This window comes from Ottowia oryzae, from assembly GCF_003008535.1.
Classification (GTDB): Bacteria; Pseudomonadota; Gammaproteobacteria; order Burkholderiales; family Burkholderiaceae_C; genus Ottowia; species Ottowia oryzae.
Genome location: NZ_CP027666.1, coordinates 2,752,789 through 2,808,702, shown reverse-complemented (window position 1 = coordinate 2,808,702; position 55,914 = coordinate 2,752,789). Strand labels below are relative to the sequence as shown.

52 protein-coding genes, 2 pseudogenes and 1 riboswitch (1 of these 55 only partly in view) are annotated in these 55,914 nt (G+C 67.0%); of the genes and pseudogenes, 35 read left to right on the top strand and 19 right to left on the bottom strand.

Going from position 1 to position 55,914, the window contains the following annotated elements; genetic code table 11:
- Positions 1 to 177: 177 nt before the first annotated feature.
- The 6 genes from smc to def all read left to right on the top strand — a co-directional run bounded on the left by smc (position 178) and on the right by def (position 9,611).
- Positions 178 to 3,693 carry a chromosome segregation protein SMC gene (gene smc, locus C6570_RS12820; RefSeq protein ID WP_106703567.1) on the top strand — a complete coding sequence of 1,172 codons (3,516 nt, stop codon included), beginning with the start codon at positions 178 to 180 and terminating at the stop codon, positions 3,691 to 3,693.
- Between the two features lie 250 nt (positions 3,694 to 3,943).
- Complete coding sequence (locus C6570_RS12815; RefSeq protein WP_106703566.1) at positions 3,944 to 5,086, top strand: cell division protein ZipA C-terminal FtsZ-binding domain-containing protein; 1,143 nt, start codon at positions 3,944 to 3,946, stop codon at positions 5,084 to 5,086.
- A 54-nt stretch (positions 5,087 to 5,140) separates the two neighbouring features.
- Positions 5,141 to 7,294 (top strand): NAD-dependent DNA ligase LigA, encoded by a 2,154-nt coding sequence (gene ligA / locus C6570_RS12810; protein ID WP_106704682.1) that lies wholly within the window; start codon positions 5,141 to 5,143, stop codon positions 7,292 to 7,294.
- 148 nt (positions 7,295 to 7,442) lie between these two features.
- Positions 7,443 to 8,363 carry an ROK family protein gene (locus C6570_RS12805; protein ID WP_106703565.1) on the top strand — a complete coding sequence of 307 codons (921 nt, stop codon included), beginning with the start codon at positions 7,443 to 7,445 and terminating at the stop codon, positions 8,361 to 8,363.
- Positions 8,364 to 8,501: 138 nt separating this feature from the next.
- Positions 8,502 to 9,068, top strand: a complete 567-nt coding sequence (locus C6570_RS12800; protein WP_106703564.1) for a hypothetical protein — start codon at positions 8,502 to 8,504, stop codon at positions 9,066 to 9,068.
- Positions 9,069 to 9,071: 3 nt separating this feature from the next.
- Positions 9,072 to 9,611 carry a peptide deformylase gene (gene def, locus C6570_RS12795; RefSeq protein ID WP_106703563.1) on the top strand — a complete coding sequence of 180 codons (540 nt, stop codon included), beginning with the start codon at positions 9,072 to 9,074 and terminating at the stop codon, positions 9,609 to 9,611.
- A gap of 158 nt (positions 9,612 to 9,769) precedes the next feature.
- Here def and C6570_RS12790 read toward each other — a convergent pair whose 3' ends face one another.
- Positions 9,770 to 10,474, bottom strand: coding sequence for a C40 family peptidase (locus C6570_RS12790; protein WP_106703562.1), 705 nt, complete (start codon positions 10,472 to 10,474; stop codon positions 9,770 to 9,772).
- Positions 10,475 to 11,028: 554 nt separating this feature from the next.
- Here C6570_RS12790 and C6570_RS12785 point away from each other — a divergent pair.
- Both C6570_RS12785 and C6570_RS18500 read left to right on the top strand, forming a co-directional pair.
- A complete protein-coding gene (locus C6570_RS12785) occupies positions 11,029 to 12,237 on the top strand; it encodes a PQQ-dependent sugar dehydrogenase (protein WP_106703561.1) in 1,209 nt (402 codons plus the stop codon).
- A gap of 411 nt (positions 12,238 to 12,648) precedes the next feature.
- Positions 12,649 to 14,190 (top strand): IPTL-CTERM sorting domain-containing protein, encoded by a 1,542-nt coding sequence (locus tag C6570_RS18500; protein ID WP_123812262.1) that lies wholly within the window; start codon positions 12,649 to 12,651, stop codon positions 14,188 to 14,190.
- A 241-nt stretch (positions 14,191 to 14,431) separates the two neighbouring features.
- On the opposite strand, the gene C6570_RS18495 is transcribed toward C6570_RS18500, so the two are convergent.
- The 3 genes from C6570_RS18495 to C6570_RS12770 form a co-directional block, all read right to left on the bottom strand.
- Complete coding sequence (locus tag C6570_RS18495; protein WP_281260826.1) at positions 14,432 to 14,560, bottom strand: hypothetical protein; 129 nt, start codon at positions 14,558 to 14,560, stop codon at positions 14,432 to 14,434.
- A gap of 50 nt (positions 14,561 to 14,610) precedes the next feature.
- The gene (locus tag C6570_RS12775) at positions 14,611 to 15,657 is read right to left on the bottom strand and encodes an extracellular solute-binding protein (protein WP_106703559.1); all 1,047 of its coding nucleotides are present in this window, start codon (positions 15,655 to 15,657) and stop codon (positions 14,611 to 14,613) included.
- 441 nt (positions 15,658 to 16,098) lie between these two features.
- Entirely contained in the window at positions 16,099 to 16,608 is a 510-nt protein-coding gene (locus C6570_RS12770; protein ID WP_245896483.1) for a phasin family protein, read from the bottom strand.
- A 260-nt stretch (positions 16,609 to 16,868) separates the two neighbouring features.
- Here C6570_RS12770 and C6570_RS12765 point away from each other — a divergent pair, with 260 nt between their 5' ends.
- From C6570_RS12765 to C6570_RS12735, 7 genes are all read left to right on the top strand, one after another.
- Positions 16,869 to 17,804: a histone deacetylase family protein gene (locus C6570_RS12765; protein WP_106704680.1), complete on the top strand. Its 936-nt coding sequence runs from the start codon at positions 16,869 to 16,871 to the stop codon at positions 17,802 to 17,804.
- A complete protein-coding gene (locus C6570_RS12760; RefSeq protein ID WP_106703558.1) occupies positions 17,801 to 18,250 on the top strand; it encodes an acyl-CoA thioesterase in 450 nt (149 codons plus the stop codon). The genes C6570_RS12765 and C6570_RS12760 overlap by 4 nt, the downstream gene beginning before the upstream one ends.
- A 36-nt stretch (positions 18,251 to 18,286) precedes the next feature.
- Positions 18,287 to 19,006 carry a nitroreductase gene (locus C6570_RS12755; protein ID WP_106703557.1) on the top strand — a complete coding sequence of 240 codons (720 nt, stop codon included), beginning with the start codon at positions 18,287 to 18,289 and terminating at the stop codon, positions 19,004 to 19,006.
- A gap of 225 nt (positions 19,007 to 19,231) precedes the next feature.
- Entirely contained in the window at positions 19,232 to 20,464 is a 1,233-nt protein-coding gene (gene pncB, locus C6570_RS12750) for a nicotinate phosphoribosyltransferase (RefSeq protein WP_106703556.1), read from the top strand.
- Positions 20,465 to 20,547: 83 nt separating this feature from the next.
- The gene (locus C6570_RS12745; protein WP_106703555.1) at positions 20,548 to 21,984 is read left to right on the top strand and encodes a sodium:proton antiporter; all 1,437 of its coding nucleotides are present in this window, start codon (positions 20,548 to 20,550) and stop codon (positions 21,982 to 21,984) included.
- Positions 21,985 to 22,244: 260 nt separating this feature from the next.
- Positions 22,245 to 22,423, top strand: a riboswitch (yybP-ykoY riboswitch).
- An 8-nt stretch (positions 22,424 to 22,431) separates the two neighbouring features.
- Positions 22,432 to 23,004 carry a TMEM165/GDT1 family protein gene (locus C6570_RS12740; protein WP_106703554.1) on the top strand — a complete coding sequence of 191 codons (573 nt, stop codon included), beginning with the start codon at positions 22,432 to 22,434 and terminating at the stop codon, positions 23,002 to 23,004.
- A gap of 129 nt (positions 23,005 to 23,133) precedes the next feature.
- On the top strand, positions 23,134 to 23,856 hold the full coding sequence (locus C6570_RS12735; RefSeq protein ID WP_106703553.1) for an immunity protein Imm33 domain-containing protein: 723 nt from the start codon (positions 23,134 to 23,136) through the stop codon (positions 23,854 to 23,856).
- Positions 23,857 to 23,889: 33 nt separating this feature from the next.
- Here the strand turns inward: C6570_RS12735 and kynA are convergent, their stop codons facing one another.
- From kynA to C6570_RS12710, 5 genes and pseudogenes are all read right to left on the bottom strand, one after another.
- Complete coding sequence (gene kynA / locus C6570_RS12730) at positions 23,890 to 24,738, bottom strand: tryptophan 2,3-dioxygenase (protein WP_106703552.1); 849 nt, start codon at positions 24,736 to 24,738, stop codon at positions 23,890 to 23,892.
- 173 nt (positions 24,739 to 24,911) lie between these two features.
- Positions 24,912 to 25,532, bottom strand: a pseudogene (locus tag C6570_RS12725) (3'-5' exonuclease); the annotation flags it as partial.
- A 15-nt stretch (positions 25,533 to 25,547) separates the two neighbouring features.
- Positions 25,548 to 26,864 (bottom strand): kynureninase, encoded by a 1,317-nt coding sequence (kynU, locus tag C6570_RS12720; RefSeq protein WP_106703550.1) that lies wholly within the window; start codon positions 26,862 to 26,864, stop codon positions 25,548 to 25,550.
- Positions 26,865 to 26,952: 88 nt separating this feature from the next.
- A complete protein-coding gene (kynB, locus tag C6570_RS12715; protein WP_106703549.1) occupies positions 26,953 to 27,654 on the bottom strand; it encodes an arylformamidase in 702 nt (233 codons plus the stop codon).
- Positions 27,655 to 27,898: 244 nt separating this feature from the next.
- Complete coding sequence (locus tag C6570_RS12710; protein WP_245896187.1) at positions 27,899 to 28,237, bottom strand: YkgJ family cysteine cluster protein; 339 nt, start codon at positions 28,235 to 28,237, stop codon at positions 27,899 to 27,901.
- 208 nt (positions 28,238 to 28,445) lie between these two features.
- On the opposite strand from C6570_RS12710, the gene C6570_RS12705 reads away from it, so the two are divergent.
- Genes C6570_RS12705 through C6570_RS12675 form a run of 7 tightly spaced genes read left to right on the top strand, consistent with a single transcriptional unit; the run spans position 28,446 to position 33,439 of the window.
- Positions 28,446 to 28,808, top strand: a complete 363-nt coding sequence (locus C6570_RS12705; protein ID WP_106703548.1) for a roadblock/LC7 domain-containing protein — start codon at positions 28,446 to 28,448, stop codon at positions 28,806 to 28,808.
- A 13-nt stretch (positions 28,809 to 28,821) separates the two neighbouring features.
- Entirely contained in the window at positions 28,822 to 29,316 is a 495-nt protein-coding gene (locus C6570_RS12700; protein ID WP_106703547.1) for a PAS domain-containing protein, read from the top strand.
- The gene (locus C6570_RS12695; RefSeq protein ID WP_106703546.1) at positions 29,313 to 30,062 is read left to right on the top strand and encodes a PhnD/SsuA/transferrin family substrate-binding protein; all 750 of its coding nucleotides are present in this window, start codon (positions 29,313 to 29,315) and stop codon (positions 30,060 to 30,062) included. The genes C6570_RS12700 and C6570_RS12695 overlap by 4 nt, the downstream gene beginning before the upstream one ends.
- Before the next feature lies 1 nt (position 30,063).
- Positions 30,064 to 30,642 (top strand): hypothetical protein, encoded by a 579-nt coding sequence (locus C6570_RS12690; RefSeq protein WP_106703545.1) that lies wholly within the window; start codon positions 30,064 to 30,066, stop codon positions 30,640 to 30,642.
- Positions 30,639 to 32,240, top strand: a complete 1,602-nt coding sequence (locus tag C6570_RS12685) for a hypothetical protein (protein WP_106703544.1) — start codon at positions 30,639 to 30,641, stop codon at positions 32,238 to 32,240. Before C6570_RS12690 ends, C6570_RS12685 begins: the two co-directional genes overlap by 4 nt.
- A gap of 15 nt (positions 32,241 to 32,255) precedes the next feature.
- Positions 32,256 to 32,804 carry a GTP-binding protein gene (locus C6570_RS12680; RefSeq protein WP_106703543.1) on the top strand — a complete coding sequence of 183 codons (549 nt, stop codon included), beginning with the start codon at positions 32,256 to 32,258 and terminating at the stop codon, positions 32,802 to 32,804.
- A gap of 17 nt (positions 32,805 to 32,821) precedes the next feature.
- Positions 32,822 to 33,439 (top strand): hypothetical protein, encoded by a 618-nt coding sequence (locus C6570_RS12675; protein ID WP_106703542.1) that lies wholly within the window; start codon positions 32,822 to 32,824, stop codon positions 33,437 to 33,439.
- Positions 33,440 to 33,595: 156 nt separating this feature from the next.
- Here the strand turns inward: C6570_RS12675 and argF are convergent, their stop codons facing one another.
- Both argF and C6570_RS12665 read right to left on the bottom strand, forming a co-directional pair.
- Complete coding sequence (gene argF / locus C6570_RS12670) at positions 33,596 to 34,513, bottom strand: ornithine carbamoyltransferase (protein ID WP_425437930.1); 918 nt, start codon at positions 34,511 to 34,513, stop codon at positions 33,596 to 33,598.
- A gap of 19 nt (positions 34,514 to 34,532) precedes the next feature.
- Positions 34,533 to 35,729, bottom strand: coding sequence for an aspartate aminotransferase family protein (locus C6570_RS12665; protein ID WP_106703540.1), 1,197 nt, complete (start codon positions 35,727 to 35,729; stop codon positions 34,533 to 34,535).
- 261 nt (positions 35,730 to 35,990) lie between these two features.
- Between C6570_RS12665 and C6570_RS12660 the strand changes: the two genes are divergently transcribed.
- From C6570_RS12660 to C6570_RS12645, 4 genes are all read left to right on the top strand, one after another.
- A complete protein-coding gene (locus tag C6570_RS12660; protein WP_106703539.1) occupies positions 35,991 to 36,362 on the top strand; it encodes a DUF3579 domain-containing protein in 372 nt (123 codons plus the stop codon).
- A gap of 282 nt (positions 36,363 to 36,644) precedes the next feature.
- Positions 36,645 to 37,493, top strand: a complete 849-nt coding sequence (gene hchA, locus C6570_RS12655; RefSeq protein WP_106703538.1) for a glyoxalase III HchA — start codon at positions 36,645 to 36,647, stop codon at positions 37,491 to 37,493.
- Positions 37,493 to 38,215: a PA1136 family autoinducer-binding transcriptional regulator gene (locus tag C6570_RS12650; protein ID WP_106703537.1), complete on the top strand. Its 723-nt coding sequence runs from the start codon at positions 37,493 to 37,495 to the stop codon at positions 38,213 to 38,215. The genes hchA and C6570_RS12650 overlap by 1 nt, the downstream gene beginning before the upstream one ends.
- Positions 38,216 to 38,266: 51 nt before the next feature.
- Positions 38,267 to 39,040 (top strand): SDR family oxidoreductase, encoded by a 774-nt coding sequence (locus C6570_RS12645; protein ID WP_106703536.1) that lies wholly within the window; start codon positions 38,267 to 38,269, stop codon positions 39,038 to 39,040.
- 253 nt (positions 39,041 to 39,293) lie between these two features.
- Here the strand turns inward: C6570_RS12645 and rpsT are convergent, their stop codons facing one another.
- A complete protein-coding gene (rpsT, locus tag C6570_RS12640; protein WP_106703535.1) occupies positions 39,294 to 39,596 on the bottom strand; it encodes a 30S ribosomal protein S20 in 303 nt (100 codons plus the stop codon).
- Between the two features lie 136 nt (positions 39,597 to 39,732).
- Here rpsT and murJ point away from each other — a divergent pair, with 136 nt between their 5' ends.
- Both murJ and C6570_RS12630 read left to right on the top strand, forming a co-directional pair.
- Entirely contained in the window at positions 39,733 to 41,286 is a 1,554-nt protein-coding gene (gene murJ / locus C6570_RS12635; protein WP_106703534.1) for a murein biosynthesis integral membrane protein MurJ, read from the top strand.
- Positions 41,287 to 41,406: 120 nt separating this feature from the next.
- Positions 41,407 to 42,255: a SirB1 family protein gene (locus C6570_RS12630; protein ID WP_106703533.1), complete on the top strand. Its 849-nt coding sequence runs from the start codon at positions 41,407 to 41,409 to the stop codon at positions 42,253 to 42,255.
- Positions 42,256 to 42,518: 263 nt separating this feature from the next.
- Here the strand turns inward: C6570_RS12630 and C6570_RS12625 are convergent.
- The 6 genes and pseudogenes from C6570_RS12625 to purM form a co-directional block, all read right to left on the bottom strand.
- Positions 42,519 to 43,495 (bottom strand): annotated as a pseudogene (locus tag C6570_RS12625) (GlxA family transcriptional regulator).
- A gap of 67 nt (positions 43,496 to 43,562) precedes the next feature.
- On the bottom strand, positions 43,563 to 43,889 hold the full coding sequence (locus C6570_RS12620; protein ID WP_106703532.1) for an antibiotic biosynthesis monooxygenase family protein: 327 nt from the start codon (positions 43,887 to 43,889) through the stop codon (positions 43,563 to 43,565).
- Between the two features lie 65 nt (positions 43,890 to 43,954).
- The gene (locus C6570_RS12615; protein ID WP_106703531.1) at positions 43,955 to 44,581 is read right to left on the bottom strand and encodes a DJ-1/PfpI family protein; all 627 of its coding nucleotides are present in this window, start codon (positions 44,579 to 44,581) and stop codon (positions 43,955 to 43,957) included.
- Positions 44,578 to 45,135, bottom strand: a complete 558-nt coding sequence (locus tag C6570_RS12610; protein WP_106703530.1) for an isochorismatase family protein — start codon at positions 45,133 to 45,135, stop codon at positions 44,578 to 44,580. The genes C6570_RS12615 and C6570_RS12610 overlap by 4 nt, the downstream gene beginning before the upstream one ends.
- A gap of 232 nt (positions 45,136 to 45,367) precedes the next feature.
- Positions 45,368 to 46,390 carry an AI-2E family transporter gene (locus C6570_RS12605; protein ID WP_106703529.1) on the bottom strand — a complete coding sequence of 341 codons (1,023 nt, stop codon included), beginning with the start codon at positions 46,388 to 46,390 and terminating at the stop codon, positions 45,368 to 45,370.
- Between the two features lie 147 nt (positions 46,391 to 46,537).
- A complete protein-coding gene (purM, locus tag C6570_RS12600; RefSeq protein ID WP_106703528.1) occupies positions 46,538 to 47,581 on the bottom strand; it encodes a phosphoribosylformylglycinamidine cyclo-ligase in 1,044 nt (347 codons plus the stop codon).
- 204 nt (positions 47,582 to 47,785) lie between these two features.
- On the opposite strand from purM, the gene hda reads away from it, so the two are divergent.
- The 5 genes from hda to C6570_RS12575 all read left to right on the top strand — a co-directional run bounded on the left by hda (position 47,786) and on the right by C6570_RS12575 (position 52,115).
- Positions 47,786 to 48,472, top strand: a complete 687-nt coding sequence (hda, locus tag C6570_RS12595) for a DnaA regulatory inactivator Hda (protein ID WP_106703527.1) — start codon at positions 47,786 to 47,788, stop codon at positions 48,470 to 48,472.
- Between the two features lie 42 nt (positions 48,473 to 48,514).
- The gene (locus C6570_RS12590; RefSeq protein ID WP_106703526.1) at positions 48,515 to 49,195 is read left to right on the top strand and encodes a histidinol-phosphatase; all 681 of its coding nucleotides are present in this window, start codon (positions 48,515 to 48,517) and stop codon (positions 49,193 to 49,195) included.
- On the top strand, positions 49,192 to 51,042 hold the full coding sequence (gene pcnB / locus C6570_RS12585) for a polynucleotide adenylyltransferase PcnB (RefSeq protein WP_106703525.1): 1,851 nt from the start codon (positions 49,192 to 49,194) through the stop codon (positions 51,040 to 51,042). The genes C6570_RS12590 and pcnB overlap by 4 nt, the downstream gene beginning before the upstream one ends.
- 106 nt (positions 51,043 to 51,148) lie before the next feature.
- Positions 51,149 to 51,631, top strand: coding sequence for a 2-amino-4-hydroxy-6-hydroxymethyldihydropteridine diphosphokinase (folK, locus tag C6570_RS12580; protein ID WP_106703524.1), 483 nt, complete (start codon positions 51,149 to 51,151; stop codon positions 51,629 to 51,631).
- A 124-nt stretch (positions 51,632 to 51,755) separates the two neighbouring features.
- The gene (locus C6570_RS12575; RefSeq protein ID WP_106703523.1) at positions 51,756 to 52,115 is read left to right on the top strand and encodes a DMT family protein; all 360 of its coding nucleotides are present in this window, start codon (positions 51,756 to 51,758) and stop codon (positions 52,113 to 52,115) included.
- A gap of 150 nt (positions 52,116 to 52,265) precedes the next feature.
- Here the strand turns inward: C6570_RS12575 and C6570_RS12570 are convergent, their stop codons facing one another.
- The gene (locus C6570_RS12570; RefSeq protein ID WP_106703522.1) at positions 52,266 to 54,428 is read right to left on the bottom strand and encodes a TonB-dependent siderophore receptor; all 2,163 of its coding nucleotides are present in this window, start codon (positions 54,426 to 54,428) and stop codon (positions 52,266 to 52,268) included.
- Between the two features lie 538 nt (positions 54,429 to 54,966).
- On the opposite strand from C6570_RS12570, the gene C6570_RS12565 reads away from it, so the two are divergent.
- Both C6570_RS12565 and C6570_RS12560 read left to right on the top strand, forming a co-directional pair.
- Positions 54,967 to 55,614 (top strand): DUF47 domain-containing protein, encoded by a 648-nt coding sequence (locus C6570_RS12565; protein ID WP_106703521.1) that lies wholly within the window; start codon positions 54,967 to 54,969, stop codon positions 55,612 to 55,614.
- 115 nt (positions 55,615 to 55,729) lie between these two features.
- A protein-coding gene (locus tag C6570_RS12560) for an inorganic phosphate transporter (RefSeq protein ID WP_106703520.1) crosses the window boundary here: on the top strand, positions 55,730 to 55,914 show its 5' end (the start). It continues 826 nt past the right edge of the window; only the first 185 of its 1,011 coding nucleotides appear in the window; its start codon is at positions 55,730 to 55,732; the stop codon falls past the right edge of the window.

Genomic DNA, 55,914 nt, shown 5'->3' with positions numbered 1-55,914 from the left:
TATCAAATCGGGCCCTGGCGCAGCATGCGCCAGCGCTGGCAGCTATCAATTTTGATGAAGCCGGCAGTGCGAAACAGGGTGTAGCTGGGCCTGCCGTTGGTCCGCCTGGGGGCACCTGCACGGTATCATTGGTGGTTTGCCCCGACCCTTACTGCGCCCCGTGCGGGCTGCGCGCCAGTGCGACTCAACTCGATCAAGCTTTCGGGCTTCAAGTCCTTTGCCGAGCCCACCAATTTCATGCTGCCCGGGCAGCTGGTCGGCGTGGTGGGGCCCAATGGCTGCGGCAAGTCCAACATCATGGACGCGGTGCGCTGGGTGCTGGGCGAATCGAAGGCGTCCGAGCTGCGTGGCGAATCCATGCAGGACGTCATCTTCAACGGCACCACCAACCGCAAGCCGGCCAGCCGTTCGTCGGTCGAGCTGGTCTTTGACAACGCCGACCACCGCGCCGGCGGCCAGTGGAGCCAATTCACCGAGATTTCCGTCAAGCGCGTGCTGACGCGCGACGGTACCAGCAGCTACTACATCAACAACCAGCCGGTGCGCCGGCGCGATGTGCAGGACGTGTTCCTCGGCACCGGCCTTGGGCCCCGCGCCTACGCCATCATCGGCCAGGGCACCATCAGCCGCATCATTGAAAGCCGGCCCGAAGAGCTTCGGCTGTTTCTGGAAGAGGCTGCGGGCGTCAGCAAATACAAGGAACGCCGCCGCGAGACGGAAAACCGCCTGTCGGATACGCGCGAAAACCTCACGCGGGTGGAAGACATCCTGCGCGAGCTGAACACCAACCTGGACAAGCTCGAAAAGCAGGCGGAAGTTGCCCAGCGGTACCAAAGCATGCAGGCGTCGGCGTCGCTCAAGCAGAACCAGCTATGGTTTTTGAAGCGCGCCGAGGCTGAAGAGGGGCAGGTCAGGCTCAAAGCCGAGGCGGAAAAGGCCGTCAACGACCTCGAATCGCGCGTGGCCGACCTGCGCCACATCGAAGCCGATCTGGAGGCCGTGCGCCAAGGCCATTACGCGGCCGGCGATCAGGTCAACCGCGCGCAGGGCCTGCTGTACGAGGCCAGTGCCGAGGTGGGCCGGCTGGAGGCGGAGATCCGCTTCGTCGTCGAAGGCCGCCAGCGCGCCGAGCAGCGCACGCTGCAGCTCAAAGAGCAACTGGCCCAGTGGGCCGAGCGCAAGGCAGAGGCTGAAGCAGAAATCGAAAACCTGGCCGCCAACGCCGTCGAGGCGGAAGACCAGCAGATCACCCTGGCGGCGCAGCTGGAAGAGCAGCAGCAAGCCTTGCCTGACCTGGAAGACGCGCTGCGCCGTGCGCAGGCGCAGTCCACCGAGCAGCGCAGCGCCGTCGCGCAGGTGCAGCAGCAGATTCAGGTGCTGGCGGCCGAGCAGCGCGGCATGGAAGAGCAATCGCGCCAGCTGAACCAGCGGCGCGAGCGGCTTTCCACCGATAAGAACGCCCTGGCCGCCCCAGACGAGCAGCGTTTGCTCAACCTGCAAGAACAACTGGCGGCCGCCCAAGAGGCGCACGAAGTGGCCGACGCGCGCCTGCAAGAGCTGCAAGACAGCGTGCCGCAACTGGACGAAGCCCGCCGCACCGCGCAACAGGCGGTGAACACTGAGACCGCGCGGCAAAGCGATTTGTCGGCGCGGCTGGACGCCCTCAAAACGCTGCAAGACAAGGTCAAGACCGACGGCAAGCTGCAACCCTGGCTGAAAAAGCACGGACTGGACGGCTTGCAAGGCCTGTGGAGTCGAATCCACGTCGAGCCGGGCTGGGAAAACGCCCTCGAAGCCGCGCTGCGCGAGCGTATGGCCGCTCTCGAAGTGGGCCGCATCGAAACGGTCAAGGCCTTCGCCAACGACGCGCCGCCGGCCAAGCTGGCCTTTTACAGCCCACCCAGCGGTGCGCCTGCCGAAAGCAGCGGCGCGCTGCCCCGCCTGGCCGATCTGCTGCGCCTGCACGACGCCAGCCAAAAAGCCTTGCTGAGCGACTGGCTGGCGGGCTGCTACACGGCGCCGTCGCTGGAAGAAGCGCTGGCGCAGCGCGGCCAGCTGCAAGCCGGCGAGGTGATTTACGTGGCCAGTGGGCACGGCGTCAGCGCGAACAGCGTCAGCTTCTACGCGCCCGATTCCGAGCAGGCCGGCCTGCTGGCGCGTGCGCAAGAAATCGAGAACCTGGAAAAGCAGCTGCGCGCCCAACAGCTGATCAGCGAAGAAGCGCGCAGCGCGCTGGTCAGGGCCGAGGCGGCGTACAGCGATGCGTCGCAGCGCCTCGTGGGTTCGCGCCGCGAAGCCGGAGAAGCCCAGCAGCGCGCGCACGAGCTGCAGGTTGAAACCCTGCGCCTGACGCAGCTGGCCGAGCAGACGCGCGCACGCAGCGAGCAGATCGCCGGCGATCTGGCCGAGGTGGATGCCGGCCTGGAAGAGCTGCAAGAGCGCCGCGTGACCGCCGAAGCGCGCTTTGAAGAGCTGGACATGCAGCTGGCCGACACGCAAGAGCGCCACGCCCAGCTGGACGAGCGCGTCATCGAGGCCGAGCGGAAACTGGCCGAGGCGCGCGAGCAGCAACGCGCGCTGGAGCGGCAGGCGCAGGAAGCCACCTTCGCCCAGCGCAGCCTGGAAGCGCGCCGCGCCGAGCTCGCCCGCACCATCGATACCGCTGCCAGCCAGAGCGCCAGCATCGAAGCCGAACAGCAGCGCGCCAGCGAAGAACTGACGCGCCTGACCGACGCCGCCGCCCAGGCGGGGCTGCAGGCCGCGCTGTCGCTCAAGCTGGAGCGCGAACAGGCGCTGGGCGCTCAGCGCAGCATCTACGACGATCTGACCGCCAAGCTGCGCGCGTCCGACGAAAAGCGCTTGTCGCTGGAGCGCGAGCTGGACCCGCTGCGCCAGCGCATCACCGATTTCCAGCTGAAAGAGCAGGCCGCGCGCCTGGGCACTGAGCAGTACACCCAGCTGTTGACCGACGCCGAGGCCGATCTGGATGCGGTGGCCCGTTCCATCGACGAAGGCAACGTGCGGCTGACCGGCCTGCAAGGCGAAATCGACCGCCTGCACCGCGAAGTGCAGGCGCTGGGCGCCGTCAACCTGGCCGCACTCGACGAGTTGACCACCGCACGCGAGCGCAAGACCTTCCTGGACGCTCAATCGGCCGACCTGACCGAGGCGATGACCACGCTGGAAGACGCCATCAAGAAAATCGACGGCGAGACGCGCGACCTGCTGGGCAACACTTTCAACACCGTCAACGAGCACTTTGGCCGGATGTTCCCTGAGCTGTTCGGCGGCGGGCAGGCCAAGCTGGTGATGACCGGCGAAGAGATTCTGGATTCCGGCGTGCAGGTGATGGCGCAGCCGCCGGGCAAGAAGAACCAGACCATCCACCTGCTGTCGGGTGGCGAGAAGGCGCTGACCGCCATCGCGCTGGTGTTTGCCATCTTCCAGCTCAACCCCGCGCCGTTCTGTTTGCTGGACGAGGTGGATGCGCCGCTGGACGACGCCAACACCGAGCGCTATGCCAAGCTGGTCACCAAGATGAGCGGGCAGGGCACGCAGTTCCTCTTCATCAGCCACAACAAGATCGCGATGGAGATGGCCGAGCAGCTGATCGGCGTCACCATGCAGGAGCAGGGCGTGTCGCGCATCGTGGCGGTCGATATGGAGTCGGCCGTGGGCATGGCGGAGACATGAGAAGCTGCCCTGAGTCGCCTACGGCGCCTTCCCCCCGCTCTCTTCGCGCTGACGCGCTTCGGGCAGGGGGACAACGCCACTTCCCGGCGCAGGTCCGGGAACGGCGTTTGCTGACATGGCCTGCTCCGCGGCCACTGGCTTCGCGGTATGCCGGGTACGGCTGGACTTTGATACGCGGCGGCGGGCTCGGCCCGGGCGCCAAGCAGGGTCGATGGACGGAAACTTTGTCGGCCAAGGGAGCCACAAGAAAATGAGTTCTTTGCAAGTGGGTTTGGCGGTGGCCGGCGGGCTGGTTCTGGGGGGTGTGATCGCCTACAACACCTGGAACGCGCGCCGCAATGAGCCGCGCCAGGCGCAACCCGACACACAGCCGCCACGGGCCGAGCAGCGCGAGCGCGCCGAGCCAACAATCGACGGCGTGCCCCTGTCCGAAGACCGCACCGAGCCCGTGCTGGATGGCGAGCTGCGCACCCCCGTGCCGCCGCGCGCCGACTTTGCCCCCTCGGGCGCTGCGCCGGCCGATTTCGTCAGCACCACCACGCTGGGCATGCTGCCCTTGCCAGATCGCACCCCGCACCTGGATGCGCTGATCGATGTGATCGCCCCCATCGCATTGGACGGCCGGGTGGTGTCGGGCGACGCCGTGCTGGCCGCGCTGCCGACCACGCGCCGCGTAGGCAGCAAGCGCTTTCTGGTCGAAGGCCAAAGCGAGGCCACGGGCGAGTGGGAGCCGCCCGCCCCCGGCCGCCGCTACAACGAATTGCGCGCCGGTGTGCAGCTGGCCAATCGCACTGGTGCGCTGAACGAGATCGAATACTCCGATTTCGCCGTGCAGACCGAGCGCTTTGCCGACGCGCTGGGTGGCGCGGCCGACTTGCCCGACATGCTGCATGAGGTGGCCCGCGCCCGCGAGCTGGACCAGTTCGCCAGCCAGCACGACGCGCAACTGGGCTTCACCCTGCGCGCCCACGGCGCCGCCTGGAGCCCCGGCTTCGTACAGCAACAGGCCGCGCGCCTGGGTTTCGTGCCCGGTGCACTGCCCGGGCGCATGGTGCTGCCTTCCAGCGAGCCCGGCCTGCCGCCGGTGCTGGACCTCAGCTTCGACGCCCAGGCAGCCCTGGCCGAAGACCCGGCGCACACCGCCATCACCGAAATCACGCTGAACCTGGACGTGCCACAGGTGCACCGCGAAGAGCAGCCCTTCGCGCGCCTGCGCGACGCGGCCTTCACGCTGGCCGAGGCGATGGATGGCGTGATCACCGACGACGCGGGGCAGATGCTGCGCAGCGAGATGATCGACACCATCGGCGCCGACCTCACCCGCCTGTACGACACGCTGGACGGGCATGACCTGGCAGCGGGCTCGGCGCAGGCGCGCCGCCTGTTCAGTTGACGTGTTCCTAAGCCTTTCAGGGCACCGGCCCTGATGCAACCAGCGCAGGCCGCTATGAATTCAAAAGCAGACGTGGCCACGCAAGCGGCCGAATTGCGCGCCGCCCTCCACCGCGCCGCGCACCAGTACTACACGCTCGACGCGCCGGAGCTGCCCGACGCCGAGTACGACCGCCTGTTCCAGCAACTGCAGGCGTTGGAGGCCGCCCACCCCGAATTGCGCACGCCCGATTCGCCCACCCAGCGCGTGGGCGGCGCGGTGCTGGCCAGCCTGCAGCCCGTACGCCACGCCGTGCCCATGCTCAGCATCCGCACCGAAACCGACACCACGCCGCAAGGCGCCGTCACTTTCGACCAGCGCGTGCGCGACTACCTGGCCAGCGAACAACGCCGCACGCTGCTGAAAGCCACCGACGAGCGTTTTCGCGCCGCACCGCTGGGCGCTGAGGCGCAGGCCATCCTGGCGGGCCAGCCCACCGCCTACGTCGCCGAGCCCAAGTTCGACGGCCTGGCCATGAACCTGCGCTATGAAAACGGCGTGCTGGTGCAGGCCGCCACGCGCGGCGATGGCGAGACGGGCGAGGATGTCACCCACAACATCCGCACCATCCGGCAGATCCCGCTGACGCTGCACGTCGGCCCTGGCGCGCCCGCCATTCCGCCCGTGCTGGAGGTGCGCGGTGAGGTCTACATGCGCCGCGACGACTTCGAGGCGCTGAACGAGCGCATGCGCACCCGCATGGCGGCGGGCGACAAGGCCAAGACCTTCGTCAACCCGCGCAACGCGGCGGCCGGTGCGGTGCGCCAACTGGACCCAGCGGCTGCCGCGCAGCGGCCCCTGAGCTTCTACGCCTACGGTCTGGGCGAAGTCGCCCCGGCGGCACAGGGCGGGCCTGATTTTCAAACCCACTGGCAGGTGTTGCAGGCGCTGAAGTCATGGGGATTTCCGGTCTCAGCGCTCGCCAGACAAGCGCAAGGCGCTTCGGATTTGATAGCGTTTCACGCCGACGTAGCAGCGCAGCGTGACGCGCTGCCGTTTGACATTGACGGCGTGGTTTACAAGGTCGACAGCCTGCCGCTGCAGCGCGAGCTGGGCTTTGTCACCCGCGAGCCGCGCTGGGCCGTGGCGCACAAATACCCGGCGCAAGAGCAACTGACCACGGTGCAGGCCATTGACGTGCAAGTGGGCCGCACCGGCAAGCTGACGCCCGTGGCCAAGCTGGCGCCGGTGTTCGTGGGCGGCGTGACCGTGACCAACGCTACGTTGCACAACGAGCTGGAGGCACGCCGCAAGGATGTGCGCGTGGGCGACACCGTGGTGGTGCGCCGCGCGGGCGACGTGATTCCCGAAGTGGTCTCGGTGCTGCCAGACAAGCGTGTGCCAGGCGCGGCCGAATTCACCATGCCCACGCACTGCCCGGTATGCGGCAGCGACGTGGTGCGCGAGGAGGGCGAAGCCGATCACCGCTGCACCGGCGGCCTGTTCTGCCCCGCGCAGCGCAAACAGGCGCTGCTGCACTTTGCCAGCCGCCGCGCCATGGACATCGAAGGCCTGGGCGACAAGCTGGTCGAGCAGCTTGTCGACGGCAACGTGGTGCGCACCTTGCCCGACGTGTACCGAATGGGCTTCGTGGCGCTGGCCGCGCTGGACCGCATGGCCGAAAAGTCCGCGCAGAACCTGATTGCCGCGCTAGACAAATCGAAGCAGACCACGCTGGCGCGCTTTCTGTACGCGCTGGGCATCCGCCACGTGGGCGAAAGCACCGCGAAGGATCTGGCGCGCCATTTCGGCAAGCTGGACGCGGTCATGGCCGCCAGCGCCGATCAGCTGCTGCAGGTGCCCGACGTGGGCCCCGTGGTGGCCGACAGCATCCACACCTTTTTCGCCCAGCCGCACAACCGCGAGGTGGTCGAGCAGCTGCGCGCCGTGGGCGTGACCTGGCCCGAGGCAGAGCCTGCAGCCGGCGCCACGCTGCCACTGGCTGGAAAGACTTTTGTGCTGACGGGCACACTGCCCACCCTCAGCCGCGATGAAGCCAAGGCTTTGCTGGAGGCCCAAGGCGCCAAGGTGGCAGGCAGCGTCAGCAAGAAAACCAGCTACGTCGTGGCCGGTGAAGAAGCCGGTAGCAAGCTGGACAAGGCGCGCGAGCTGGGCGTGCCGGTGATCGACGAGGCGCAGATGCAGGCGCTGCTGGTCGACGCCAAGTAGCGGGCAGGCGAGGGCGCCCGTGGCGGCTGCAGACGCAGCGCAGTGGCTGAGATGTTGAGTCAGCCCGGGCTGCCTGCGCATCGGCGGGGCGGAGATCGGTGGGGCACGCAGGCCAAGCGCTGCGCCTCATGCGGCATAGTCTGCCTCCATGCTTGAACGTGACGATTGGCTGCTGGGCGTGGACCTGGGCGGCACCAAGATTGAAATTGCCGCCCTGGATGGGCAAGGCCAGTTTGCGTTGCGCCGGCGCGTCGCAACGCCGCAAGGCGACTACGCCGGCACCTTGGCGGCCATCCATTCCCTTGTGCTGGCGGCCGAAGCCGAATTGGGCCGGGCTGGCTTGCCGCTGGGCGTGGGCATTCCCGGCAGCTTGTCGCCCCTGACGGGCCGGGTGCGCAACGCCAATTCCACCGCGTTGAACGGGCAGGCGCTGGGTGACGACCTGCAAGCCCTTCTGGGCCGCCCCGTGCGCCTGACCAACGACGCCAATTGCCTGGCCTTGTCCGAAGCCACCGATGGTGCGGGCGCTGGGGCCGACGTGGTGTTCGCAGCCATTCTTGGCACTGGCGTGGGGGCGGGTCTGGCGGTGCATGGCCGCGTATTGGCCGGGCGCAATGGCGTCGCAGGTGAATGGGGGCACAACCCCTTGCCACACGCCGATGCGCAAGAGTTGGCCCCGCGCTGTTGGTGCGGTCGCGATGGCTGCTTGGAGCAATTCTTGAGCGGCCCGGGCCTGCTTGCCGACCACCGCTGCCACGCAGGGCAGGGGGCCGACGCCAGCGCCATCGTGGCGGCCGCGGATGCCGGTGAACCGGTCGCCCGCGCCAGTCTGGCGCGCTACGCCGATCGCCTGGCGCGGGCGCTGGCCCAGATCATCAACGTGCTGGACCCGGACGTGATCGTGCTGGGTGGCGGCATGAGCAATGCCCGGGCGCTGTACACCCTTGTGCCCGAGCTGTGGCGCCCCTACGTGTTCAGTGACGTGATCCATACCGAGTTGCGTCCGGCGCGCCACGGCGATTCGTCAGGCGTGCGTGGCGCCGCGTGGCTGAGCGCCGGCCCGGCATAGGGTGAACCCGCGTCGGCGCGGCGGCTTCTACGAGCGTTGTATAGACTGAACCTGCGTCAGGCGCTTGCCCTGGCGCCATGGGTTGGGCGCATTTCTTAAAGAACCTCGCCTGGCCCGCTCTTACAAGGAGAAGCGAACATGGCAGTTCAATGTTCAACACCTGTTATTCACGGCGCGGGCCTTCGTCGGCTCGGGCTTCTGGGTGCGGCCACGGTGCTGGCGGTACTGGGCGGCTGCGTGGTGGCGCCAGTGGATGGTTACGACGTGGGCGCACCGATGGTCTACACCGATGGCGCCTACGGCACGCCCTACTATTACAACGCCCCGGCGTACGGCAACTACTACGGCGCGCCTTACTACTACGGCACGCCGTACTACGGGCCCGCTGTGTCCCTTGGCATCTACGGCGGGTCGAATGGCCATTGGCGCGGCAACGACCGTTGGCGTGACAACCGTGGTTGGCGCGGCGACAACGGCTGGCGAGGCAATGGCTGGCGCGGCAATGGCGGCAACTGGGGCGGCAATGGCTGGAGCGGCCGGCCGCCCGGCGGCGCAGTGCCACCGATGCCACGTCCGCCCATTCCGCCGCAGATTCTGCCCCGCCCGCCGATGCCCGGCGGGGGCATCGCCCCTGGCCCTGGCCGCGGGTTTGGCGCAACGGGCATGGGCATTGACCGCCGTGGCGGCACACCTGCTAACCCCTGAGTCATGGCGGTCTACGACATCCTGAAGATGGGCGATTCGCGCCTGCTGCGCATCGCCCAGCCCGTGCAGGCCTTTGATACACCCCAGCTGCACCAGCTGACGGCCGACATGTTCGAAACCATGAACGCCGTCAACGGCGCGGGTTTGGCCGCGCCCCAGATCGGCGTGGATTTGCAGGTCGTCATCTTTGGCACCGGCCAGTCCAACCCGCGCTACCCCGATGCCGCGCCCGTGCCGCGCACCGTGCTGTGCAACCCCGTCATCACCCCTCTGGGCGACGAGGAAGAGGAAGATTGGGAGGGCTGCCTTTCCGTGCCCGGCTTGCGCGGCGTGGTGCCGCGCTGGCGGCGCATTCACTACTGCGGGTTCGACCTGTACGGCGACCCGATCGACCGCGAGGTGGAAGGCTTTCACGCGCGCGTGGTCCAGCACGAGTGCGACCACCTGATCGGCAAGCTTTACCCCATGCGGGTGCGCGACTTCACCCGCTTCGGGTTCACCGATGTGCTCTTTCCGGGGCGCGCCGCGGTGGAAGACGATTGAGGCTGGTTGCCTTGCGCTATGGCTGGATGGTTCCGCGCCACCTAGGCTGAACAGCCCGGCCGCCCCCTCGGGGGCGATTCGTCGAAAGCAAAAAAAAGGGCCCCGAAGGGCCCGATGATTTTGGAAGAGCCCGTTTTGACTGGCCCTTCCACCCTCAATCAGATGCTGTCGCCGCTGCTTGGGCGCAAAACCGATTCCACGGCCGCCGGCGCGGATGCAGAAGGGGCGCTCGACTTGCCAAAGGTGCCCCCCAGGCGCACGCTGCGCGGCGCAAGCGACGGGCGGTCGATCACGCTGGAGGAGCTGGCCTGGGCAGACACGCTGGCGGTGCTGTCGCTCTCGCCCGTGGGCAGCACGCGGCGGGCGCCGTCGAAGCGGCGCTGCCAATAGCTGATGTTCATGCTTTCCACCCGCACTTGAGAACCGGTGCGCGGCGAATGAATGAATTTGCCGTCGCCCACGTAGATGCCCACGTGGCTGTTGGTGCGACGCAAGGTGTTGAAAAAGACCAGATCGCCGGGCTTCAGGTCGGTTTTTTCGATGCGGCTGGTGGCGGCGGCTTGTTCGGCCGAGGTCCGCGGCAGCATCAGGCCCACGGTTTGCTGGTACATCGCGCGGACAAAGCCGCTGCAATCAAACCCGGTTTCTGCGGAAGTGCCACCCAGCTTGTAAGGCACGCCCAGCGACTGCATGGCGTGGGAGACGAGATCGCCCGCGCGGTCGGTGGCTTGCTGAATGGTGTCGCCCAGACGGGCCATGAGGCCCTTTTGCGCCAGCAGCTTGTCCAGATCGTCCTGGGGAGCGGCGAAGGCCGGCAGGCTGGCGGCCAGAAAAATCAATGAAGCAACAAAGGATTTGGACATGGATCCGATCAGCGGCGCGTGTCAGGCGCCGGAGGGTTTGCCTGGGGGAGCGGATGCAACCCTAGACAAAGGGTTGCAATCGAAATCTTTGGTGTTACAGCTGTGTTAAACAACTGCCGGCGTAGTGTAGGACAAGTTCTTGCCCCCATGTCCTTATAACCCTGTAAATCGTTCAGGGTTTGCCCGATCGCCTGTGGATTTGTTCCGGCGTGAGCGGCGGCAGGCGCGGCCGGTGGTGCTGGCTTTCAACAGATGCGTGGCGCGTCTTCTTCATTGCGCTGGGGTGAAACTCATTGTGAATCAATGGTTTACGAATTGAAGCGCGTTGACACCCGGGCTTGGCGACGTCTTTTCCCCTGGCGATCTCGATCAGTCCACCGCCCCATGCGATTCTTGAATACCGTGGCGCGGAGCCTCCGCTTGCACCCGCCCGAGATCGATAGCGTCTGGCGTGGGGCCAGGCACCAGGGCGCGCCTGGTGGGCGGGCGCTGGTCGGGTTATGGTGAATGCCTGCGGTTGGCCACGTGCTGCACCGCTGTATCAGGAGAGAAATATGGCCCTACCGCTTACCCCACCAGCGCCGACAGCTATCAGACTAATAGTGATAGCGGCCAGCGTTTGCCTCAGCGCCTCTGCCGTGCTGGCGCAAGCGCCTGTGCCTGTGCCTGTGCCTGTGCCTGTGCCTGCGCCGTCGGCGGCCAGCCCGTCCGTCACCGCGCAGACCGTCGCCACCGGCCTTCAGCACCCCTGGGCCGTGGCCTTTCTGCCCGAAGGGCGTTTTCTGGTGACCGAGCGGCCGGGGCGCCTGCGCGTGGTCGATGCCGATGGCAAGCTGCAGCCGCCCGTGCAAGGCCTGCCCGAAGTGGTGGCAGGCGGGCAGGGCGGACTGCTGGACGTGGTGACCGACAGCGATTTCGCCCGCAACCGCACGCTCTACTTCTGCTACAGCGAGCCCGGCCAAGGCACCACCAACAGCACCGCCCTGGCCAGCGCACGCCTGTCGGCGGACCGCCAGCGGCTGGAGGACGTGAAAGTGCTGTTCAGCCAGCAGCCCAAGGTCAGCAGCACGGCGCATTTCGGCTGCCGCGTGGTCGAACGCCGGGTGGACGGCAAGCCCGACGGCACGCTGTTCCTCACCCTGGGCGACCGCTTCTCGCGCCGCGACGACGCGCAAAAGCTCGACAACCACCTGGGCAAGATCGTGCGCGTGGGCAAGGACGGCGGCGCGCCCAAGGACAACCCCTTCGTCGGCAAGGCGGGCGCGCTGCCGGAGATCTGGAGCTACGGCCACCGCAACAGCCAGGGCGCGACCATGGGCCCCGACGGTCGTTTGTGGCAGCACGAACACGGCGCCCAGGGCGGCGACGAGATCAATCTGCCGCAGCCGGGCAAAAACTACGGCTGGCCGCTGGTCAGCTTTGGCGTCAACTACGACGGGAGCCAGATCGGTGACGGCAGCAGCGTCAAACCGGGGCTGGAGCCGCCGCTGCACCACTGGACGCCGTCGATCGCGCCGTCCGGCATGGCGTTTCTGGCCAGCGACAAATACGGGCCGGCCTGGAAGGGCAACCTGTTCGTCGGCTCGCTCAAGTTCCAGTACCTCGACCGCATCGAGCTGAAGGACGGAAAGGTCGTGGCCGAACACCAACTGCTGCAAGACCTGGGCCGAATCCGCGACGTGCGCCAGGGCCCGGATGGGCTGCTCTATGTGCTGACCGACAGCCCCATGGGCAAGCTGGTGCGGCTGCAGCCTCAGCCTTGAAGTTGCTATGGATAGGGTAGCTGGTCGCGCAGGTGGATGTAGCGCCAGCGCTTGATTTCATGCTTGGCGGTAAGGGGCGGTCGCACCGGAGCAGTCTGCCGGGAGGGCATGGCGGAGCGTCCGGACCATCTGGCGCGGCGGGCTGACACCGCGCCAGGGGTGCTGCCCGCGGGCCGGTCGGTGCGCGAACGCGCGCATTGGCCCGGCACGAGGCTCCCCTGAATGCGGGTCACCCAGGCGACCGGTGACGCCAAATGGCCTCGGTTTGTTGACTGGCTGCCACGCTGACCGCCAACAAGTGCGCCATTCGTCTGCCCGACGGTGGCGATCTGCTCTCCTTTTGGGTGCACAACCTATACTGCCAGGTCAAACACAATGGTTCGATACCTGACAACAGAGGGGCCCCAGGGCATGACTGCTTACCAACGACTGATTCGATCCGCGGCACTGGCCGCCATGGGCCTGGGTGCCCTGGCAGCGGCACAGGCACAAACCTACACCGTTCCGCCCGGCACGACCGAATTGACCGTCACCCTGACCGGCGCGGGCGGCGGCGGTGGTGGCTCGGACGCCAGCGGCCCCGGCGGCACGGGTGGCCCGGGCGCTTCACTCACGGTCAGCATCCCGGTCAACCCCGGTGATGTGGTGACCTATACCGAAGGCGCGGCCGGCGCCGGTGGTGCGACGTGGCTCAACCCTTCCGCCGGCATGGCCGGTGGAGCGGGTGGCGCCGGCTCGGGTGGCGGCGGCAAGGGCGGCGACGCGCCGCTAGCCAACCTGAGCACCAACCCGCCAGATCCGGGCAGCGCCAGCGGCGGTGGCGGCGGCGGTGGCGGCGCGACGTCCATCACCGTCAATGGCCTGACGGCGCGTGCCGGTGGTGGCGGCGGCGGCGGCGGCGGCAGTTGGAACCAAGGCGGCGGCGCAGGCACGCCCGGCGCCGCAGCGGTTGGAGGAACAGCAGCATGCGCAACCCCAGGCGTGGGCGCCGACGGTGCCGCGGGCACGGGCACGCGTGCTGCGCAGCTCAACAACGGCGGTGGCGGCGGCGGTGGTGGCGGCGGTGGCTACATGGGTGCGGAGGGCGCTCCCGGCGAGGCAGGCTTTGACGGCAATACCCAGTCCACGCCTGGTGGCGCTGGCGGCTCCTGCTATTCCACCGGCATGACCCTGGTGACCAGCGCGCCGGCTGGCGGCGGCGCGGGCGGGGCTGGCGCGGCAGGCAGCAACGGCACCAACACCCCGGGCGGCATCGATGGCACGGCCGGTACCGTGACGTTTACCCCCAACCTCGTGGTCGTGCCGCCGGTGCTGGCGCCGGGGGACGGCACGATCACGGTCACCCCCAACCTGCCGCCGAGCATCACGGCCGCGGACGTGACGAACTACACCCTCACCTGCACCGCGCCAGCCCCCGCGGCAGCGGCGGTCATCGCCAACCCGACCGGCTTGCCGCTGACGGTGTCGGGCCTGACCAACGGCGCGGCCTACGACTGCACGCTGCAGGCGCACCTGACCGACGGCCGCACCACGCTGCCCCAGACGGACACGGCCACGCCGATGGCAGCGCCCCTGCCGGTGGTATCGCCGGTGCTGATGCCCGGTGACGCGCAAATCGTCATCAGGCCGCCTGCGACGCTGCCGCCTGGCATCAATGCAGCGGACGTCGTCGACTACGTCGCGGTTTGCACGCCCACGCCGCCCACGCCGATCCCCAACCCGGTGACCTTGCCCTACACCATGACGGGCCTGACCAACGGCACGCCATACAGCTGCACGCTGCAGATCAACCTCACCGGTGGCCGCACCACCCCCGTGGGGCCTGCGGTGACGGCCACGCCGACGGCGACCGCGGTCGCCGTGCCGACGGTGGGCGAGTGGGGCCTGCTGCTGATGTCGCTGGGCCTGGCCGGCTTCGCGGCACGCGGCCTGCGCAAGGGCCGCGCCAGCTGATCGCCGCGCCGACCGCGTAGCCAGGCATCGTCTGGCTGCCGACACACCCGCGAAGCTGTTCAGCTGGCGGGTGTTTTTTTGCCTGCGGATGGTGAGCTGGCGCTTCCAAAAGAGGAGCTGCTCGCGCAGGTGGCTGTAGCGCTAGGCCCCGATTTGGCCTTCATTTCAGACGAGCGAGGCCGGGAAGGGCGGTGACAGGCCGACGCCCTTGGGGCGGCAAGCTCCAAGTGCCAGTTTGCTCTCAGATCAGGAGCTTGCCGCGCAGGCGGCTGTAGGGCTGAAGTCCGATCCGGTCCCGAAGGCCAGGCGCCTCCGCAGCGACGCCGAGCGCGGCCGGGCACAAAAAAACGCGGCCCTGGGCCGCGTTCATGGTCCGCCACCAGGCCGTCACTCGAACGGCCGGTGGCGCGCAAGGCATGCTTACTTGAAGCCCACGCGGTCCAGCATCTGCTGCACCTTGACCTGGTTGGCGCCCACGGCGCTGATGGGGATGGTTTCGTACTTGAACGTGCCGCCGCCCGTCATGGACTTGAGCGCCGGGTTGTTGGTGGTCACGCCCTTGGCCACGGGCCATTCGTTGTTGCCGTTGGCAAAGTACTGCTGGGCCGACGGGCTGGCCAGGTATTCCATGAACTTGATGGCCACGTCCGGGTGCTTGGTGTGCTTGGCCACGGCAGCGCCGGCGATGTTCACGTGCGTGCCCCAGCTTTGCTGGTTCGGGAAGACGACGGCCACGCGCTCGGTCACCGCGCGGTCTTCCGGGGCGTTGGAGCGCATCATGCGCGCCAGGTAGTAGCTGTTGGTCACGGCGATCTGGCATTCGCCAGACGCCACGCCCTTGATCTGGTCGGTGTCGCCGCCCTTGGGTGGGCGCGCCATGTTGTCCACCATGCCTTTGAGCCAGGCTTCGGTTTTCTCGGGGCCGATGTGCTCCATCACGGCGCCAAACAGGCTCAGGTTGTAGGGGTGCGAGCCGCTGCGAATGCACAGCTTGCCTTTGTTCTTGGGGTCGGCCAGCTTTTCGTAGGTGTCGACGTCCTCGCGCTTGACCTTGACCTTGTCGTACACGATCACGCGCGCACGGGTAGAAAAGCCATACCAAGGGATGCCGCCATCAGCCGTGGCTGCGCCGTGCAGGCTGGCGGGAATGGCGTCTTCCAGCGCCTTGGATTTGATCGGCAGGAACAGGCCGTCCTGCTCGCCGCGCCAAAGGCGGGCGGCATCCACCAGCAGGATCACGTCGGCGGGCGAAGCGGCACCCTCGGCCTTCAGGCGCGCGATGATGCCGGCGTCGTCCGCGTCCACGCGGTTGATCTTGATGCCGGTGGCCTTGGTGAAGTCGTTGTACAGCGCTTCATCCGTGCTGTAGTGGCGCGCCGAATACAGGTTGAGAACCTGCTGCTGGGCGCTGGCGGCGCCGCCAAACAGGCTGGCCGCCACAACGGCAAGGGCCACGTGCTTCTTCATAAGGGCTTGTCCTTCTGGAATGGGGAAAGGGTGGGGGTAACGCGCTGCGCCCGCTAGGGGCGAGCATCGCCGCCAATGATAGCCAAAACGAGAATCGTTCTCAGTCGTGAGGTGCGCCGGGCACCGGCTGACGGTGGGGCAGGGCTGATGCTTGGCCTTTCGCCCAAAGCGCGTGCGTCAGGACCCGGCGCGCGGCCTCAGCCAAGCGCGCAAACAAAAAAAGGCCGATCGGATGATCGGCCCTTGAAGGGATCCTGAACCAATGGTTTCCAAAGGACCCGAGGAGACAAGCGGTCAGCGGGAGGGTGTCCCGCCACAGCCAAACCCGCGCAGGCGGTGGGCTTGGCTGTGGCGGCTTGGCCAGCAGGTGCGCTGGCCAAGCACTTTCGCTTGGGCGATCTGGCTTGCCACCAGGGCAGCCAGATCACTCAGCCCGAAGGCTTAGCGTTTTTTGGCAGCAGCGCTGGCCGATTTGGCGGCGTTGGTGGCGCTGGTCGTCACGGCGGCAAAATTGGCTTCAGCCACGTCGGACGCTTGTTTCACGGCTTTTTGAACCGATTCGAAAGCGTTGTTGGCAGCGGCCACGGCGCTTTTCATCACGGCCACAGCGGTTTCAGAACCGGCGGGAGCGTTTTTGGCAGCGTTGTCCACCAGTGCGGCGAACTGGGCCTGGCCTTCAGCGACTTTGCCTTCAAAGGCTTTGCCGAATTCGGCGCTGGTGCCTGAAGCGATGTCGTACAGGTGGCGGCTGTAAGCAGCGGCTTTCTCGGCCAGGGGCTGGAACAGGCCGGCTTGCAGGGCCAGCAGCTCTTGCGCGTCTTTGACAGACAGCAGGGCCTGAGTGTGGGTGGCGGATTCGCTCAGCGCGGCCTTGGTGGCTTGCAGGTTCAACTCGACCAGTTTTTCAACGCCTTCGAAGGCTTTGGCGGTCAGGCCGTACAGCGTTTCCATGTTGGCTTTTTGGGAAGCGACGAGTTGCTCGGGGGTCAGCACTTTCAAAATCTCCTGGACAATGGGTGGAAAGAACTACTTTTTTAAAGCTGCCTCGGTGCGTCTTTGTTGCGCTGCAGCATGGTTTGAATTCTAGGTGCGCTGCAAGCGATTGCAATAGCGTTTGGTGCATCGCAGCATTTTTAGGTGCGCTTTTCTAAAACGCTTACAAGGTGGGTTGACCGGCAGCGTGCCGCAGCCTCTCATTCAGTTTCTTGGCCATGCAGGGTTTCTATTCCACGCGCGTCACCTTGCCCCTGCCAGAGGGCCATCGTTTCCCCATCGAGAAGTACGAGCGCCTGCGCGCCCGGCTGGCGGCCGAGCTGCCCGCGCTGCAGCAGGTTCCGGCCGAGCCGGCCAGCGACGAGATGCTCGCCTTGGTGCACAGCGCGCACTACATCGGTGCCGTCAGCCAAGGCACGCTGACGGCCGCCGCGCAGCGCGAGATCGGATTTCCCTGGAGCGAGGCGATGGTCGACCGCGCGCGCCGATCGGTGGGTGCCACTGTCGCGGCGGTGCGCGCGGCGCTCAGCGACGGCGTGGCCGCCAACCTCGCGGGTGGCACCCACCACGCCAGCGCCGACAGCGGTGGCGGCTTCTGCGTATTCAACGACGTGGCCGTCGCGGCGCGTGTGTTCCAGGCCGATGCCCGGCGACGCCAACCTAGCGCCCCCACGGCGCGCGTGGCGGTGATTGATCTGGACGTGCACCAGGGCAACGGTACCGCCAGCATTTTTGCGGACGATGCTTGCGTGTTCACCTTGAGCGTACACGGCGACAAAAACTTCCCCTTTCGCAAAGTGGCCGGCGACCTCGACGTCGGCCTGCCGGACGGCACCGGCGACGCCGATTACCTGCGCGCGCTGGACGAAGCGCTGGCGCAGCTGGCCCAGCGCTTTGACCCGCAACTGGTTATCTACCTGGCCGGTGCCGACGCCCACGAGGGCGACCGCCTGGGCCGCCTGAAGCTGACCGACCGCGGCATGCAGGCCCGCGATGAGCGCGTTTTTGACTGGGCCTGGCGCCGCCGCCTGCCCGTGGCGCTGTGCATGGGCGGCGGCTACGGACACGACCTGGCCACCACCGTACAGGTGCAGATGCACACCTTCGGCGTGGCCTTGGCCGCATTGCGCCGCTGGCAGAATGGCGCGCGATGAACACGCCCGCACGCCCCCAAGCCGAGCCGCGCGACGCCTACCGCGTCTTTCGCACCATCACCACCCGCTGGATGGACAACGACCAGTACGGCCACGTCAACAACGTCATCTACTACAGCTGGTTCGACACGGCGGTGAATGCGCACCTGATCGAGCACGGCGCGCTGGACACGGGGGGCGGCAGCACCATCGGTTTCGTCGTTGAAACGCAGTGCCACTACTTCGCGCCGCTGGCTTTCCCGCAGAACGTGGTGGCGGGCATTCGCGTGGCGCACATGGGCTCGTCCAGCGTGCGCTATGAAGTGGGCCTGTTTGCCGAAGACGGCGCCACCACCGCCGCGCGCGGGCACTTCGTGCACGTCTACGTCGACCGCGCCACGCAGCGCCCGGTGCCGCTGCCCGATGCGCTCAAAGCCGTGCTGGCGCCGCTGCTCGTCAACGGCTAGCAGCAGCGCAGCGGCGCTCCCAAAAGCAGGGCACCCGTGGATCAGCTGAACGCCCCCATCGCCGACCCGGGCAGCGTGGACGCGGCCATCGAAAACCGCTATTCGGTGCGCGCCTTCCTGCCCACGCCCGTGCCGCGTGAGCTGCTGACGCACATCCTGCGCGTGGCCAGCCGCGCGCCCAGCGGCACCAACGCCCAGCCCTGGCGCGTGTACGTGCTGCAGGGCGACCGGCGCGACGAGCTGGTGCGCCAGATGAGCGCCGCACACGACGAGATACGCGACCACCCCGAGCGCGCCGACAAATACCGCGAGGCCTACGACTACTACCCCCGCCAATGGGTCGAGCCGTACCTCAGCCGCCGCCGCCACAACGGCTGGTCGCTGTACGGCCTGCTGGGCATCCAGAAGGGCGACACCGACAAGATGTACGCCCAGCATCACCAGAATTACCGCCTGTTCGGCGCACCCGTGGCGCTGATGTTCACGCTCGACCGCGCCATGGGCCAGGGCAGCCTGGTGGACTACGGCATGTTCATCCAGAACATCATGCTGGCCGCCCGCGCGCGCGGCCTGCACACCTGTGCGCAGGGTGCGTGGAACCCGTTTTCCAGCATCGTGCTGCCGCTGATCGGCGCAGGGCCGAACGAGATGCTGGTGTGCGGCATGGCGCTGGGCTGGGCCGACCCCGCCGCGCTGATCAACACCTACAGCACGCCGCGCGAACCGGTCGAGGGCTTTACCCGCTGGCTGGGCTAGGCTGCTGAGTTTGTTGGCCAAATCGGCCGCCAGCGCTGGTGGGTATTGCGCGGGCAGCTATCAATTTTGATGTTCTTTGCTCAGGTTCGTTGAAGCGGGCAGCGCGGCGGCCACGGCGCTCGGCAGCCAGCCGCGAAAAAGGCACTTCACGCCCACTGGGCGCGGGCGGGGCGCTACACTGTCTGAAGCGCTTTTGAGGGCGCCACCCAAGGAGTGAGACAAAGCATGTCCGGCATCATCCAGAGCCTGCTCGACACCGATCTGTACAAGTTCACCATGATGCAGGCGGTGCTGCACCAGTTTCCGGGCGCGCAGGTGCAGTACAAGTTCAAGTGCCGCAGCCCGGGCGTGCAGCTGGCGCCCTACATCGACGAGATCCGCGACGAGATCCGCCGGCTGTGCCAGCTGCGATTCACCGATGATGAGCTGGCCTACATGCGCAGCCTGCGCTTCGTCAAAAGCGATTTCGTCGATTTTCTGGGCCTGTTCAAGCTCAACGAAAAGTACATCACCCTCACCCCACTGGAGAGCGGCGAGATCGACATCCGCGTGCGCGGCCCCTGGCTGCACACCATCATGTTCGAGATTCCGGTGCTGGCCATCGTCAGCGAGGTGTACTACCGCAACACGCAGCCGGGCTTCGACTTCACCGAAGGCCGCCGCCGGCTGGACGCCAAGCTCGAGCTGCTCAAGGCGCCGGGCCTGGAAGGCCTGCGCATCGCCGACTACGGCACGCGCCGGCGCTTTTCGCGCGACTGGCAGCGCGAGGTGCTGCAAACCATGAAGGCGCGCCTGGGCACGGCGCCGGGCAGCCAGTTCACCGGCACCAGCAACGTGCTGTTCGCCAAAGAACTGGCGCTGCGCCCCATGGGCACCATGGCGCACGAATACCTGCAGGCCAGCCAGGCGCTGGGCCCGCGCCTGCGCGACAGCCAGGTCTTCGCCTTTGAGAAATGGGCGCAGGAATACCGGGGCGACCTGGGCATTGCGCTGTCGGACGTGTACGGCATGAACGCCTTCCTGCGCGACTTCGACATGTATTTCTGCAAGTTGTTCGACGGCGCGCGCCACGATTCGGGCGACCCCTTCAGCTGGGGCGAACGGATGATCGAGCACTACCGCGTCAACCGCGTCGATCCGCGCACCAAGATCATCCTGTTCAGCGACGGGCTGGATTTCCCGCGCTGCATCGAGCTGTTCCAGCGTTTCGAAGGCCGCATCCAGATCGCGTTCGGCGTGGGCACCAACCTCACCAACGACCTGGGGCCCGAGCCGCTGCAGATTGTGCTGAAGATGATCGAATGCAACGGCCAGCCCGTGGCCAAGATATCGGACACGCCCGGCAAGACGATGGTGGAGGACGAGGGCTACCTGACCTACCTGCGCCAGGTGTTCGACCTGCCTGCACCGCCGCCAACCACCACGCCCATCAACCGCTCGGCGCCGGTCATGCGCTAGGCGAGTGCTTTATTATTGATAGCTGCCCGCGCTGGCCAGTCATGCGCCAGAGCCATTCTTAACTTCAAAAACCGATTCTCCTGATGACCCTGCCGCGCGTTTCCAGCCTCCGCCTTGCCACGTTCTTTCGCCTCGCGCTGCTGCTGGGCGTGCTGACGGCCGGCGCGCCGGCGCAGGCGGCCACGCTGGACGGCAGCCAGCTGTCGGTGCTGTGGGCGGTGCCGTTTGCCGGCATCCTGCTGTCGATCGCCATCTGGCCGCTGGCCGGGCCGCATTTCTGGCACCACCACTTCGGCAAGATCGCGGCGGCCTGGGCGCTGGCGTTTCTGGTGCCGTTCGCGCTGGTGTTTGGCGCGGGCACGGCGATGGCCGGGCTGGTGCATGCGCTGCTGGCCGAATACCTCCCCTTCATCCTGCTGCTGACGGCGCTGTTCACGGTGTCGGGCGGCATCTACATCCGCGGCAACCTGCATGGCACGCCGCTGCTCAACACCGGCATTCTGCTGGTCGGCGGGCTGCTGGCCAGCTTCATGGGTACCACGGGCGCGTCGATGCTGCTGATTCGCCCGCTGATCCGTGCCAACGACAACCGCCAGAGCTGCGCGCACGTGGTGGTCTTCTTCATCTTCATCGTCAGCAACATCGGCGGCTCGCTCACGCCGTTGGGCGATCCGCCGCTGTTTCTGGGCTTTTTGAAGGGCGTCAGCTTTTTCTGGACGGTGGGCCACATCCTGCCCGACACGGCATTTTTGATGGTCACGCTGCTGGCGCTGTTCTACGTGCTCGACAGCTACCTCTACAAGAAGCAGGGCGTGACCCGCGCCGACCCGACGCCCGACACCACGCGCTTCGGCTTTGACGGCAGCATCAACTTCGCGCTGCTGGCGGTGGTGGTGGCGCTGGTGCTGATGAGCGGCGTGTGGAAGCCGGGCATCGAGTTCGACATCATGGGCACGCAGGTCGGCCTGCCCAGCCTGGTGCGCGACGCGGGGCTGGTCGCCGTCACGCTGCTGTCGCTGGCCCTCACGCCCAAGCCGGTGCACGAACGTAACCAGTTTGGCTGGGCGCCCATGCAAGAGGTGGCCAAGCTGTTTGCCGGCATCTTTTTGACCATCATCCCCGTCATCGCCATGCTGCAGGCGGGGGCGAACGGGCCGTTTGCCACCGTCGTGCATGCGGTGACGCACGCCGACGGCACGCCCAACCCGGCGGCCTACTTCTGGGCCACCGGCCTGCTCAGCTCGTTTCTGGATAACGCGCCCACCTACCTCGTCTTCTTCAACACCGCCGGGGGCGAGCCAGCGCAGCTGATGGGGCCGCTGGCCAGCACGCTGGCCGCCATCAGCGCGGGCGCGGTTTTCATGGGCGCCAACACCTACATCGGCAACGCGCCCAACCTGATGGTCAAGGCGCTGGCCGAAGACCGGGGCGTGAGGATGCCCAGCTTCTTCGGCTACATGGCGTGGAGCGGCGGTGTTCTGCTGCCGCTTTTCGCCGTGGCGACGTGGCTTTTCTTCTAGCCAGATGGTTTTAAAAAGATAGCTGCTGGCGCTGGTGGGATGGGCGCTGAAGGCGGTTTTGTTGCATGGCCTGGCGCAATCCGCACGGAGGAGCGCCGCGCTGCCTCGCACGCTGACCCGGGCAGCCGCCAAGCGTCGATCGGCGTGATCGGTTCGGGTGGCCCGCCCTCGCGGTAGGGCGCTTATACGGCCAGTCGCGCGCCACGCGGCTGCGGCACGCCGTCAGGCGCAGCTCAACAAAGTCCCGTTACAATCGCCGCTTTCGCGTCATCGGGGAGTAGCTGACCTGCGCAATGCAGGGGCCCTCGTCAACACACTTGGCCCTCACGGCCATGGCGTGGGCAGCTTCCAAAGCCTGGCAAGACCTTTGACCACTGCGCGTTCTGGAATTGGGCCGGGGACGCGCCGTGGTTCATTGGTTATTTCAGGCCCGGAGATCCCACAATCATGGAAGCTTTTCTGGTATCCACCGGCGTCGTTGCGCTCGGTGAAATGGGCGACAAGACCCAGTTGTTGGCCATCCTGCTGGCCGCCACGTTTCGCAAGCCCTGGCAGATCGTTGCCGGCATCTTCACCGCCACCATCATCAACCACGCGCTGGCAGGCGCCGTGGGCGGCTGGGTCGCGCAGGCCATGGGCCCGAACGTGCTGCGCTGGGTGATCGGCGGCTCGTTCCTGGCCATGGCGGCATGGATGATGATCCCCGACAAGATCGAGGACGACGCGGCCAAGACCAGCCACGCTTTCGGCGCCTTTGGCACCACGGTGATCACGTTCTTTCTGGCCGAGATGGGTGACAAGACACAAATCGCCACCGTGGCCCTGGCCGCGCGCTACCCCGACGTGGTGGCGGTGGTGGCGGGCACCACGCTGGGCATGATGCTGGCAGACGCGCCCGCCGTCTTTCTGGGCGACAAGATCGCGCAAAAAGTGTCGATGCGCCTGGTGCACGGCATTGCAGCCGCCATTTTTGCGGTGCTGGGCGTGCTGACCCTTTTGAACGTGGGCAATTTGTTCTGAATCTGGGCTTTGCTCCAGCTGTTGCGGACAGCCGCTACGTTAGCTGGCTAAAGGCTGAGTCCACCGAGCGATCGGTGTAGGTGGGGCTAGACTGGCAAGCCCGACCGATCAAGGACAAGGCTGTTTCTGATGTTGAAAATCTTTGGGACTGTACTGGCCGCTGTTGGCGTTAACAAAGCGACAGCGCCGGCTGTCTACACCACCTCTGCGTGTGCCCAATTCGGTCAACCCGAGTTTCAGGTATCGATAAGCGACGAGCCGATTCCCGACGTTGACATTCAACATTTCCTGAAATCCCTTGAAGGTATGGTGGCCGCGGGATCGCGGTTCAGCCCTGGGCAGACATTGCAGGTGGGCTGGTCTGCATTGCGTGTCGTGGCTGGCGATGAAGGCTTGTTGCGCCTGCATGAGCCGGACATGAAGGCTTTTCCCATTCGCTATGTGAATTCGGTCGATGCCACCTTGCGTCAGCTTCGCGCCCAAAAGGATGCTGTCGAGAGCGTGCTGCCTGCTGCATCCTTGACCTTCCCATCGATGACGGAAAGTGCGGTTGTCCATGTCAACTACAAAAAGTCGCGCGTGCTGGTCATGCAGCGGGCGCGCCCGGAGGGGCACGACTCTGGGTGGTGGGTGTCTGAGCCAGGCGCTGAAGCCGACTCGGCGTCGATGAGCCGGATTTCACTTTACCGCCTCGCGCTGGATCGGCCAGACCTGATCCAGTTTTTCGCTTTTCCGCCCGACACGGTGGTGTTAGTGGCGGACCGGGTCGGTGTGGCGAAAGATCGGGTGGAGCTGCCTATCAAGCCTGGCTCTTACCTGGATCACTTGAATCGTCGGGCGCGCACGAAGTAAGCCGTGGCGTGGTGAAAGCCACCGGCCGCGCCTTCACAAATCGGTGCGCAGCTGCCAAAGCTCTGGGAAAAGCACCACGTCGAGCATCTTGCGCAGGTAGCTCACCCCGCCCGTGCCGCCGGTGCCGCGCTTAAATCCGATGATGCGTTCTACCGTGGTCACGTGCCGAAAGCGCCACAGGCGGAAGGCGTCTTCCAGGTCGGTCAGCTTCTCGGCCAGCTGGTACAAGTCCCAGTGCTGCTCGGGCGCGCGGTACACGCTCAGCCAGGCGGTTTCGACTTCGGGGCTGGCTTGGTACGGTTGGGTCCAATCGCGGCTCAGGCGGTTGGCGGGCGCCGGCACGCCCTGGCGTGCCAGCAGGCGCAGCGCCTCGTCGTACAGCGACGGCGCCTGGTAGTAGGACTGCACCAGCGCCAGCCTGTCTGCGTGGTGCTCGTGCGGCTTCAGCATGGCCGCGTTCTTGTTGCCCAGGGCGAATTCAATGCAACGGTACTGGAAGCTCTGGAACCCGCTGGACGGCCCCAGGTAGGGGCGAATGGCGCTGTACTCAGGCGGGGTCATGGTGGCCAGCACGTCCCAGGCGTGCACCAGCTGCTCCATGATGCGGCTGGCGCGGGCCAGCTTCTTGAAGGCGGGCGGCAGGCGGCTTTCGCGCACGTCGCCAATGGCCGAGGTCAGCTCGGTCAGCAGCAGCTTCATCCACAGCTCGCTGGTCTGGTGCTGGATGATGAACAGCATCTCATCGTGCGCGGGCGAAAGCGGGTGCTGCGCGCTCAGGATCTGGTCGATGTGCAGGTAGTCGCCATAGCTCATCGACTGGCTGAAGTCGAGCTGGGCGCGCTCTTCGTGCACGATGGATTCGGGGCGTTGGGGTTCGGTCATCGGTGTGCGCGTGTCAGGTTGTCATGTCGCCCAGGCGGACGTCAGGCGAGAGGGTGAGGCGCCGCAGCGTTGAGCGGATCGGTGGGCTGGGCTACGGCAGCATGCGACGCACTGGTCGCCCATTGCACCGCGCTTTTTGCCGGCACCTGCGGCAGATCCGGCTGCGTTTGCCGCGCCGATTCGGCCGCCAGAACACGCGCCAAATGCCGCGCCGGCGTGCGCTGCAACCCGTGCAGCAGCGTGTGGGCAGGATCGGGAATGTGCCAGCGCGCGCGCAGGTCGGCCTGCATGCGCAGCAGCAGATGGGCAGTCATCTCGGCGTCGGCCAGCGCGCGGTGGGCTTTTTCGGCCGGCGGCAACTGCAAGTGCCTGACGATGCGGCCCAGCGAATGGCTGGGCGCTTCAGGGTACAGGCGGCGCGACAGCAGCACCGTGCAGGCGAACAGCTCGGCCATGGGCCGGGCGGGCGGGTGGCCGGCGCGGGTCAGTTCGTCCAGCCAGAACTTGCTGTCGAACGACGCGTTGTGCGCCACCAGCGGCGCATCGCCCACAAAGCGGGCGGCGTCGCGCATCACTGCATCGGCGGGCCGTGCGGCGCGCAGCATGGCGCTGGTGATGCCCGTCAGCTGCGTGATGAAGGCGGGCATGCCCTGCCCGGCGTTCATCAGGCTCTGGAACCGGTCGACGATGCGGCCAGACTCGATCAGCACGATGCCCACCTCGGCGGCCCGCGCGCCGTGCGCCGGGCTCATGCCGGTGGTTTCAAAGTCGAGGATGGCGATGCGCTGGGTCATGGCGGCCAAGCTTACTCAGGTCACCGCATTCACGTGGTTGAACTCGGGCTGCTGCCATTCGCCGCTGGCCAGCACGTCGCGCAGGTGTTCCACCGCGTGCCAAACGTCTGCAAAGCCCACGTACAGCGGCGTGAAGCCAAAGCGCAGGATGTCCAGATGGCGCCCCGTGCCGTCGCCCTTGCGGAAGTCGCCAATCACGCCGCGCGCGATCAGCGCCTGCACGATGGCGTAGGCGCCGCTGCCTTGCCCATCCACGCCCAGGCCTTCGGCGCGCGTCAGGCACACCTGCGAGCCGCGCCGGGCGTGCTCGCGCGGGGTGGCCAGGCCGATGCCGTGGCCGGCGCAGCGCTGCTCGACCAGCGCAATGAACAGATCCGTCAGCGCCAGCGACTTGGCGCGCAGCGCGGCCATGCCACCCAGGGCTTCGCTGGCGGTGAACACATCCAGCCCGCACTGCAGCGCCGACAGGCTGAGGATGGGCTGCGTGCCGCACAGGTAGCGCTGAATGCCGGCTGCGGGCCGGTAATCCGGCGTGAATTCAAACGGCGCCGCGTGGCCGAACCAGCCGGACAGCGGCTGCCAGAAGCGGTCGGTCAAGCGCGGGTGCACCCACACGAAGGCGGGCGCGCCGGGGCCGCCATTCAGGTATTTGTAGCTGCAACCCACGGCGTAGTCTGCGTTGGCGCCCAGCAGGTCGACGGGCACGGCGCCGGCGCTGTGGCACAGGTCCCATACGCAGACGATGCCCTGGGCGTGCGCCTGCGCGGTGAGGGCGGCCATGTCGTGCATGGCGCCGGTGCGGTAGTTGACGTGCGTCAGCATCAGGATGGCGACGTCGTCCCGCAGCTGCGCGGTGATGTCTTCGGGCTCCAGCAGCACCAGCTCCAGCCCGTGCGCCTGGCAGACGGATTGGGCGATGTACAGGTCGGTGGGGAAGTTGCTGCGCTCGCTCAGCACGCGCGTGCGGCCCGGATGTTCGGCCTGCGCCAGCCGCGCGGCGGCCGTCAGCACCTTGTAGAGGTTGATCGACGTGGTGTCGGTAAACGCCACCTGGCCCGTGCCAGCGCCGATCCAGGGGGCGAACTGGTCGCCCAGGCGCTGGGGCAAGTCGATCCAGCCGGCCTTGTTCCATGCGGTGATCAGGTCTTGCCCCCATTCCTGCTGCACCACTTCCGCCACGCGCGCGGCGGCGGCGCGCGGCTGGGCGCCGAGGGAATTGCCGTCGAGGTAGATCACGCCTTGGGGCAGGCTGAACTGCGCCTTCAGCGGCGCCAGCGCGTCGGCGGCGTCCAGCGCGCGGCAGGATTCGAGGGTGTGGGTGGTTGGGCTCATGGTATGAAATTGATAGCTGCTAGCGCTGGTGGCACCTGCGCCAGCAGCTGATTGGATGGATAAACCGGTTTGAATGCGGCCCCGCCGATCAAGCCAGCGCACGCAGCACCGCGCGCACGGGTGAGGCGTCGGCCGTCATCCACTTCAGGGGCAGGGCGATCAGCTCGTAGTCGCCCTCGGGCACGTCGTCCAGCACCAGGTTTTCCAGCACGCGCAGGTCGCGCCGGCGGATCACCTGGTGGCTGTCCAGCGTCTTGCTGTCGGCAGGGTCGATGCTGGCGGTGTCGATGCCGATCAGCTGCACGCCCGCGTCGGCCAGGCGTTCTACGGTGGCGGGAGCGTAGGCGGCCAAGGCGCCGTCCCACCGGTCCACGGGCATGCGCGCGTAGGTGCGCACCAGCACGCGCGGCGGCAGGCCAGCGCCGATGGCGTGGGCGATGTGGTGCCATTCGATCAGCGGCCCGCAGTCCAGCGCATGGATGACGCGGCAGCGGCCCAGAAAGGGCGCGAGGGGCACTGCGCCCATCGCCTCGCCGCCCGGGGCGTAGTGCAGCGGCGCGTCGGCGTGCGCGCCCACGTGCGGCGACATCGTGACGGCGCTCACGTTGACCGGGCAACCCGGGCCGATCTCGGCCGCCCATACCTGGCTGTACGGCGTGTCGCCCGGGAAGACGGGCGTGGTGGCGTGCACGGGCGGCGAGATGTCCCACAGCCGTGGCGCAGCGGGCGCGGCTGGCGCACCGGGCGCATCCGGTGCGGCGTTATGGGCAAAGTCAGGTGGCGTGGGCATGCCGTGGAACTTAAGGCCGCGCGCCGGGGCGTGGTGTCGGTTATTTCCAACGGATGGCGCTGGGTACGGCGCAGCGGCGGGGCAGGGCGCATGTGCCGTGTTGGGCCGCACCCGCGCCGGATGGCCTGGCGGTGGGCGCGTCGGCGCTTGGCAAGGGCGCGTCAAGCAGGCTTTGGTGACGGTGAACTGCTATGGATAGAGTAGCTGGTGGCGCTCTTCCCACCGGCGCTAGACGGCGTTTTGGCTAGTAAGCCCCAAGGTCGCCCAGCCCATGCCGCGCGCGCGCCCGGTGGCAGGCATCGCTGCCGGATTCGAATTCGCGGCAGGGCGAAGGCCGCCATTCGTAGATGCCGCAGGCCACGCGCTCGCCCACGCGCCCGGTCAGCGCCGCGCAGCGCGGCGGTTGGTGGTCGGTGCCGCGCAGGCGGCAGTTGCTGCCCGTCAGCGGCGCGGCCAGGCCGTCGGGCACGCAGCCCCCTTCAGACAAAAGTTCGTGCACCGAGAAATCCACGCGGAATGTCGCGCAGCAGGCGCCGCAGTGCTGGCAATCGGGTGGGTTGGCGTCGATTAGAGAGGCTGTCACTGGCTGCGGTGCGGTGGGTGAGGTGGATGGCTGCGCCACAGGAGAGGGGAACGCGAAATATCAACGCTTAAGCATTCCGTCTCGGCTGCGGTGTCGCACAAAACCGTAACTATGGTTTAAATTCGATGTGAGTTGTCTGCGACCGCGATACGAAATCAAAGCGTGGCCACAGAGCTTTTGATTCAACCTACCACGAAGGATAAGAACCATGCGCACCGACATGTTCCAGCAAGTTTTGGAAGAACTGAAGGGCTCTTCCGCCGACGTCGAAGCTTCGGCACTGATCTCGACCGACGGCCTGATGATCGCCTCGGCCCTGCCGCAAGGCATGGACGAAGACCGCGTGGGCGCCATGTCTGCCGCGCTGTTGTCGCTGGGCGACCGCGCTGCGCGCGAACTGGCCCGTGGCACGCTGGAGCGCGTGCTGCTGCAGGGCGAGCGCGGCTACGTGATCATGAGTTCGTCCGGCACCGAGGCCGTGCTGACCGTGCTGGCCAAGCAAAACGCCAAGCTGGGCCTGTTGTTCCTGGACATCAAGCGCGCAGCCGAAGCCCTGTCCAAGCTGATCTGAGGGGGATCGCACCATGGTATTTCCCCCCATGCAACCGGCCGCCGACGCGACGGTGGCGCGTGAACACACCTACCACGACGGCAGCAGCCGCACCGTGATGGTCAGCGAGCGCGAAATCGCCTATCCGCAAGGCCGCCTGATCATCTCGCGCACCGACCTGGACGGCATCATCACCCACGCCAACGACGCGTTTGTCGAGTTGTCGGGCTACGCGCGCGAAGACCTGATCGGCCAGCCCCACGCCATCCTGCGCCACCCCGACATGCCCCGCGCCGCTTTCAAGGACCTGTGGACCACCGTGGCGTCCGGCAAGAAGTGGCACGGCTACGTCAAGAACCTGTGCAAGGACGGCTCGCACTACTGGGTCTACGCCACGGCGGTGCCCAACGTGCGCGGCGGCAAGATCGTTGGCTACACCTCGGTGCGCCGCCAGCCCTCGCGCGCCAAGATCGCGGAAATCACCGCAACCTACAAAGAATGGCTGGCCAAGGAAGGGAGCCCGGCATGAGCTTGAACTTTCTGATCGCGCCCGATTTCGCGCCCGAGCGTTTTGCCGGTTGGCACATGCTCAACACCGTGCTGCAAAAGCGCTCTGCTGAATCGCTGCACCTGTTGACGCCCGCTTCGGCCGCCGAGCAGGCCGAACTGATCGCCAAAGGCGATGTGGCCGCCGTCTACGCCAACCCGTTTGATGCCGCTTCGATGATCCGCGATGCGGGTTACGTCGCCGTGGCGCGCCCGCTGGGCAAGTCGGACGAGATGGTGATGGCCACGCGCGCCGATTCGCCGCTGAATTCGATCGAGGGCCTCAAGCCCGGCTGCAAGATTGCGCTGACCGACAACAAGGACGTGAAGCTGATCGGCCTGCGCCTGCTGGAAGCGGCCGACCTGACCGAGGCCGACGTGCAGTGGCAACTGGTGGAAAGCTACCAGGCGGCCGCGCGCATGACGATCAAGGGCGAGGTCGACATCGGCTTTTTCCTGGCCGAGGCCTACAACTCGCTGTCGCGCCTGACCAAGACGCAACTCAAGCCGCTGATGGAAAGCAAGCTGGCCGACATCACCCACGTGCTGTTGATTCACCCACGCATCGGCGCCAGCCTGGACAAGCTGCGCGACGCGCTGCTGGGCCTGGCAGGCACCGCCGACGGCCAGCCCGCGCTGGACGAGCTGGGCATCGAGCAGGGCTTTGAAGCCATGTCGGTCGAGGACGGCGAGTTCATGATCGACCTGATGGACACGCTGCTGAGCTGATATGCCGCTGCGCACCTTGTCGCCACGCGAACGCTTCCGTCAGGCAGGGCGTGATGTACTGCGCGTGCCGGGCGATCGCCGGCTGCACGAGGCGCGCGTGATGGCGGCCTGCGCCCTGGACGGCGCCGAGCCGGTTCAGGGCGCGCTGGCGGACCTGATGGTCGCCTGCCTGCCGGATGATGAGGCCACCGTGCGCCTCCTGCGGCGCCCGCAGGTGGCCCAGCGGCTGGCGCCGTTTGTGGCGCGCGCCTTCCTGCGGCTGTCCAGCCAGCGCCAACGCCTGCCGCGCGTCAGCGCGCTGGCCACGCGCTTTTGTGTGCTGGCCATGCCGTCGCTGGACGTGCCCAAGCGCGCCTTGCTGGTCGGCGTGGACGATTCGCGCGAGTTGGCGGCCCAGGCCATTCCCGCGCTGCTGGCGGGCGACGAAGAGGCGGAAGCCGCTTTCCTGGATCACTGTGAGGGCGCGGGCGACTCGCTGGCCTTCATGCTGGGCAGCCGCGCCCTGTCGCGCGCCGGCCGGCCGATGGCGCCGCGCTGGGACGAGGTTTCCGCGGCGTTGCAACAAGGAGTACGCAGTTGAGTTCGATCTTGCTGGCCGGGCTGACGGACCATGAAGCCGCCGCGATAGAAATCATGGTGGGCATGAACTGGTCAGACCGGCACGTGCTGACGATCGCCCGTGGCGTCGGCCTGGGCGTGCCCGAACAGACCCCGGCCGCCAGGGCGTGCACCCATTGCGTGCTGGACCTGTTTGGCTTCGGTTTGCGCCGCTACTCCGCCGAGAACGAGGTCAAGCTGCGCGCCTTTTTGGGCAACCGCTCGGCGGTGCTGCTGATATGGGGCAACGGCGGCGGCTGGCTGGAGCAGCATTTGCGCTGGGCGCACGGTCAGGCGGTGGCCTGGGTCAGCATGCCCTACACCAGCGCCGAAATGCTCGCGGCGATCAAGCAGATTCACGACGTGGGGCCGCCGGTGCGGCTTCGGCACGACGCCTTCAGTGATTTTGCAGACACCGCGCCCGATGAAGCTGGCGCGCACAGAGCGGCCACGCCAGGGCGCTCGCGCCTATCGACCGCCGAGGCTGAAGATCGCTCGCCATCCGAAACCGGCACCGAGGCCGACGCGGCTGAGCCGCCGGTTCCGGCCTGGCGCCGTGCAATGGCCTTGGCCGATCAATTGAAAGCGTCCAGAGCATCGGCCGCCGCCTCGGTGGGTGCGGCGATGCGCTCCGCCACGGACGAGGTGGCCTTGGCACCCGGCGCAGCTTCGCCCACGCCAACGGCGGTCAGCCTCAAGGTGGCCGCCTTGCGCGAAGCCGCCAAAGCGCTGGCGTCGAAAACAGCGGCTGGCGTTGGCGCGGCCATCAGCACAGGCGCCACCGCCGCAGGGGCGGGCGTGTCCCGCACGGCGACGGCCTCGCTAACGCCCGAGGCGAGAGCAAGCGCAGCACCGCGCGCGCCCGCCAAGGGTGTGACGCAAGGCGCGCTGGCGGATATGCAAAGAATCTTTCCCGCGTTGGCGGGCGTGCCCCTCTTGCGTGTGTGCGAGCGCGCGCTGGCCGGCCAGGGAGCGCAGCTGTTGCGTGTGGCGGGCAAGTCCGCCTTCGTCGTTGATGCGTCTCAGGGCTGGATCGCTTCGGGCCTGCCGGTCTCGGCGTTGGTCAAGATGCTGCACACCCCCGATCTGGTCGAGCACATGGAAGTGCAGCCACTGCCCGCCAGTGACGTGGATGCCACGCTGGAGAGGCTTTTTGGCGCCAGGTTTCGCGGTGCCAAGACCGCCCTGGATGCGGTCATGTGGGAGCTGTTGAGTGATGCGCTGAAAGACCTGCCCTTGGCGCCGCAGGGTGAGCTGAGCTTTCGGCTGCATCGCTTTCCCAACTTCACGCACCTGCAGAGCGTGGGTGCGCTGGACGTCCAGCTCGCTTCGATCTGCTCGCGCGTGGAACAATCGGCCAGAGACCTGGTGCGAGCCTTCCCACGCAACGAGGCCGACGTGCACCGCTTCGTCGTGCTGTGTGTGCTGTCTGGCGTGGCGGGCATCACGCGCACCAGCTTCATTCACCGTCGGGAGCCGCCGGCAGCGGGGGCAGGCGCCGCTGCAGGGGCGGCCAAGCCCACGGCCCAAACCGCCGCGCGGCGCGGCTTTTTCAAGTCCTTGCTGGACAAGCTTTTCTGACGTTTTTCGATATTCATGGCGACCACCTACAAGCTCGTGTTTGCCGGCCCCGTCGGGGCGGGCAAGACCACGGCCATCCAATCTTTGTCAGACATCGAAGTGGTGCGCACCGAAGCCAGCGCAACCGATGACGTCAAGCAGCTCAAGCAGACCACCACCGTGGCCATGGACTACGGGCTTATGAAGCTCGCCAGCGGCGACCAGGTGCGCCTGTACGGCACGCCCGGCCAGAAGCGCTTCGATTTCATGTGGGACATCCTGACTGAAAACGCGCTGGGCCTGGTGCTCATGCTGCGCGGCAACGCACCCGACCCGGTGGCCGATCTGCGCACCTACGTCAAGGAGTTTCGCGAGTTCATCGACCGCACTTCGCTGGTGGTTGGCATCACCCATTCCGACCAGGGCGGCTGGGAAACGCGCCGCCTGGTGGCGGCCGAGCTGGAAGCGCTCGGCCTGCCGCCCAGCGTGATGGACACCGACGCGCGCGAACGCAGCCACATGGCCCAGTTGGTCAAGGCGCTGATCTACGGTATCGACCCGTTCAATGGAACCGAGGCGCACTGAGCGCCGGGGGCAACCGCATGAACCCTTCCGCCGCTGACCCGCACCTGATGCTGACCCCGGCCGGCGCCATGCTCGCCTTTGCCGACAAGGTGCCGGACGAAAACGCCGCGATGCTGCAAACCCTGCTGCCGCGCGGCGTGTCGCTGCGCCGCAGCGAATGGCTCAGCCACCTGCCGCAGCACGCTTCGCTGCTGCCGCGCGCGCTGCACGAAGGTTGGGTTCACGAGGTAGAGCGCGAGTTGCACGCGCCCGACGTCCGGCTGGACAACTACCTGCCGCACGCCATCGCCGGGCTGTCGGGCTCGCGCATGGCGGCGCTGGCGTCTGACGACGGGTTCTGCCTGGCGCGCGTCGGCTATTCGCAGGACGACGCCGAAACGCTGTGCGTGGCGGCCGCAGACTTCTTCGATTTCGTGGCGCGCCAAAAGCAACGCGGCTTTCGGGGCACCGGCCGCGCCGTGTCCTTCCACGAGAGCATCGACATGCTGCTGCCGGCCACCACGTTCATGCTGTTCTGGGTGGACGGCGTGGGCTACTGGCTGATTCTGGGGGGCGAGCCGCTGCTGAACAACCGCGCGCTGGTCGAGCTGATCTGGGGCATCCGGGTGGCAGGCACCAAGTTTTCGACCAACTGAGCGCAGCCGCAGCCGCCGCTGTCGGGCGGGCGATCTACCGGCGTTTGCTTTTAATTTGATAGCTGCCAGCGCTGGTGCCGCCTGCGCTAGAGGCTGATTTGGCACTAAAGATTGCGCCGTGGGGGCACGGCGCCGCCACGGCGCGCGCTGCGCCGATCAGTCCAGCCGCCCGCGCAGCAGGTATTCCAGCAGCGCTTTCTGCGCGTGCATGCGGTTTTCGGCTTCGTCCCACACCACCGATTGCGGGCCGTCGATCACTTCGGCCGTCACTTCCTCGCCGCGGTGCGCGGGCAGGCAGTGCATGAACAGCGCGTCGGGCTTGGCCACGGCCATCATCTCCGCATCCACGCACCAGCTGGCGAAGGCCTTCTTGCGCGCTTCGTTCTCTGCCTCGTAGCCCATGCTGATCCACACGTCGGTGGTGACCAGGTCGGCGCCGGCGCAGGCTTCCATCGGGTCGGCAAAGCTTTGCCAGCCGCGCTGCGGCGCGCCGTCCAGCGCGGCCAGTGCGGTATCGACCTCGTAGCCAGCGGGCGTGGACACGCGCAAGGTAAAGCCGAGCAGGGCGGCGGCCTGCGCCCAGGTGTTGGCCATGTTGTTGCCATCACCAATCCAGGCCACGGTCTTGCCGGCGATGGAGCCGCGGTGCTCGATGTACGTGAAGATGTCCGCCAGGATCTGGCAGGGGTGGTATTCGTTGGTCAGCCCGTTGATGACCGGCACGCGCGAATACTCGGCAAAGCGCGCAATGCGTGCCTGCTCGAAGGTGCGGATCATCACCGCGTCGGTCATGCGGCTGATGACGCGCGCCGTGTCTTCAATCGGTTCGCTGCGCCCCAGCTGGCTGTCGCCGCTGGTCAGGTGCACCACGCTGCCGCCCAGCTGGTACATGCCCGCTTCAAAGCTCACGCGCGTGCGTGTGCTGGCCTTTTCAAAGATCAGCGCCAGCGTGCGGTCGGCCAGCGGCTGGTGCTTTTCGTAGGCCTTGAACTTGCGCTTGATCAGCGCCGCGCGCTCGAACAGGTAGGCGTATTCGTCGGCGGTGAAATCGCTGAATTGCAGGTAGTGCTTGATCGACTCGGTCATCCGCCGCTCACTCTTTCAAAAACGCTTCGATGATCGGCACCAGGATGGCGACGATCTCGTCCGCTTCGGCCGTGCTCAGGATCAGCGGGGGCACCAGGCGAATCACGCTGTCGGCGGTGACCGACAGCAGCAGCCCGGCGTCGGCGGCGCGCTGCACGATGGCGCCGCACGGCTTGGCCAGCTCAATGCCGATCATCAGGCCCTGGCCGCGCACTTCCTTCACGCCAGGGTTGCCCGCCAGTGCCTTTTCAAGCGCAGCGTGCAGGTGCTTGCCCACCTTGTCGGCGTTGGCCAGCAGGCCTTCTTCTTCCATGATGCGGATGGTTTCCACGCCGGCGCGCATCGCCAGCGGGTTGCCGCCAAAGGTGGTGCCGTGGTTGCCCGGCTGGAAGATGTTGGCGGCCTTGGGGCCTGCCACGACGGCGCCAATCGGCACGCCCGAGCCCAGGCCCTTGGCCAGCGGCATCACGTCGGGCACGATGTCGGCCCACTGGTGGGCAAACCACTTGCCGGTGCGCCCCATGCCGCACTGCACTTCGTCGATCATCAGCAGCCAGTCTTTCTCATCGCACAGCGCACGCACTTGCTTGAGGTAGTCGATGCGCGCGGGGTTGATGCCGCCTTCGCCCTGGATGGTCTCGAAGAACACGGCCACCACGTTGGGGTTGCCCTCGGTGGCTTTCTTGAGCGCGTCGATATCGTTCAGCGGCACGCGGATGAAGCCTTCCACCAGCGGCTCGAACCCCTTTTGCACCTTGGGGTTGCCAGTGGCGCTGAGCGTGGCGATGCTGCGGCCGTGAAAGGCCTTTTCGTACACCACTATCTGTGGGTTGGAAATGCCCTTGTCGTGGCCGAACTTGCGCGCCAGCTTCAGCGCGGCTTCGTTGGCCTCCAGCCCGGTCGAGCAGAAGAACACATTGGTCATGTGCGCCAGCTCGGTCAGCTTCTTGGCCAGCACCTCGGCGTTGGGCACGTGGTAGTAGTTGCTGCTGTGGATGATCTTGGCGATCTGGTCTTGCAGCGCAGGCACCAGTTTGGGGTGGTTGTGGCCCAACGTGTTGACCGCGATGCCGCCCAGGCCGTCCAGGTAGCTCTTGCCGTTGACGTCCCACACGCGCACGCCTTGACCACGCTCCATCGCGATCGGCAGACGCGCGTAAGTGTTCATGGTGTGAGGCGATGCGGCTTCGATGAAAGCGGTCACGACGGTGCTCCTGGGTTGCGGTTCGCAAAAAGAAAGCGGGCCAACGCGGCCCGTTGAAGACGCATTCTAGGGTGTCGCGTACGGCAGTTTGTTGAAAGCTGCGCATGACAGCGATGCCCCTGGCGCGGCGCGGATGGCCGCCGGGCGGTAGAATTCTTGTGCGTCGCAGCAACGGTCGACAGCCTGCCCATCGGCCGGTTGGCGCAAGCCCTGAGAAGGGCCATCAGGCCCCCGGCGCGCACGCAGCTCCTTCCCGCTTCAATGGCCGCCAACCCGTCAACCAGCGAATTTTTCATCAAGGGCGTGACCGCCGCCGGTCGCACCTTTCGCCCCAGCGACTGGGCCGAGCGCCTGGCCGGGGTGATGGCCCAGTTCCGCCCCGGCGGCGCCATGCGCGGGCCCGGTTCGCACATCGGCTATTCCCCTTGGTGCGTGCCCACTACGCTGGATGGGGTGAAGTGCGTGGTGGTCAACTCCGCATTGCGTGAGCACGAGCCCATGGCCTGGGACTTCGTGATGAACTTCGCCAAGGACAACGAGTTGCAGGTCGCCGAAGCCTGCCTGTTGCCCGATGCCGCGCCGCAGGCAGCCAAGGGCGCGCAAGGCGCGGCGGCAGGGCCAGACAAGGCTTGACCTGCTTGTCGCGGCTTTGCCCGCATTCGCTGCTTGAATTGCCTTCTGGCGCCCGCCCTTACTGCGGCGGTAGCTATAAAATCTATAGTAAATTGGCTTGGTTGCCAGAGTCAGAGTCAGAGTCGGCTTCGGCGTTGACTTGGCGCTTTGGCCCGTTCAGCGCTGGCAGGCTGCGCGTTTTGAGGGCGGCTTGGCCGACTGGCGAGCGGAAATCCCTCATTGCCCTCGGTGGGGCGACCGGGCATCGTTGCTTCTTTTTTCGTGACCTTCTGAGGTAAACCCATGTCCGAGCAAACCACCCACAGCAAAGCGCCGCAACCCGATCCAGCCGAAAAGGATGCGTTTTTCCCCTCTAGCTATTCGCTCAGCCAGTTCACCGCCCCCAAGTCGGATCTGAGCGGCGCCGACTACCCCAATCCGTACAAGGGCCGCCAGAAGATTTTGATGATCGGCGCCGACGAGCGCTATCTGCTGACCGACAACGGCAGCTTTTTCTCCACGGGCAACCACCCGGTTGAAGCCCTGCTGCCGATGTACCACCTGGACAAGGCCGGCTTTGCGTTCGACGTGGCCACCGTCTCCGGCAACCCGGTCAAGTTCGAGTTCTGGGCGATGCCCAGCGAGGACGAGGCCGTCAAAGGCTTTTTCGACAAGTACCACCCGCAATTCAAGCGGCCGCTGGCCTTGGCGGACGTCGTCGCCAAGGGGCTGGACGAGTACGCCGCGGTGTTCATCCCCGGCGGTCACGGCGCCTTGATCGGCCTGCCTGAAAGCGACGACGTCGGCGCGGCGCTCAAATGGGCGGCGGCGAACGACCGTTTCGTGATCTCGCTGTGCCATGGCCCGGCGGCGTTTCTGGCGGTGGGCGACAGCGACATTTACCGCGGCAAGAAGATCTGCGCGTTTCCCGATTCGCTCGACGCCAAAACCCCCGACATCGGCTACATGCCCGGCCACCTGACGTGGAAGTTTGGCGAAAAGCTCAAGGCGCTGGGCTTTGAGATCGTCAACGACAACATCAGCGGCCAAGTGCTTCGCGACGGCTTGCTCATCACGGGCGACAGCCCCCTGGCCGGCAATGCGCTGGGCCAACTGGCGGCCAAGACCTTGCTCAAGGAAGTCGCAGCCTGATGACCCCTGCCGACGCGGCCGAGAGGGCGTTCGCCACCGCCATCGCCATTCAGGGGGCCAAAACCCTGGTGGCGATTCAGGCCGCGGTGCGCGCGCTGGCAACGCCGCTGGGCTACGACCGGTTTGTGCTTTTCTCTGCGTCCGCCGCCCGCGACGAAGTTGTCGACACCTTTTACTGGCTGGAAGGCGACTGGTTCGGCGACGGTACGGAATTGGACGCCCAGACCTACCTGCGCCGCTGCCCCGTTTCGCGCCACATGCTCAGCCTGCATGAGCCTTTCTTCTGGACGAAGACGGGCGCCCGTGACAAGGACCTGTACCGCGTGGTGCGCACGCCGCAGGGCGTTGGCGTTCATGGCCTGCAGGTTCCGGTGTTCGGGCCGCTGGGGCTGGAGGGCGCCATGAGCCTGGGCGGCGAGCGCATCGATGCGTCGGCCCAAACCAAGCTGGCGCTTTCGCTGGTGGGGCAGGCAGCGTTTCTTGCGGCGCGCAAGTTGCTGGAAATGCCGGTTGAAGAGGCGATGACCGCGCTATCAGATCGAGAGCGAGAGGTGCTTGCCTGGACAGCGGCAGGCCGCCGTCAGACGGAGATTGCTGAAACGCTGGGCTTGTCTGAGCGGACGGTCGAGAATCACCTGCGGCGAGTGCGACGGCGCTTGGGCGTGGCAACCACCGCGCAGGCGGTGCGGGTCGCGATCCGCAACGGAGAGATCGCGGCGTGATCCCGCCGGAAAGAGGCGCGCCCTACAAAGACTAACCAGGAGCGAATCGTTATGGCAAAGACAGTTTTGGTCACCGGTGCAGCCACGGGCTTCGGCCGTGGCGTGGCATTCGGGTTGGCGCAGCGCGGCCATCGTGTGATCGCTGGCTGCCAGATATGGCCCCAGGTGTGGGAGCTGCGGCAGGCAGCGAAAAGCCAGGCGCTTGATCTGCAAGTCATCAAGCTGGACGTGCTGAACGACATTGACCGCGCCAACGCCCTGGCGCTGGACATCGACGTGCTGCACAACAACGCCGGCATCATGGAATCCGGCCCGATGGTCGAAATACCGATGGCGGTGTTTCGTTCGGTGTTTGAAACAAACGTGTTTGCTGCGCTGGAGCTTGCGCAGGGCTTCGCCCGCAAGATGGTTCAACGCGGCAGCGGGCGAATAGTCTGGACTTCTTCGGTGGCTGGGTTGGTCAAGGTTCCGTTCGACGGCGCCTATGCCGCTTCCAAGCATGCGGTGGAAGGCATTTGTTCGGCCATGCATGAGGAACTGAAGCCGTACGGCGTGCAGGTGGTCACGGTCAACCCAGGCGCGTACCGCACGGGGTTCAACGACACCGGCATGGAAAGCATGGACCAGTGGTGGGGCCAGGGGGAGCGTGTCGTCGCGCACTGGCCCGTGCGCGAGTTGAACCGCCAGCACGACCCGGCGGAGATGATCGCCGCCATGATCGAGGTGATCGAGGCAGACAACCCGCCGTATCGGACGGTGCTGCCCGCGTCGGCGCAAGAGATGGTTCGCAAGGAGCAGAACGAGGCTTGGGAGCGATCTGCCTGAAGGCGGCGCGTTGCTGCCAGCAGAGGCAACGCTGCTGAGGATCGCGGACTTGCGCAGGGCGGTCGCCCAAAAGCTGGCATGAGGCTTCACCCCAACGCGCTGGCGCGGTGCGCCTTCGCCAGGGCGCGCACCACTTTTTTTGCCACGCGCCCACAAAAAAACCGCCCGAAGGCGGTTCTCTTGTTTTTTGCCAACAGCGCACCCGATCAAACAGCAGACGGCGGGGCCGTCCGGGCGGTTTGCCTGACTAGCTTCAGGCGGCGGCTTGCGCCAGGGCCTTGACCTTGACGGACAGGCGGCTCTTGTCGCGAGCAGCCTTGTTCTTGTGGAAGATGCCTTTGTCAGCGACCGTGTCAACCACGGACTGCATCAGCGCGAAGGCGCTGGTGGCTTTCTCTTTGTCACCGGCGAGGACAGCCTTTTCGACGTTCTTCACAGCGGTGCGGTATTTCGAGCGCAGCGAGGTGTTCGCGGCATTCAGGACGATGTTCTGGCGGGCGCGTTTGCGGCCCGATGCCAGGCGAGGGTTCTTTTTCTTGGGCTTTCCAGCTGCCATGATGTATTCCTTAAGGGTTTGGGGATGTTGTCAGCAAAACCCAGCATTCTACTCTTTGTGACAGCGATGTGCCATGCCCGCGCGGCGCCGGCGCCTTGCGGGACTACACTGGCGCCCCACACCTGCGTGCCGTTTCGTGAGCCTATTCAAAGCCGCCTCCACCGTCTCCCTACTGACATTGGCTTCGCGCATCACCGGTCTGGTGCGCGATTTGCTGATGGCGTCGGCCTTTGGCGTCAGCGGCCTGACGGACGCGTTCAACGTCGCCTTTCGCATTCCCAACTTGCTGCGCCGCCTGTTCGCTGAAGGTGCGTTCAGCCAGGCTTTCGTGCCGGTGCTGGCGCGGTCGAAGGCGGCCAATGGCGAAGAAGCCACGCGCCACCTGATCGATGCGGTGGCCACCGTGCTCACCTGGGTGTTGGTGCTGACCTGCGCGGTGGGCGTGGTGGCCTCACCGATTCTGGTGTGGCTGCTGGCCAGCGGGCTGGATGCGCACAGCTTTGATTCAGGGGTGCTGATGACGCGCATCATGTTCCCCTACATCGGATGCATGTCGCTGGTGGCTTTTTCGGCTGGCATTCTGAATACGTGGCGCCATTTCGTCGTGCCCGCCGCCACGCCGGTGCTGTTGAACCTGGCCATGATCGTGGCGGCCTGGCTGGGCGCGCCTTGGTTGGCCAAGATGGGCATCGAGCCCATCTACGCCATGGCCGTCGGTGTGATGGTGGGGGGCATCCTGCAGCTGGCCGTGCAGGTGCCCGCGCTCAGGCGCCTGGGCCTGCTGCCGCACATCAGCCTGAGCTGGCGCCGCGTGCGCGAAGCCTGGCGCGACCCGGGCGTGCGGCAGGTGCTGACGCTGATGCTGCCCGCGCTGCTGGGCGTGGGCGTGGCGCAGCTGTCCTTGCTGATCAACACGCAAATCGCGTCGCACCTGGCGGCGGGCAGCGTGACCTGGGTTTGGTACGCCGATCGGCTGATGGAATTCCCCACCGCCTTGCTGGGCGTGGCCCTGGGCGTGGTGCTGACGCCGCAACTGTCCGCCGCCCGCGCCAAGGGCGACGACGCGCGCTATTCGCAAATGCTGGACTGGGGCCTGCGCCTTGTCGTGGTGCTGTCGCTGCCGTGCGCCGCGGCGCTGCTGGTGTTTGCCACGCCGCTGATCGCCACGCTGTTCTACCACGGCAAATTTGCGCCTGACGACGTGCAGCGCGTGGCGCTGGCGCTGGCCGGTTACGGCGTGGGCCTGGTCGGGCTGGTGGCGGTGAAAGTGCTGGCGCCGGGCTACTACGCCAGCCTGGATATCCGCACGCCCGTCAAGATCGCCATTGCGGTGCTGGTGGTCACGCAGCTGCTGAACGTGGTGCTGGTGCCGCAGTTGCAGCACGCGGCGCTGACGCTGTCGATTGCGCTGGGCGCGCTGCTCAACGCCGGCTGGCTGCTGACGGGGCTGATCCGGCGCGGCAGCTACCAGCCCGCCGCAGGCTGGGGCGTGTTTGGCGCGCAGACGTTGGGCGCCACCTTGTTGATGAGCGCTTTTCTGGCCTGGGCCGGCGACCAGTTCGACTGGCTGGCGCTGGTCAGCTGGCAGCGTGTGGCCCTGCTGGCGGGCTCCATCCTGGTGGCCATGGTGGTCTACTTTGGCGCGCTGGCGGCGGCCGGGGTCAAGCTGCGGCAGCTGGTCAGGCGCTGATCCGGCTGCCGCGTCCGAGCCCAGCTCCGGGCCCCGCGTATGGCGCCAAGGCGCCACAGGGGCACGGCCTTAAGGGCCACCGCGTTGACGCGCCGCGCCGCCCTTGGTCACAATTCGGCCATGCCGCTGGATTTGACTTTGCCCACGCCGCTGGCCTACTTCGCGGCCCTGGTTCAGCAGGACGAAGGCCTGCCGCTGCTGGAAGCCGCTGCCGCGCTGGCGCAAGACGACACGCCCGACCTGGACGTGGAGCAGGTGCTGGAGCAGGTCGATCAGCTGGCCGACCGCCTCAACCAACGCATTTCGCCCAGCGCCGACCCGGTGGAGCGGCTGCGCGCCGTCAACCAGTTCTTCTTTGCCGACCTGGGCTTTGCCGGCAACGTCAACGACTACTACAACGCCAAGAACAGCTACGTGGATGTGGTGCTGCACACGCGGCGCGGCATCCCCATTTCTCTGGCGGTGCTGTGGCTGGAGCTGGGCCAGTCGGCCGGCTTGAAGGTGGACGGGGTCGGCTTTCCCGGGCACTTCCTGGTGCAGGCGAAGATCGAGGACGGGTGCGTGGTGATCGACCCGTTCACCGGCCAGTCGCTGGGGCGGCCAGAGCTTCACGAGCGGCTGGAGCAGTTTCAGCTCGACCGCGAGCTGGCGCACAGCGACGCCACGCTCGCGCAGTTTCTGCAACCCACGCCGCCCCGGCAGATCCTGGCGCGCATGCTGCGCAACCTGCAGGACATCCACCGCACGCGGCGCGACTGGCCGCGCCTGGTGCGGGTGCAAGACCGGCTGGTCACGCTGCTGCCCGAAGCCTGGGCCGAGTACCGCGACCGCGGCCTGGCGCTGGCGCAACTGGGCGATATCGAGCGTGCGCGCGCCGACTTGAGCGTGTACCTGCGCGAAGCGGCCGAGGCCGCCGACCGCGATGCCATGGCCGAGCGCCTGTCGGCGCTGGGTGGCTCGGCCGACTGACAGCTCCCCCGTTTTTGCGCGCTGCCGATCGGGTAGGGGCGCCGCGTTTGCCCGCCGAGGCGCGAGCAAGTCGATGCGCGCAGGCCCGTCGCAGCGCCATCCAATTTCAGATCAAATCGGCCGCTGGCGCTGGTGCCAACTGCGGCGGAAGCTACTGTTTATATAGCGAATATCGGGTGTGTGGCTCGCCTTGCACAAGGCCAAGCAAGCGCCCCTCAATCGACTTCAGGCTGCCCCTTAGCCGCTTGTCCAGCTTGTCTCGCTTATCCAGCCTGCGCCGCGCGCGCCAAATGCGAAGGCCATCCCACATGCCCCGCCGCGCGCCATGCGCGGCGCAATTGGGTGTCGGTGCCAAAACCTGCCAACTGCGCCGCCTGCGTGACCGACTGGCCGCTGGCCAGGGCGGTGGTGGCGATCGACAGGCGCAACCCGCGCAGGTAGTCGTGCGGGCTGACGCCCGCGTGTTCGGCGAACAGGCGCGACAGGTGGCGCGGCGAGGTGTGCGCCACTTCGGCCATGCGCTGCAGCGGCCAATCGGCCTGGGGCGCGCGGCTGAGCGCGTCCTGCACGCGGTGCACGGCGGGGTGCAGGTGGTTGCGGTGGCGCAGGAAGGGCGATAGCTCGGCATCCTGCGCGCTGCGGCGCAAGGGCACGACCAGGCTTTGCGCCACTTGCGCGGCCACGGCCGGGCCGCACAGGTCGGCAATGCGCTGCAAGCTCAGGTCGATGCCGCAGGTGACGCCCGCGCTGCTCCAGACCGCGGGTCGGCCACGAACACGCGGTTGGCCTGCACGTCGCACTGCGGGTCGGCCGCCGCCAGCTCGTCCAAATGCTGGTGGTGGGTGGTCGCCTGGTGGTGCGTGAGCAGCCCGGCGTGCGCGATCAGCACGGCCCCGGCGCACACGCACAGCAGTTCGCATTCGCCGGTGGCCAGGCGCAGGCCGCGCAGCCAGTGCAGTGCGGCCCGCGTGTCATCGGTCTGCAGGTTCAGCCGGTCGCCGGGCTGGCCGATCAGCACCACCCAGCCGGGGCGGGGCAGCGCGGCAGGCAAGGGCGCCAGCCCCGACAGCGTCGCACCCACCGAGCTGACCGACTGGCTGGTCGGGCTGACGAAATGCAGCCGAAAACGCGCAGGCTGGCCCAGCGCCTCCAGGTGCCGGTTGGCGCTGCGCAGGGCTTCGGCGGGGCCGGCCCAATCCAGCACCAGGCTATCCGGCAGCAGCAGAAAGAACACGTCGATGGGCGCGCCCGCAAGGCCCGCTGCGTCAACGGATGCGCGCGCGCCTACGCCGCGGCGCGCGCGGCGGTCAGTCGGCGCCGCCGCCATAGGCGCGCTCGACGCGGGCAATGCGCAATTCATAGCGCCCATACCACTGGCTGCGCCCCAGGCGCTGCGCCTGCAGGTGCTCGGCGTTGCGCTTCCAGGCGGCCGCGGCGGCTTCGTCGGTCCAGTAAGAGACGGTGATGCCTTCGCCCTCGGCGTTGCGCACGCTTTCGGCGCCCAGGTAGCCGGGCTGCTGGGCCGCCAGTTCGGCCATGCGCTGCGCCATGGCGTCGTAACCGGCGTCGCCCGGCGTTCGCACGGACGAGAAGATGACGGCGCAGTACGGCGGCGGCGGGGTACGGGCGAACATGGGCGGCGTTGGGGAGAAGGTGGGGCGAAGGTGGGGCGAGACGTTCCGACGGATCGGCGGGCGGATCAGGCTGCTTGCCAAGCGTAGTCCATCTGGCGCGCCGTGCGCTCGGCCAGGGCTTGTCCGCCCAGGCGCGCCACGAGGTGCAGGCTCATGTCGATCCCAGCGCTGATCCCGGCTGACGTCACCAGGCGCTCCCCGTCCACCCAGCGCTGCCTGTCGGTGACGCGCAACGCGGGGTAGCGGCGCTGCAGGTCGGCCAGGTCTTCCCAATGCGTGGTGACCTCTTGATCGGTCAGCACCCCAGCTTCGGCCAGAAGAAAGGCGCCGGTGCAGACCGACGCGGTAATTTGCGCGAGCGCCGACTGCTTGCGCAGCCAAGCCAGCGTGCGAGGGCAGGCCAGGGCGCCGTCCACCACGCCGCCGGGCACGATCAGCACGTCGCACCGCGGCGCGGTGTGGAAATCCAGCTCAGGCAGCAGGCGCAGCCCCGCGCGGGCGCGCACCGGCTGGTTGTCTGCGGCGACGGCGCGCACGTCAAACAGAGGCGCAGCGGGGGCGGGCGCCAGGCGCTGGTGCATGCGCGTGGCGGTGGTGAACACCTCGTAGGGGCCGGCGAAATCCAGCGCCTCCACGCCATCGAAGGCCAGGATGTGCACCGTCAGCGTCAGCGTCAGCGTCTGGGCGGTCATGGCGCGGCCTCCAGCGCTTCGGCCACGCTGCAAATGCGCGCGAAACGCCCGGCCAGCACCGTGCAGGTGCACGCCACGATGTCGGCGGCGGGCAGGGGGCGCCCGTCGGGCTGCACCATGTCGAAGGTCAGCGTGGCGGTGGGGACGTAGTCCACCTGCCAGCCCAGGTCGGCGGCGTGGCGGGCGGTGGTTTCGCAGCATTGCTCGGTGCGGATGCCGCTGACGATCAGGCGGCGAATGCCCCGCTCGGTCAGCCGCACGTCCAACCCGGTGCCCACCAGCGCGCTGTGCCGCGACTTGCTGAAGGTGGCGGCGGCGTCGAATTCGGCCAGCCCGGCCAGCGCCCGCACGTGGCCGCTGGCGTCTGAGAACGGGTTGTCTGCCACGTCTAGCCCGCTGCGGTGCAGGATGCGCACGATGGGCGTGCCCTGGGCGGCGGCGCCTTCGATCAGGGCGTTTTGGGCTGCCAGGTAGGCGGGCAAGTCGGCCTCAGACCAGAAGGGCCGGTGGCGAAAGGATTCCTGGGCGTCGATGACGAGAAGGGCGGTGGTCACGGGCAGATTCCATGGGGTTGGGGTGCCCTATGGTGCCCGCCAGCCGCTGCGCAGTCCGCACGCTGGCGGACAGAAAACCATCCGATCAGGACATGGTGCTTATCGCCAATGTTCTGAATGAAATATGGCTCTGGCACAGGTGCAATGTGCGCTGGCAGCTATTCAAACCATAGCATTCGGCTGCAGGCCAGCCTAAACGCGCCATCTGGAGCTGAACTGGGCGCGAGCCCGCTCACACCCAGTCGGTCGCCTGCAGCTCTTTCTTGAAGTACGCGTAGAACAGAGGCGCCGCCACCAGGCCGGGCGGGCCGAAAACCGCCTCCATCACGAACATTACGGTCAGCAATTCCCACACACCCATGTGCGTGCGGTGGCCGATCACCTTGGCGTTGATGAAGTATTCCGCCTTGTGGATGGTGACCAAGAAAACCAGGCAGGCCGCCGCCACGCTGGGCGACACGGAAAGGCCCACCAGGGTCAACACCGCGTTGCACAGCAGGTTGCCAACGATGGGCACCAGCCCCGCTACGAAGGTCAGCAGCAGCAGCGCCATCGAATAGGGCAGCTTGTTGCCCGACAGCGGCAGCAGCACCAGCAGGAAGATGGCCGTCAGGCAGGTGTTGAACAGCGCGATCCAGAACTGCGCCACCACGATCTGCCGAAAGGTTTCGCCAAAGCGCGACAGGCGCAGGTGTAGCTGCGCGGCCAGCGGCTTCAGATCGAACGCACTGGGGCGTGCGGCCGCCAGCGCGCCAATCAGCAGACCCACGTAAGCGAACAGCAGGCCGACCAGCCACGCGCGCCCCGCGGTGGCCAGCGCGCCCGCCTTGCTGGCCAGGTAGGCGGCGATCACGTGCTGGATTTCAGCGGCGCCGTCGGGCAGTTGAAAACCCAGCTCGGGCGGCAGCTTTTCGCGCAATTCCAGCACGGTGCGGGCCAGAAAGCCCAGCAGCTCGCGGTACTGGCCCGGCGCGTCCAGGATCAGCCCGCGCGTGCGCGGCAGGGCGAAGGCCAGCAGCAGCACCGGCAGCAGCGCCACCACGGCGGCCGCCAGGCGCGGCGCATGGCCGTCGGGTGCGCGGGTCAGCACCGCCAGTTGGGGGCTGAGCCAGCGCGCGCTGAGAAAGCCCAGGCACACGCACAGCAAGCCGGGCAGCAGCCCCTGCCACATGATCAACAGCAGCGCGCCGACCATCATCACGTAGCTGGCCACTTCGGCGATACGCTGGCGCTGGGTGGCGGAAAGTGTGTTCATGCGGCGTGAGCGGGTGAGGGGCAAGGACAGGCGCGGCGGCTTGCCCCGCGCCGGCCCGATAACGGTTGCTGTCTCAGTGGGCAGCGCGGCGCGTCAATTCAAGGCGGCCAATACTCAAGGCGGCGAATGGGGCCGCCGCCTGTGAAATCAGGCCACCACCACGGCCGCACGGTCGCCGCGCGGCGCGATCCGGCCAATGGTGTAGACGGTTTCACCTGCAGCGCGCAGGGCGGCGGCCACGGCGTCGGCGGCATCCGGCTTGACGACCATCACCATGCCGATGCCGTTGTTGAAGGTGCGGTTCATCTCGATGTCGTCGATGCCCGCCGTCTTTTGCAGCCACGCGAACAGCTCGGTCTGCGGCCAGCTGCCTTTCACCAGGTGAGCAGCCAACCCGTCGGGCAGCACGCGGGGAATGTTCTCCAGCAGGCCGCCGCCGGTGATGTGCGCCAGCGCGCGGATCGCCTCGGGGTGCGCGGCCAGCACGGCCAGCACGTTCTTCACGTACAGGCGGGTAGGCGCCATGATGGCCTGGCGGAAAGGCTGGCCGTCCAGCGTGGCTGGGGCTTGCGCGCCGGCACGTTCGATGCATTTGCGCACCAGGCTGAAGCCGTTGCTGTGCACGCCGGCCGACGCCAGGCCCAGCACCACGTCGCCTTCGGCCACGTCGCGGCCCGTCAGGATTTTTGACTTTTCGACCGCGCCCACGCAAAAACCGGCCAGGTCGTATTCGCCGTCCGGGTACATGCCGGGCATTTCGGCGGTTTCGCCGCCAATCAGCGCGCAGCCGCTCAGCTCGCAGCCCTTGGCGATGCCGCCGACCACCGCCGCAGCAGTGTCCACGTCCAGCTTGCCGCAGGCAAAGTAGTCCAGGAAGAACAGCGGCTCGGCCCCTTGCACCAGCACGTCGTTCACGCTCATGGCCACCAGGTCGATGCCCACGGTGTCGTGCACGCCCCATTCAAACGCCAGGCGCAGCTTGGTGCCCACGCCATCCGTGCCGCTGACCAGCACCGGCTCCTGGTAGCGCTTGGGCACCTCGAACAGCGCGCCAAACCCGCCCAGGCCCGACAGCACGCCTTCGCGCAGGGTGCGTTTGGCCAGCGGCTTGATGCGCTCGACCAGTGCGTCGCCAGCGTCGATATCGACGCCCGCGTCTTTGTAGCTCAGGGGGGTAGGGGTGGCACTCATGGGGACAAGCGTTCGGGGGGCAACGGGCGCGGTGTGCGCAAAAGGCGCCCGTCTGGGGCGCCGCGTAAAATCTAGGCTTGAATTCTAGGCGCTGCTTTGCGGCCTTCCCATGGCCGCCACCGCCCGTTTGTGAGACCTGATGCGTCCGTTTGTGTCTTCGTTTGTGCCTTCGCCCGTGTCCCTGACCGCCCCGCGCGCCTGCCCATGAAGCAGATTGCGCTGGACATCGGCCTGGCGCCCGAGCCCACGCTGGAGGACTACCTGCCCGGGCGCAACGCCGCGGCCCTGCAGCACCTGCGCCTTTGGTGCGAAAGCTCTGCCCGCTCGCCCGTGCCCACCTATCTGTGGGGGCCGCCCGGCGCCGGCAAGTCGCACTTGCTGCGCGCCGCCCGCACGGCCCTGCTGGCGCGCGGCGCCACGGTGGGCTGGCTGGACGCCGACGCCCCGCCGCTGCAGGCCTTCGACGAAAGCTGGGACGCCGTGCTGCTGGACGACGTGGACCGCTACAGCGCCGAGCAGCAGCACACCGCCTTCAACTGGTTTGTGAACGCCGTCGCACCCGCGTCGGGCCGCCCCCGGGCCGTGTTGGCCGCCGGCGCCTTGCCGCCCGCTGATTTGCAGCTGCGCGAGGATTTGCGCACCCGCCTGGGCTGGGGCCACGTGTTCGAGCTGCACGCGCTGCCCGAAAGCGACGCCCGCGCCGTGCTGCGCCGCGCCGCCGATGCGCGCGGCTTGTTCCTGTCCGACGAGGTGATGGACTACGTGCTGGGGCGTTTTTCACGCGACCTGGGTAGTCTGGTCGAGCTTTTGGACCACCTGGACCGCTACGCACTGCAGACGCAGCGGGGGGTGACAATCCCCCTGATCAAGTCAATGCTGCAAAATGAATAGCTGGCTGCGCCGTCTGCACGGGCGCCAGAACCTATTTTTATGATGAAACTGGCCCTTTTCGACCTTGACCACACGCTGATCCCGATCGACTCCGACCACGCCTGGGGTGAATTCGCCACGCGCATCGGCTGGGCCGACCCGCAGGTGTTCAAGCGCCGCAACGACGAGTTCTATGCGCAGTACAAGGCCGGTACGCTGGATATTCACGAATACATCCGTTTCACGACGGAGCCGGTGCGCCGCCACGGCGCTAGCGCGGCCGCCGAGGCGCAGGCGCGCTTCATGCGCGAGGTGGTGGGCCCGGCCATCACGCCGCAGGCGCGCGCGCTGGTCGAATCGCACCGCAAGGCGGGCGACCAGATCGCCATCGTCACCGCCACCAACGAGTTCGTCACCCGCCCCATTGCGCAAAGCTTTGGCGTGGACGAGCTGATTGCCGTGCAACTGGCGCGCGGGCCGGGCGGCTGGTACAGCGGCGACATCGCCGGCACGCCGTCGTTCCGCGAAGGCAAGGTCACCCGCGTGGGCGAGTGGCTGGCCGCGCGCGGGCGCGGCTGGGGCGACGTGGACATCACCTTCTATTCCGACTCGCTGAACGACCTGCCGCTGCTGGAGAAATCCCAGCAGCCGGTGGCCACCAACCCGGACGACACCCTGCGCAGCATCGCTACCCAGCGGGGCTGGCGCATTCTCGACCTGTTCAAAGAAGAACAAAAACAATGATCAAGAACCTGATCGACAAGCTGATCGGCAAAGCCACCGGCAAAGTGGCCGGCAAGGCCGGCGCCAAGCGCCAGCGCCTGGGCAAGCGGGTGGAAATCGGCCCGGACGGCCACGGCATCAACCCCGCGCTGGTGGACGAACGCGCCGCCAACGTGGTGCGCACGCTGAAAGAAGCGGGGTACGAGGCCTACATCGTCGGCGGCGCCGTGCGCGACCTGCTGCTGGGCCTCAAGCCCAAGGATTTCGACGTGGCCACCAACGCCACGCCCGAGCAGGTCAAGGGCCTGTTTCGCCGCGCCTTCATCATCGGGCGGCGCTTTCGCATCGTGCACGTGGTGTACGGCCGCGGGCGCGAGCATGAGGTGATCGAGGTTTCCACCTTCCGCGCTCAGGTCGATAACACCACCGCCGACAAGGTCAGCGGGAACGAGCGCACGGCCAAGGGCCAGCTGGCCAACATGACCCACGCCGTCGATGCGTCGGGCCGGGTGCTGCGCGACAACGTGTGGGGCCCGCAGGACGAGGACGCCGCGCGGCGCGACTTCACCGTCAACGCCATGTACTACGACCCGGAAACGCGCGTGGTGGTGGATTACCACGGCGGCATTCAGGACGCCAAGAAAAAGCTGCTGCGCATGATCGGCGAGCCGGCCACGCGCTACCGCGAAGACCCGGTGCGCATCATCCGCGCCGTGCGCTTTGGCGCCAAGCTGTCGGCCCTGGGCTTTCAGCTGGAGGCCAAAACCGCCAAGCCGCTGGTCGAAGCCAAGCGGCTTTTGGCCGACGTGCCGCAAAGCCGCATGTTCGACGAAATGCTCAAGCTGCTGCAGACCGGCCACGCGCTGGCCAGTGTCGATCAGCTGCGTAAGCTGGACCTGGCCAGCGGCATCTACCCACTGCTGGATCTGGTGGTCGAGCGGGCCGAGCAGCCCTTCATCCGCGCCGCGCTGGCCGACACCGACCGCCGCGTGAACGAAGGCAAGCCGGTGGCGCCCTCGTTCCTGCTGGCTTGCGTGATGTGGCAGGACGTGCTGGCCGGCTGGAACGCCCGCCTGGCGCGCAAGGAGCAGCCCTTCCCCGCGCTGCAGGACGCGATCGACGAGGTGTTCGATGCGCGCGTGGGCGACGTGTCCGGCCGCGGCAAGTTGGGCGCCGACATGCGCGAAATCTGGATGATGCAGCCGCGCTTTGACAAGCGCGCCGGCAACTCGCCGTTCAGCCTGGCGGGGCAGCCGCGCTTTCGCGCCGGCTTCGACTTTCTGCGCCTGCGCGCCGACGTGGGCGAGGTCGGCGAAGAGCTGGCCGACTGGTGGCAGCAATTCAGCCTGGCCGACGACGGCGCGCGCGAAAGCATGGTCGAGCAGCTGCGGGCCGAACAGCAGCGTGCCAAGAAGGCGCCGCGCGTGCATCGCTTGCCCAAACAGGCTGCGCCGCAGGATGGATCAGCGCCAGAAGCTAGCAAAAATGTAGCAGATGACGCCGACGATTTCGCCGATGACGGCGACAGCACCGGCGAAGACAACGGTGCCGCGCCCGCCAAGAAGCGCCGCCGCCGTCGCCGCAAACCCAGCGGAGCCGGTTCAGGTGCTGCGCCGGGCGAAGGTGGCAGCGACGGCGCAGGTGAGGGCGAGCGCAGGCAGGAGCGCACGCTGGCCGACGGTGCTGCTAACAACCGCCGCAACGCCGCACCCGCCGCCCGCGAAGCCACCGGGGCTGAGCGCGACGGCGATGCCCCGCGCCCAGCCGCCAGCCGCTCGCGTTCACGCCGCACGGGCGGCTCGGCCGCACCGCGCGGCGAAGGGGACGCCGGCGCGCCCGCCGCGCGCCGCCGAGATGCCGAGGATTGAGCGCCGCGGCCGATTCACACCGCGCACCCGCACCCGCCAAGGCCCAAAAGGCAAGGGCGGTGCGCCTGACAAACACCTTTCTGGCCATCACGCCCTGGTTTCATCCATGATCGTCTGGCAACGCGACGCCGTCAGCGCATTCATCGCGCTGGGCGCCAACCTGGGCGACGCCGCCGCCATGGTGCGGCGCGCTATTGACGGCCTGGCGCAGCTGCCACAGACGCAGCTGCTGGCCTGGTCGCCGCTATACGCCAGCGCGCCGGTGGATGCGCAGGGGCCCGATTACGTCAACGCGGTGGCGCAGGTGCGCACCGGCCTGACGGCCCCCGAGCTGCTGCAGCACCTGGGGCAGGCAGAGCTGCAAGCGGGCCGCACGCGGCCCTACCACCACGCGCCGCGCACGCTGGACCTGGACCTGCTGCTGTACGGCGACGGCCGCATCGACAGCCCTGCGCTCACGCTGCCGCACCCGCGCATGGCGCAACGCGCCTTCGTGCTGCTGCCCTTGGCCGACATCGCCCCGCAACGCGTGTCGCCCGAGGCGCTGCGTGCCGTGGCTGGCCAGGCCATTCGCCGCCTGCCGGGCTAGGGCGCGCCATGCCACGGCCCACCGGCTGAAGTCAGCTTTACAAAGAAAAACCGACGCTGGCGCAGGTGGGTAGAGCGCTGGCTGCTTCACTATTCATAGCGATCAAGCTCTGCGCATCCGCACCATGACGACTTTCACATCCTTGCCGATCTCGATGCAGACCGTGTTGCTGCTCATCCTCAGCAACGTGTTCATGACCTTTGCCTGGTACGGCCACCTGAAGAACCTGGCTACGGCGCCGTGGTACGTGGCGGCCCTGGTCAGCTGGGGCATTGCGCTGTTCGAGTACCTGCTGCAGGTGCCCGCCAACCGCATCGGGCACACGCAGTTCAGCGTGGGGCAGCTCAAGATCATGCAAGAGGTGATCACGCTGACGGTCTTCGTGCCCTTCGCGATGTTCTACCTGAAGGAGCCGTTCAAGCTGGACTACCTGTGGGCGGGCCTGTGCATGGTGGGCGCGGTTTACTTCATCTTCAGGAGTTAAGGGGCACCCCCTTAGGCGCTGGGGCGCCTTCCGCCCTCGCCTGTGCGAGGGGAGTAACGCCAGTGCCCGGCGCAGGTCCGGGCACGGCGTTGGCTGAGGGGGCACGCTCCCTGAACCGCTTGGGCAATCAGGCCGGGCGGCTGCGACCCTTCAGAACCGGTACGTGGCGGTCAGCAGCACATTGCGGCGCTCGCCATAGAAGCAGTCCCCGCGCGCCAGGCATTGGGTGAGCACGACCTTGTCGGTCAGGTTGTTGATGTTCAGCGCCACGCGCCAGTCGCCGGCTTCGTAGGCCACCATGGCGTCGGCCAGCAGGCTGCTGGGCGTGCTGATGGCGGTGGTGCCCGACCACATCTTGCCCGTGTAGCGCAGGCCGCCGCCCACGGTCCAGCCGCCACGGCCCGACGACGCAAACCGGTGCGAAAGCCACGTAGCTGCGGTATGGCGCGGCACGCCCGCCACGCGCTGGCCCTGGTCGCCCGCGTTGCTGCGGCTGATGGTGGCGTCGGTGTAGGCGTAGCTGACCACCCAGTCCCAATGGCGGGCCAGGCTGGCTTTCAGCTCGGTTTCCAGCCCTTTGACCTTCACTTCGCCGATCTGCAGGCTGTTGAGCGGGTTGGCCGGGTCGTTGGTCTTGCGGTTTTTCTCGCGCAGCTGGTAGATGGCCACGAAGCCGGACAGGCCGCTGTCTGCGGGCAGCCATTTCACGCCCAGCTCAAACTGCTGGCCGCGCTGGGGCTTGAACGGCGTGCCGTACGCGTTCACGCCGCCCAGGGGCTGGAAGGATTCGGTGTAGGACGCGTAGGGCGCCCAATCGCCCCCTTGGTAAGTCACGCCGATGCGCTTGGTCCAGGCCTTGTCGTCTACGGCGGCGGCGGGGCGCCCCGCGGTGTCTGTCTTGGCCTTGTCGTGGCGCAGGCCCGCCGTGGCCGTCCAGTTGCCCCAGCGCAGCTGATCCTGCAGGTACAAGCCCAACTGCTTTTGCGAAACGTCGGGCTGCGCGACCAGGTTGGCGCTGGTCGGCGGGGTGAAGTTGCCGTACACCGGGTTGTACGGGTTGATGTCGGGCGCCAGGGCGGACCAGTTCGACGTGGTGGTGCTGTTGCGCTGCACGTCCAGGCCCGCCAGCAGGGTGTGTTCGACAGGGCCCGTGCGCACATGGCCTTCCAGTTGCGTGTCGACCAGCAGCATCTTGCCGCCGTTTTTCTGCCAGGACGCATCGCGCGGGAAGGTCAGGTTGTCGGCGTTGAACACCGGGCGCGCCGGCCGGCCCGTGGCGGGGTTGGCGCGAAAGCTGGTGTACAGCGTGCGGTAGTCCACGTCGGTCACAGTGCGGCGCAGGTTTTGGCGCACCGTCCAGTCGGCGTTCAGGCGGTGGCTGAACAGGTAGCCGATGCTGCGGTTGCGCGTGTCGTACTTGTCCCAGCCGGGTTCGCTGATGAAGGTGTGGGTGGGAATGCGGCCGTAGGGGCTTGGCAGGCGCGTGCCTTGCCAAGGGAAGAAGCCGATCAGCGAGCCGCTCTTGTCGCGCTGGTACAGCGCCTGCAGGGTGAGCGAGGTGTCGGCGCTGGGCCGCCAGGTCAGCGATGGCGCCAGCACCATGCGGTCGTCCGGCACGTGGTCTACCTGCGAGTTGCTGTCGCGGCCCACGGCCACCAGGCGGTAGAGCCACTTGCCGTCGCTGTCCAGCGCGCCGGTCAAGTCGGCGGCCAGTTGTTTGCGCTGGTGGCTGCCCAGTTGCAGTTGTACTTCTCGGCTGGTTTCCGGCTGCGGGCGCTTGCTGGTCAGGTTCAGGATGCCGCCCACGCTGCCCTGGCCGTACAGCACTGACGAAGGCCCGCGCAGGAATTCCGCCCGTTCCAGAAGAAACGGCTCGACCTTGTTGTTGTTGTACGTGCCATAGCCGCGCAGCATGCCGTCCAGGTACTGCGTCACGCTGCCGCCGCGCGCTGAGAAGCTGTCCACCCGGCTGTCGTAGTAGTTCGACATCACCCCGGCGGTGTAGCGCGTGGTCTCGCGCAGGGTGGTCACGCCTTGGGCGTCCATCTCGTCGCGCGTGACCACGCTGATGGCCTGGGGCGTTTCGATCAGCGGTGTGTCGGTCTTGGTTGCCGATAGGGCCCGTTTGGCCACATAGCCGGTGACGGGCGCCGTGGGGCTTTGGCCGCCCGGATCGGCCGTCACGGTCACGGTTTCGAGCGTGGCGGCGGCTTCTGGCGCGTCCTGCGCATGGGCGGCGGCGCCCAGGCCGATCAGCGACAAGGTCAGCGCGTGCGCCAGCGGTGTTGGGGGGTAGCGAAGCTCAAGTTTCATGGCAATAGGTGCAGCAGGGCGAGATAGAGCCACAGGCGCACGCCATCGCGCAGCGGGTGCTGCGAAGGGCGGGTGACGGTGACGGGGTGCCCGCGCGTGCGGAGGTGGCGACGTCGGCGCAGGCCGATTTGGCTGGTACTGCGGTGGTTGCAGCGGGGCGATGTGATTTCACGTAATAGCAATGATTTGCATTACGGAAGCACTGATTCTAGATAGATTTGCTGTATCGCCAACTCAAAGCCCATGCGAATGTGCGTGGTCCAGCGCCGGCCTTTTCGCGTGGAGGCGGCGGCTACAGGCACGCGACGGCGTGCGCCAGCAGTGGGCATTCTGGCGCGTTGTGGCGCAATGTCACTTCGAAGCGACATCGCGAACCGGGCGCCACGGATCGGCCGCCGCACTGCCGGTGGGCCACCGCACAGGCGTGGTGCGCGCCGTCTTTCAAAGCAGCGTGCAGGCTGGGCTGTGTCCGGCGTGCTTCATAAAAATGTCACAATTAGCAAGTCGCCCTCACACACAGCGGAAGAACGAACCCACCATGCTGTTCAGCAAACTGTTGCCCAAAGAGGGCAATTTTTTTGAGCTTTTCAACCAGCACGCCGACCGCATCGTCGAGGGTGCCAAAGCGTTTGAAAACCTGGTGCGCCACTACGGTGACCCCCAGTTGCGCGAGAAATACAACCTGGAAGTGGACAACGCCGAGCGTGCGGCCGACCGCGTGACGGCCGAAGTCAACCGGCTCATCCACACCACGTTCATCACCCCGATTGACCGCGAGCAGATCCATTCGCTGATCAACCTGATGGACGACGTGGCCGACCTGCTGCAGGACTCCGCCGAGACCATGGCGCTGTACGACGTGCACCACATGACCGAGGAGATCACGCGCCTGACCGATCTTTCGGTGAAGTGCTGCGAGCGCCTGCAGGCCGCCGTGCGCCTGCTGAGCCGCCTGGCCGATCCGGGCACCGCCGAGGCGGCCCTCAAGACCTGCGAAGAGATTGACCGCCTGGAGTCAGACGCCGACCGCGTCCTGCGCAGCGCCATGAGCAAACTGTTCCGCCACGAGCCCGACGTGCGCGAGCTGATCAAGCTCAAGGCCATCTACGAGCTGCTGGAAACCATCACCGACCGCTGCGAAGACGTGGCCAACCAGATCGAAGGCATCGTGCTGGAAAACTCCTGAGCGCCTGCGGTGGCGCTTGTCGCCGCCGCCGCGAACGGACCCAGCCCGAGGCCCCCCGGCGCCGCCGCGCGCCTGTGGCCAGCCACCATCTTTCTTCCAACCCTTCACATCCTCCATGGAAACCGCTCAAGCCGCCCTTTGGGTTGTCATGCTGCTGGTCGCGCTGGCGATTGCGTTCGACTTCATGAACGGCTTTCACGACGCCGCCAACTCGATCGCCACCGTCGTGTCCACCGGGGTGCTCAAGCCCACGCAGGCGGTGGTGTTCGCGGCGTTTTTCAACTTCATCGCCATCTTCAT

Coding starts and splice junctions, on each gene's coding strand:
- ligA (WP_106704682.1), top strand. CDS start 5,141: ATGAATTCAAAAGCAGACGTGGCCACGCAAGCGGCCGAATTGCGCGCC.
- C6570_RS12705 (WP_106703548.1), top strand. CDS start 28,446: ATGCGCACCGACATGTTCCAGCAAGTTTTGGAAGAACTGAAGGGCTCT.
- C6570_RS12590 (WP_106703526.1), top strand. CDS start 48,515: ATGAAACTGGCCCTTTTCGACCTTGACCACACGCTGATCCCGATCGAC.
- C6570_RS12650 (WP_106703537.1), top strand. CDS start 37,493: ATGACCCCTGCCGACGCGGCCGAGAGGGCGTTCGCCACCGCCATCGCC.
- kynA (WP_106703552.1), bottom strand. CDS start 24,738: ATGACCGAACCCCAACGCCCCGAATCCATCGTGCACGAAGAGCGCGCC.
- C6570_RS12805 (WP_106703565.1), top strand. CDS start 7,443: ATGCTTGAACGTGACGATTGGCTGCTGGGCGTGGACCTGGGCGGCACC.
- kynB (WP_106703549.1), bottom strand. CDS start 27,654: ATGCCCACGCCACCTGACTTTGCCCATAACGCCGCACCGGATGCGCCC.
- rpsT (WP_106703535.1), bottom strand. CDS start 39,596: ATGGCAGCTGGAAAGCCCAAGAAAAAGAACCCTCGCCTGGCATCGGGC.
- def (WP_106703563.1), top strand. CDS start 9,072: ATGGCGGTCTACGACATCCTGAAGATGGGCGATTCGCGCCTGCTGCGC.
- C6570_RS12765 (WP_106704680.1), top strand. CDS start 16,869: ATGCAGGGTTTCTATTCCACGCGCGTCACCTTGCCCCTGCCAGAGGGC.
- C6570_RS12735 (WP_106703553.1), top strand. CDS start 23,134: ATGTTGAAAATCTTTGGGACTGTACTGGCCGCTGTTGGCGTTAACAAA.
- C6570_RS12675 (WP_106703542.1), top strand. CDS start 32,822: ATGAACCCTTCCGCCGCTGACCCGCACCTGATGCTGACCCCGGCCGGC.
- C6570_RS12775 (WP_106703559.1), bottom strand. CDS start 15,657: ATGAAGAAGCACGTGGCCCTTGCCGTTGTGGCGGCCAGCCTGTTTGGC.
- C6570_RS12620 (WP_106703532.1), bottom strand. CDS start 43,889: ATGTTCGCCCGTACCCCGCCGCCGCCGTACTGCGCCGTCATCTTCTCG.
- C6570_RS12745 (WP_106703555.1), top strand. CDS start 20,548: ATGACCCTGCCGCGCGTTTCCAGCCTCCGCCTTGCCACGTTCTTTCGC.
- C6570_RS12740 (WP_106703554.1), top strand. CDS start 22,432: ATGGAAGCTTTTCTGGTATCCACCGGCGTCGTTGCGCTCGGTGAAATG.
- C6570_RS12570 (WP_106703522.1), bottom strand. CDS start 54,428: ATGAAACTTGAGCTTCGCTACCCCCCAACACCGCTGGCGCACGCGCTG.
- kynU (WP_106703550.1), bottom strand. CDS start 26,864: ATGAGCCCAACCACCCACACCCTCGAATCCTGCCGCGCGCTGGACGCC.
- C6570_RS12790 (WP_106703562.1), bottom strand. CDS start 10,474: ATGTCCAAATCCTTTGTTGCTTCATTGATTTTTCTGGCCGCCAGCCTG.
- pncB (WP_106703556.1), top strand. CDS start 19,232: ATGTCCGGCATCATCCAGAGCCTGCTCGACACCGATCTGTACAAGTTC.
- C6570_RS12815 (WP_106703566.1), top strand. CDS start 3,944: ATGAGTTCTTTGCAAGTGGGTTTGGCGGTGGCCGGCGGGCTGGTTCTG.
- folK (WP_106703524.1), top strand. CDS start 51,149: ATGATCGTCTGGCAACGCGACGCCGTCAGCGCATTCATCGCGCTGGGC.
- C6570_RS12630 (WP_106703533.1), top strand. CDS start 41,407: ATGCCGCTGGATTTGACTTTGCCCACGCCGCTGGCCTACTTCGCGGCC.
- C6570_RS12700 (WP_106703547.1), top strand. CDS start 28,822: ATGGTATTTCCCCCCATGCAACCGGCCGCCGACGCGACGGTGGCGCGT.
- C6570_RS12760 (WP_106703558.1), top strand. CDS start 17,801: ATGAACACGCCCGCACGCCCCCAAGCCGAGCCGCGCGACGCCTACCGC.
- hchA (WP_106703538.1), top strand. CDS start 36,645: ATGTCCGAGCAAACCACCCACAGCAAAGCGCCGCAACCCGATCCAGCC.
- C6570_RS18500 (WP_123812262.1), top strand. CDS start 12,649: ATGACTGCTTACCAACGACTGATTCGATCCGCGGCACTGGCCGCCATG.
- C6570_RS12605 (WP_106703529.1), bottom strand. CDS start 46,390: ATGAACACACTTTCCGCCACCCAGCGCCAGCGTATCGCCGAAGTGGCC.
- C6570_RS18495 (WP_281260826.1), bottom strand. CDS start 14,560: ATGAACGCGGCCCAGGGCCGCGTTTTTTTGTGCCCGGCCGCGCTCGGC.
- C6570_RS12680 (WP_106703543.1), top strand. CDS start 32,256: ATGGCGACCACCTACAAGCTCGTGTTTGCCGGCCCCGTCGGGGCGGGC.
- C6570_RS12565 (WP_106703521.1), top strand. CDS start 54,967: ATGCTGTTCAGCAAACTGTTGCCCAAAGAGGGCAATTTTTTTGAGCTT.
- purM (WP_106703528.1), bottom strand. CDS start 47,581: ATGAGTGCCACCCCTACCCCCCTGAGCTACAAAGACGCGGGCGTCGAT.
- C6570_RS12575 (WP_106703523.1), top strand. CDS start 51,756: ATGACGACTTTCACATCCTTGCCGATCTCGATGCAGACCGTGTTGCTG.
- C6570_RS12660 (WP_106703539.1), top strand. CDS start 35,991: ATGGCCGCCAACCCGTCAACCAGCGAATTTTTCATCAAGGGCGTGACC.
- pcnB (WP_106703525.1), top strand. CDS start 49,192: ATGATCAAGAACCTGATCGACAAGCTGATCGGCAAAGCCACCGGCAAA.
- C6570_RS12645 (WP_106703536.1), top strand. CDS start 38,267: ATGGCAAAGACAGTTTTGGTCACCGGTGCAGCCACGGGCTTCGGCCGT.
- C6570_RS12785 (WP_106703561.1), top strand. CDS start 11,029: ATGGCCCTACCGCTTACCCCACCAGCGCCGACAGCTATCAGACTAATA.
- hda (WP_106703527.1), top strand. CDS start 47,786: ATGAAGCAGATTGCGCTGGACATCGGCCTGGCGCCCGAGCCCACGCTG.
- C6570_RS12695 (WP_106703546.1), top strand. CDS start 29,313: ATGAGCTTGAACTTTCTGATCGCGCCCGATTTCGCGCCCGAGCGTTTT.
- C6570_RS12770 (WP_245896483.1), bottom strand. CDS start 16,608: ATGGAAACGCTGTACGGCCTGACCGCCAAAGCCTTCGAAGGCGTTGAA.
- C6570_RS12690 (WP_106703545.1), top strand. CDS start 30,064: ATGCCGCTGCGCACCTTGTCGCCACGCGAACGCTTCCGTCAGGCAGGG.
- C6570_RS12800 (WP_106703564.1), top strand. CDS start 8,502: ATGGCAGTTCAATGTTCAACACCTGTTATTCACGGCGCGGGCCTTCGT.
- C6570_RS12615 (WP_106703531.1), bottom strand. CDS start 44,581: ATGACCGCCCAGACGCTGACGCTGACGCTGACGGTGCACATCCTGGCC.